This is a genomic window from Klebsiella sp. TF21-TM (genome assembly GCF_019753495.1).
GTDB lineage: Bacteria > Pseudomonadota > Gammaproteobacteria > Enterobacterales > Enterobacteriaceae > Klebsiella > Klebsiella quasipneumoniae.
Genome location: NZ_JAIJYL010000001.1, coordinates 112,470 through 168,416 on the forward strand (window position 1 = coordinate 112,470; position 55,947 = coordinate 168,416).

55 protein-coding genes and 1 other RNA gene (2 of these 56 running past the window's edge) are annotated in these 55,947 nt (G+C 59.2%); 22 read left to right on the forward strand and 34 right to left on the reverse strand.

Annotated elements, in window-relative coordinates; all coding sequences use genetic code 11:
* A protein-coding gene (locus K5R89_RS00575; protein WP_049014791.1) for a penicillin-binding protein activator crosses the window boundary here: on the reverse strand, positions 1-747 show its 5' portion. Its footprint begins 1,362 nt before the window's first position; only the first 747 of its 2,109 coding nucleotides appear in the window; its start codon is at positions 745-747; the stop codon falls past the left edge of the window.
* A gap of 63 nt (positions 748-810) precedes the next feature.
* Between K5R89_RS00575 and rsmI the strand changes: the two genes are divergently transcribed.
* Entirely contained in the window at positions 811-1,674 is an 864-nt protein-coding gene (rsmI, locus tag K5R89_RS00580) for a 16S rRNA (cytidine(1402)-2'-O)-methyltransferase (RefSeq protein WP_151819682.1), read from the forward strand.
* Positions 1,675-1,873: 199 nt separating this feature from the next.
* On the opposite strand, the gene garD is transcribed toward rsmI, so the two are convergent.
* A complete protein-coding gene (garD, locus tag K5R89_RS00585; protein WP_023291101.1) occupies positions 1,874-3,445 on the reverse strand; it encodes a galactarate dehydratase in 1,572 nt (523 codons plus the stop codon).
* 564 nt (positions 3,446-4,009) lie between these two features.
* Between garD and garL the strand changes: the two genes are divergently transcribed.
* From garL to K5R89_RS00610, 5 genes are all read left to right on the forward strand, one after another.
* Entirely contained in the window at positions 4,010-4,780 is a 771-nt protein-coding gene (gene garL, locus K5R89_RS00590) for a 2-dehydro-3-deoxyglucarate aldolase (protein WP_049014794.1), read from the forward strand.
* Between the two features lie 26 nt (positions 4,781-4,806).
* Positions 4,807-5,697: a 2-hydroxy-3-oxopropionate reductase gene (garR, locus tag K5R89_RS00595; RefSeq protein WP_117133991.1), complete on the forward strand. Its 891-nt coding sequence runs from the start codon at positions 4,807-4,809 to the stop codon at positions 5,695-5,697.
* 248 nt (positions 5,698-5,945) lie between these two features.
* Positions 5,946-6,328: RNase P RNA component class A (gene rnpB, locus K5R89_RS00600), an RNA gene on the forward strand.
* 467 nt (positions 6,329-6,795) lie between these two features.
* Positions 6,796-7,659: a mechanosensitive ion channel domain-containing protein gene (locus K5R89_RS00605; protein ID WP_101990517.1), complete on the forward strand. Its 864-nt coding sequence runs from the start codon at positions 6,796-6,798 to the stop codon at positions 7,657-7,659.
* 149 nt (positions 7,660-7,808) lie between these two features.
* Positions 7,809-8,216 carry a Spy/CpxP family protein refolding chaperone gene (locus K5R89_RS00610; protein WP_049013644.1) on the forward strand — a complete coding sequence of 136 codons (408 nt, stop codon included), beginning with the start codon at positions 7,809-7,811 and terminating at the stop codon, positions 8,214-8,216.
* Positions 8,217-8,289: 73 nt separating this feature from the next.
* Here the strand turns inward: K5R89_RS00610 and K5R89_RS00615 are convergent, their stop codons facing one another.
* Positions 8,290-8,457: a hypothetical protein gene (locus K5R89_RS00615; RefSeq protein WP_004206134.1), complete on the reverse strand. Its 168-nt coding sequence runs from the start codon at positions 8,455-8,457 to the stop codon at positions 8,290-8,292.
* A 24-nt stretch (positions 8,458-8,481) separates the two neighbouring features.
* Positions 8,482-9,183 carry a pirin family protein gene (locus tag K5R89_RS00620; RefSeq protein ID WP_023291096.1) on the reverse strand — a complete coding sequence of 234 codons (702 nt, stop codon included), beginning with the start codon at positions 9,181-9,183 and terminating at the stop codon, positions 8,482-8,484.
* Between the two features lie 104 nt (positions 9,184-9,287).
* Here K5R89_RS00620 and K5R89_RS00625 point away from each other — a divergent pair, with 104 nt between their 5' ends.
* Positions 9,288-10,184: a LysR family transcriptional regulator gene (locus tag K5R89_RS00625; protein ID WP_004144865.1), complete on the forward strand. Its 897-nt coding sequence runs from the start codon at positions 9,288-9,290 to the stop codon at positions 10,182-10,184.
* 39 nt (positions 10,185-10,223) lie between these two features.
* Here K5R89_RS00625 and K5R89_RS00630 read toward each other — a convergent pair whose 3' ends face one another.
* From K5R89_RS00630 to K5R89_RS00680, 11 genes are all read right to left on the reverse strand, one after another.
* The gene (locus K5R89_RS00630; RefSeq protein ID WP_017900662.1) at positions 10,224-10,592 is read right to left on the reverse strand and encodes a DUF805 domain-containing protein; all 369 of its coding nucleotides are present in this window, start codon (positions 10,590-10,592) and stop codon (positions 10,224-10,226) included.
* 126 nt (positions 10,593-10,718) lie between these two features.
* Entirely contained in the window at positions 10,719-11,705 is a 987-nt protein-coding gene (locus tag K5R89_RS00635; protein WP_023291095.1) for a glutathione S-transferase family protein, read from the reverse strand.
* A gap of 79 nt (positions 11,706-11,784) precedes the next feature.
* Complete coding sequence (locus K5R89_RS00640; protein ID WP_002917920.1) at positions 11,785-12,177, reverse strand: DoxX family protein; 393 nt, start codon at positions 12,175-12,177, stop codon at positions 11,785-11,787.
* A 360-nt stretch (positions 12,178-12,537) separates the two neighbouring features.
* Entirely contained in the window at positions 12,538-12,834 is a 297-nt protein-coding gene (locus K5R89_RS00645; protein WP_023291094.1) for a YqjK-like family protein, read from the reverse strand.
* A complete protein-coding gene (locus K5R89_RS00650; protein WP_023291093.1) occupies positions 12,831-13,229 on the reverse strand; it encodes a phage holin family protein in 399 nt (132 codons plus the stop codon). Before K5R89_RS00650 ends, K5R89_RS00645 begins: the two co-directional genes overlap by 4 nt.
* A 2-nt stretch (positions 13,230-13,231) precedes the next feature.
* Positions 13,232-13,537 carry a YqjD family protein gene (locus tag K5R89_RS00655; RefSeq protein ID WP_002917916.1) on the reverse strand — a complete coding sequence of 102 codons (306 nt, stop codon included), beginning with the start codon at positions 13,535-13,537 and terminating at the stop codon, positions 13,232-13,234.
* A gap of 45 nt (positions 13,538-13,582) precedes the next feature.
* Positions 13,583-13,951, reverse strand: coding sequence for a DUF1090 domain-containing protein (locus K5R89_RS00660; RefSeq protein WP_004206124.1), 369 nt, complete (start codon positions 13,949-13,951; stop codon positions 13,583-13,585).
* Positions 13,952-14,100: 149 nt separating this feature from the next.
* The gene (mzrA, locus tag K5R89_RS00665) at positions 14,101-14,478 is read right to left on the reverse strand and encodes an EnvZ/OmpR regulon moderator MzrA (RefSeq protein WP_072096611.1); all 378 of its coding nucleotides are present in this window, start codon (positions 14,476-14,478) and stop codon (positions 14,101-14,103) included.
* A gap of 8 nt (positions 14,479-14,486) precedes the next feature.
* Positions 14,487-15,149: a DedA family general envelope maintenance protein YqjA gene (yqjA, locus tag K5R89_RS00670; protein WP_023291090.1), complete on the reverse strand. Its 663-nt coding sequence runs from the start codon at positions 15,147-15,149 to the stop codon at positions 14,487-14,489.
* A 341-nt stretch (positions 15,150-15,490) separates the two neighbouring features.
* Positions 15,491-16,267: a transcriptional regulator ExuR gene (gene exuR / locus K5R89_RS00675; RefSeq protein WP_065812767.1), complete on the reverse strand. Its 777-nt coding sequence runs from the start codon at positions 16,265-16,267 to the stop codon at positions 15,491-15,493.
* 130 nt (positions 16,268-16,397) lie between these two features.
* Positions 16,398-17,699 (reverse strand): MFS transporter, encoded by a 1,302-nt coding sequence (locus K5R89_RS00680; protein ID WP_023291089.1) that lies wholly within the window; start codon positions 17,697-17,699, stop codon positions 16,398-16,400.
* Positions 17,700-18,179: 480 nt separating this feature from the next.
* Between K5R89_RS00680 and uxaC the strand changes: the two genes are divergently transcribed.
* From uxaC to K5R89_RS00695, 3 genes are all read left to right on the forward strand, one after another.
* Positions 18,180-19,592: a glucuronate isomerase gene (gene uxaC, locus K5R89_RS00685; RefSeq protein ID WP_023291088.1), complete on the forward strand. Its 1,413-nt coding sequence runs from the start codon at positions 18,180-18,182 to the stop codon at positions 19,590-19,592.
* An 18-nt stretch (positions 19,593-19,610) separates the two neighbouring features.
* Positions 19,611-21,098, forward strand: a complete 1,488-nt coding sequence (locus K5R89_RS00690; protein WP_044524824.1) for a UxaA family hydrolase — start codon at positions 19,611-19,613, stop codon at positions 21,096-21,098.
* A gap of 130 nt (positions 21,099-21,228) precedes the next feature.
* The gene (locus K5R89_RS00695) at positions 21,229-21,783 is read left to right on the forward strand and encodes a YgjV family protein (protein WP_049013415.1); all 555 of its coding nucleotides are present in this window, start codon (positions 21,229-21,231) and stop codon (positions 21,781-21,783) included.
* A 15-nt stretch (positions 21,784-21,798) separates the two neighbouring features.
* Here K5R89_RS00695 and sstT read toward each other — a convergent pair whose 3' ends face one another.
* From sstT to K5R89_RS00720, 5 genes are all read right to left on the reverse strand, one after another.
* Positions 21,799-23,046 carry a serine/threonine transporter SstT gene (sstT, locus tag K5R89_RS00700; protein ID WP_023291085.1) on the reverse strand — a complete coding sequence of 416 codons (1,248 nt, stop codon included), beginning with the start codon at positions 23,044-23,046 and terminating at the stop codon, positions 21,799-21,801.
* 267 nt (positions 23,047-23,313) lie between these two features.
* Entirely contained in the window at positions 23,314-24,285 is a 972-nt protein-coding gene (locus K5R89_RS00705; RefSeq protein ID WP_004188496.1) for a TerC family protein, read from the reverse strand.
* Positions 24,286-24,557: 272 nt separating this feature from the next.
* A complete protein-coding gene (locus K5R89_RS00710) occupies positions 24,558-25,547 on the reverse strand; it encodes a Gfo/Idh/MocA family protein (RefSeq protein ID WP_087826719.1) in 990 nt (329 codons plus the stop codon).
* Positions 25,548-25,620: 73 nt separating this feature from the next.
* Complete coding sequence (locus K5R89_RS00715) at positions 25,621-26,121, reverse strand: M48 family metallopeptidase (RefSeq protein ID WP_032454156.1); 501 nt, start codon at positions 26,119-26,121, stop codon at positions 25,621-25,623.
* A 19-nt stretch (positions 26,122-26,140) separates the two neighbouring features.
* On the reverse strand, positions 26,141-26,743 hold the full coding sequence (locus K5R89_RS00720) for an XRE family transcriptional regulator (RefSeq protein ID WP_043520967.1): 603 nt from the start codon (positions 26,741-26,743) through the stop codon (positions 26,141-26,143).
* Between the two features lie 43 nt (positions 26,744-26,786).
* Here K5R89_RS00720 and K5R89_RS00725 point away from each other — a divergent pair, with 43 nt between their 5' ends.
* Positions 26,787-27,494 (forward strand): B3/4 domain-containing protein, encoded by a 708-nt coding sequence (locus K5R89_RS00725; protein ID WP_087826717.1) that lies wholly within the window; start codon positions 26,787-26,789, stop codon positions 27,492-27,494.
* A gap of 85 nt (positions 27,495-27,579) precedes the next feature.
* On the forward strand, positions 27,580-28,710 hold the full coding sequence (gene rlmG / locus K5R89_RS00730) for a 23S rRNA (guanine(1835)-N(2))-methyltransferase RlmG (protein ID WP_023291080.1): 1,131 nt from the start codon (positions 27,580-27,582) through the stop codon (positions 28,708-28,710).
* Positions 28,711-28,961: 251 nt separating this feature from the next.
* Here the strand turns inward: rlmG and K5R89_RS00735 are convergent, their stop codons facing one another.
* The 3 genes from K5R89_RS00735 to lsrR form a co-directional block, all read right to left on the reverse strand.
* The gene (locus K5R89_RS00735; protein WP_072413581.1) at positions 28,962-30,983 is read right to left on the reverse strand and encodes an NADPH-dependent 2,4-dienoyl-CoA reductase; all 2,022 of its coding nucleotides are present in this window, start codon (positions 30,981-30,983) and stop codon (positions 28,962-28,964) included.
* 207 nt (positions 30,984-31,190) lie between these two features.
* Positions 31,191-32,789, reverse strand: a complete 1,599-nt coding sequence (lsrK, locus tag K5R89_RS00740) for an autoinducer-2 kinase (protein WP_087826716.1) — start codon at positions 32,787-32,789, stop codon at positions 31,191-31,193.
* A 37-nt stretch (positions 32,790-32,826) separates the two neighbouring features.
* On the reverse strand, positions 32,827-33,798 hold the full coding sequence (gene lsrR, locus K5R89_RS00745; RefSeq protein WP_072413579.1) for a transcriptional regulator LsrR: 972 nt from the start codon (positions 33,796-33,798) through the stop codon (positions 32,827-32,829).
* Between the two features lie 218 nt (positions 33,799-34,016).
* Between lsrR and lsrA the strand changes: the two genes are divergently transcribed.
* Genes lsrA through lsrG form a run of 6 tightly spaced genes read left to right on the forward strand, consistent with a single transcriptional unit; the run spans position 34,017 to position 39,747 of the window.
* The gene (gene lsrA, locus K5R89_RS00750) at positions 34,017-35,504 is read left to right on the forward strand and encodes an autoinducer 2 ABC transporter ATP-binding protein LsrA (protein ID WP_023291076.1); all 1,488 of its coding nucleotides are present in this window, start codon (positions 34,017-34,019) and stop codon (positions 35,502-35,504) included.
* Positions 35,501-36,535, forward strand: a complete 1,035-nt coding sequence (lsrC, locus tag K5R89_RS00755; protein WP_049015137.1) for an autoinducer 2 ABC transporter permease LsrC — start codon at positions 35,501-35,503, stop codon at positions 36,533-36,535. The genes lsrA and lsrC overlap by 4 nt, the downstream gene beginning before the upstream one ends.
* Positions 36,536-37,534 (forward strand): autoinducer 2 ABC transporter permease LsrD, encoded by a 999-nt coding sequence (gene lsrD, locus K5R89_RS00760; protein ID WP_072413577.1) that lies wholly within the window; start codon positions 36,536-36,538, stop codon positions 37,532-37,534.
* A gap of 7 nt (positions 37,535-37,541) precedes the next feature.
* Positions 37,542-38,555, forward strand: a complete 1,014-nt coding sequence (gene lsrB / locus K5R89_RS00765; RefSeq protein WP_064155346.1) for an autoinducer 2 ABC transporter substrate-binding protein LsrB — start codon at positions 37,542-37,544, stop codon at positions 38,553-38,555.
* Positions 38,556-38,566: 11 nt separating this feature from the next.
* Positions 38,567-39,454 (forward strand): 3-hydroxy-5-phosphonooxypentane-2,4-dione thiolase, encoded by an 888-nt coding sequence (gene lsrF / locus K5R89_RS00770; protein ID WP_023291072.1) that lies wholly within the window; start codon positions 38,567-38,569, stop codon positions 39,452-39,454.
* Positions 39,451-39,747 carry a (4S)-4-hydroxy-5-phosphonooxypentane-2,3-dione isomerase gene (gene lsrG, locus K5R89_RS00775; RefSeq protein ID WP_004181386.1) on the forward strand — a complete coding sequence of 99 codons (297 nt, stop codon included), beginning with the start codon at positions 39,451-39,453 and terminating at the stop codon, positions 39,745-39,747. Before lsrF ends, lsrG begins: the two co-directional genes overlap by 4 nt.
* A gap of 70 nt (positions 39,748-39,817) precedes the next feature.
* Here lsrG and ygjG read toward each other — a convergent pair whose 3' ends face one another.
* Positions 39,818-41,197, reverse strand: coding sequence for a putrescine aminotransferase (ygjG, locus tag K5R89_RS00780; RefSeq protein WP_023291071.1), 1,380 nt, complete (start codon positions 41,195-41,197; stop codon positions 39,818-39,820).
* Positions 41,198-41,454: 257 nt separating this feature from the next.
* Positions 41,455-42,009 carry a PadR family transcriptional regulator gene (locus K5R89_RS00785; protein ID WP_032454146.1) on the reverse strand — a complete coding sequence of 185 codons (555 nt, stop codon included), beginning with the start codon at positions 42,007-42,009 and terminating at the stop codon, positions 41,455-41,457.
* Positions 42,010-42,247: 238 nt separating this feature from the next.
* Here K5R89_RS00785 and K5R89_RS00790 point away from each other — a divergent pair, with 238 nt between their 5' ends.
* A complete protein-coding gene (locus tag K5R89_RS00790; RefSeq protein WP_162823504.1) occupies positions 42,248-43,024 on the forward strand; it encodes a siderophore-interacting protein in 777 nt (258 codons plus the stop codon).
* A gap of 104 nt (positions 43,025-43,128) precedes the next feature.
* Here K5R89_RS00790 and K5R89_RS00795 read toward each other — a convergent pair whose 3' ends face one another.
* The 5 genes from K5R89_RS00795 to K5R89_RS00815 all read right to left on the reverse strand — a co-directional run bounded on the left by K5R89_RS00795 (position 43,129) and on the right by K5R89_RS00815 (position 48,357).
* The gene (locus K5R89_RS00795; RefSeq protein WP_217259133.1) at positions 43,129-44,778 is read right to left on the reverse strand and encodes a glycerone kinase; all 1,650 of its coding nucleotides are present in this window, start codon (positions 44,776-44,778) and stop codon (positions 43,129-43,131) included.
* 74 nt (positions 44,779-44,852) lie between these two features.
* Positions 44,853-46,274, reverse strand: coding sequence for a dihydroxyacetone kinase phosphoryl donor subunit DhaM (gene dhaM / locus K5R89_RS00800; protein WP_217259132.1), 1,422 nt, complete (start codon positions 46,272-46,274; stop codon positions 44,853-44,855).
* A 10-nt stretch (positions 46,275-46,284) separates the two neighbouring features.
* Positions 46,285-46,917, reverse strand: a complete 633-nt coding sequence (gene dhaL / locus K5R89_RS00805) for a dihydroxyacetone kinase subunit DhaL (RefSeq protein WP_017899726.1) — start codon at positions 46,915-46,917, stop codon at positions 46,285-46,287.
* 10 nt (positions 46,918-46,927) lie between these two features.
* The gene (gene dhaK, locus K5R89_RS00810) at positions 46,928-47,998 is read right to left on the reverse strand and encodes a dihydroxyacetone kinase subunit DhaK (protein WP_064155343.1); all 1,071 of its coding nucleotides are present in this window, start codon (positions 47,996-47,998) and stop codon (positions 46,928-46,930) included.
* Between the two features lie 173 nt (positions 47,999-48,171).
* Entirely contained in the window at positions 48,172-48,357 is a 186-nt protein-coding gene (locus K5R89_RS00815; RefSeq protein WP_060590462.1) for a hypothetical protein, read from the reverse strand.
* 251 nt (positions 48,358-48,608) lie between these two features.
* Between K5R89_RS00815 and K5R89_RS00820 the strand changes: the two genes are divergently transcribed.
* Both K5R89_RS00820 and dhaR read left to right on the forward strand, forming a co-directional pair.
* Positions 48,609-49,706 (forward strand): glycerol dehydrogenase, encoded by a 1,098-nt coding sequence (locus K5R89_RS00820; protein WP_087826710.1) that lies wholly within the window; start codon positions 48,609-48,611, stop codon positions 49,704-49,706.
* A gap of 101 nt (positions 49,707-49,807) precedes the next feature.
* Entirely contained in the window at positions 49,808-51,733 is a 1,926-nt protein-coding gene (dhaR, locus tag K5R89_RS00825; protein WP_023291064.1) for a dihydroxyacetone kinase operon transcriptional regulator DhaR, read from the forward strand.
* Here the strand turns inward: dhaR and K5R89_RS00830 are convergent.
* The 4 genes from K5R89_RS00830 to K5R89_RS00845 are packed head-to-tail and all read right to left on the reverse strand — an operon-like array spanning position 51,711 to position 54,229.
* On the reverse strand, positions 51,711-52,241 hold the full coding sequence (locus K5R89_RS00830) for a cob(I)yrinic acid a,c-diamide adenosyltransferase (RefSeq protein WP_044524805.1): 531 nt from the start codon (positions 52,239-52,241) through the stop codon (positions 51,711-51,713). The two genes, dhaR and K5R89_RS00830, sit on opposite strands and share 23 nt — an antisense overlap.
* Positions 52,242-52,595 (reverse strand): glycerol dehydratase reactivase beta/small subunit family protein, encoded by a 354-nt coding sequence (locus tag K5R89_RS00835; RefSeq protein WP_023291062.1) that lies wholly within the window; start codon positions 52,593-52,595, stop codon positions 52,242-52,244. It abuts the gene before it with no gap.
* 20 nt (positions 52,596-52,615) lie between these two features.
* Complete coding sequence (dhaT, locus tag K5R89_RS00840; protein WP_044524803.1) at positions 52,616-53,779, reverse strand: 1,3-propanediol dehydrogenase; 1,164 nt, start codon at positions 53,777-53,779, stop codon at positions 52,616-52,618.
* A 21-nt stretch (positions 53,780-53,800) separates the two neighbouring features.
* Positions 53,801-54,229, reverse strand: coding sequence for a heme-binding protein (locus tag K5R89_RS00845; protein ID WP_032454130.1), 429 nt, complete (start codon positions 54,227-54,229; stop codon positions 53,801-53,803).
* 415 nt (positions 54,230-54,644) lie between these two features.
* Here K5R89_RS00845 and K5R89_RS00850 point away from each other — a divergent pair, with 415 nt between their 5' ends.
* On the forward strand, positions 54,645-55,947 hold the 5' portion of the coding sequence (locus tag K5R89_RS00850; protein ID WP_023291059.1) for a propanediol/glycerol family dehydratase large subunit. The gene runs 365 nt beyond the window's last position; 1,303 of the gene's 1,668 nt are visible here — the first part of the coding sequence; its start codon is at positions 54,645-54,647; the stop codon falls past the right edge of the window.

The following is a 55,947-nucleotide window of genomic DNA, read 5'->3' on the forward strand; positions in this document are numbered from 1 at the left end:
CATGTTCACCAGCGCCGTCGGCAGCATTTTGGCGCCCGGGTTTTGCGGGTAGCGCGTCTGCCAGTCTTTGACGCCGGCTTTCAGCAGCGTGGGATCGTTGCGGTTGTCAAACCACATCCGCTGCAGATCCAGCCAGCCCTGGAGGGTATTTTCATCGGCATTGATCACCAGCGCATTGGCCTGATCCTGGGTCATCGCGGTCAGCGCTTGCCAGGTCGCGTCAATATTTTGCTGGCGCTGTTTGGCATCGCTCAGCAGCGGCTGCTGGGCGATTAAGGCGCGCAGCAGCGTAACCGATGGTTTACCCTGGCTGGCATCGATTTGCGCCTGCCAGTAGCGCGCCTGCTGAGGCTGCTCCAGGCTTGCCGGGTCAAGCTTAGCCAACAGCGTACGGGCCCCCTGATAGTCGTTCTGCGCCAGCTTCACTTCTATCGCCAGCAGTGACTGTTCACGGGCCTGGGTGCTGTCCAGGTTCGACGGCAGCTGGTTAAACAGGTCGATGGCCTGCTGCTTCTTTCCTTCCTGCAGCAGTGCACGAATGGCGAGTAATTGCCAGTTGGTCTTGCTATCATTCGTGCTTTGCTGCATCTGCTGCAAGTAGAAACTGGAGTTGGCCTGCGACGTACCCTGCATAAACGCCGTACTTTGATCCTGCGTGTGGGTGCCGCAGCCAGCAAAAAGAAGAGTAGCCAGCAATACGGGCAGACAGCGCGCGGGCTTAGAACGAAGAAATGTTGACGGTACCATAAGTGTCCAGTGATATTTTTTTGGCTCAATGCTCAATATTAAAACGGCAATACGGACGAGACAATGAAACAACACGAATCAGCGGATAATTCTCAGGGGCAGCTCTATATTGTGCCCACTCCGATAGGAAATCTGTCTGATATCACGCAGCGCGCACTGGAAGTGTTGCAAGTCGTTGATTTAATTGCTGCGGAGGATACCCGCCACACCGGTTTGCTGCTGCAGCATTTTGCGATTAACGCCCGCTTGTTTGCGCTTCATGACCATAACGAGCAGCAAAAGGCGGAAACACTTCTCGCTAAACTGAAAGAAGGGCAAAACATCGCGCTGGTCTCCGATGCCGGCACGCCGCTGATTAACGACCCAGGCTACCATCTGGTGCGCACCTGTCGTGAAGCGAATATTCGCGTCGTACCGCTGCCGGGACCCTGCGCGGCCATCGCCGCCCTCAGCGCCGCCGGTTTGCCCTCCGATCGTTTCTGCTATGAAGGCTTCCTGCCGGCGAAATCGAAAGGCCGTCGCGATACCCTGAAAGCGCTGGAAGAAGAGCCGCGCACCCTCATCTTCTACGAGTCGACCCACCGGCTGGTGGAGAGTCTGGAAGATATCTGCGCGGTACTGGGAGAATCCCGCTACGTGGTGCTGGCCCGCGAGCTAACCAAAACCTGGGAATCGATCCACGGGGCGCCGATTGGCGAGCTGGTGGCGTGGGTCAGGGAAGACGAAAACCGTCGCAAAGGCGAGATGGTGCTGATCGTCGAAGGCTTTAAGGCGCAGGAAGAGGCGCTGCCGGCGGCGGCGCTGCGTACCCTGGCGCTGCTGCAGGCGGAGCTGCCGCTGAAGAAAGCCGCTGCGCTGGCTGCGGAGATCCACGGTGTGAAGAAGAATGCGCTGTATAAGTATGCCCTGGAGCAGCAGGGGGAGTGATCCTGTAAAACCAGTGAAAGCCTGGCAAGCCGCCCTTGAGATTGTGAAGGGCGGCTTGAGCGTCATCCGACATGTCGGAAGAAATGTCGGAAGAAATGTCGGAAGAAAAGTGCAGCCCGCCTTCCTTGCCGCACAGCACCCCTAACCAACCAGCCCGGATAAATCCGGGCTTAACGTGGTTAAACCCTTACGCTCTCGATCAGGTCACCGGCGCCGGGTTAAACACCGCCAGCTGGTTATGCAGACCCCATTGATCGGAGAAGGTTTTCTTGCGTCCGCTGGCCACGTCGAGAATGAATTCGAACAGCTTCAGCCCCACATCCTCAATCGTCTCTTCGCCGGTGGCGATGGTGCCGGCGTTAATGTCCATTAAGTCATACCAGCGGTTAGCCAGCTCGGTACGGGTCGCCATTTTTATCACCGGGACCGCCATCAGTCCGTAAGGCGTGCCGCGGCCGGTGGTGAATACCTGCACCGTGATGCCAGAGGCCACCTGCTGGGTGCCGCAGACAAAATCGCTGGCGGGGGTGGCAGCGTAAATCAGGCCGCGTTTGGTCGGGCGCTGCCCAGGGGAAAGCACCTCAACGATGGCGCTTTTGCCTGATTTGGCAATCGACCCCAGCGCTTTTTCCACCACGTTGGCCAGACCGCCTTTCTTGTTGCCGGGTGAGGGGTTGGCGCTGCGGTCGGTTTTGCCCATGTCGAGATAGTTATCGTACCAGGCCATCTCTTCCAGCAGGCGTTGACCCACCTCTTCGTTGATTGCCCGCGGGGTCAGCAGATGGATAGCGTCGCGGACTTCGGTCACCTCTGAGAACATCACCGTCGCGCCGCAGCGCACCAGCAAATCGGAGGCGTAACCCACCGCCGGGTTGGCGGTCACGCCGGAGAAAGCGTCGCTGCCGCCGCACTGCATACCCACCACCAGCTCAGAGGCCGGGCAGGTTTCCCGCTGACGCTGGTTGAGTTTCGCCAGATGGCGCTCGGCGACCTGCAGAATGTCATCGACCATCGATTTAAAGCCCACGTGCTTTTCATCCTGCAGGCTGACGATGCTGGCGCTGTCCACCGGGATGCTTTTGACATCTTCGGTCCCCTGCAGCAGGCGTTCGGGCTGCAGCTTTTCACAGCCAAGGCCAATGACCATCACCTCGCCGCCGAAGTTCGGGTTAAGGGCGATATTGTGGATGGTGCGAATCGGCACCACCGCCGCTGGCGCATTAATCGCTACGCCGCAGCCATAGAGGTGATTCAGACCCACCACGCCGTCGACGTTGGGATAGTTCGGCAGCAGGTCGCGTTCAATGAGTTTCACCACGTAATCGACCACGCCCGCAACGCAGTGCACGCTGGTGGTGATACCCAGCAGATTTTTGGTGCCCACGCTGCCGTCGGCATTGCGGTAGCCTTCGAAGGTGTAGCCTTCCAGCGGCGGTAGCGGGGCGGGCACTTTGGTGGCCAGCGGCAGGGTGTTCAACGGCGGGGCGGTAGGCAACTCCACTAACGACTCGTCAATCCAGCTTCCCTGGGGGATGTCGCGCACCGCGAAGCCAATCACTTCTCCGTAACGGATAATTTCACCGCGGGCAGGGATATCCGCCAGGGCGACTTTATGCCCCTGTGGGATGTGCTCGATGAGCGTCAGGCCGTCCGGGAAACGCGTTCCGGCGGTCAATCCCCGATCGTTGACAATAATCGCCACATTATCTGTTGGGTCAACTTTTATATAAAACGCGGTCGGCGATGGTTGTCGAATTGAAATATCGGCCATTGTCCAGTTATCTCCAAACAGGTGCTAAAAATATAATTAAATGGTCATTCTGGCGCGGTAGAGCAGAATAATGAAATAAAGAATGTCAGGTGTGTCGGCATGAAGATGTGATCTAAATCACTCCTTATCGCCATGGACGCGTGCGGTGGGCGGGCAATCGTAAGAAGTGTGGATTAGCGCCCATGGCTTAAGGCGATTGCCCAACTTAAGCTTTTAAAAATGTATTTATATTGTGTTTATGCATAGTGTCTGGCGAGTTGGCGCTGACTATACTGAGTCGTGTTTTTGTGACGTCCGATATCTGCATGGTTGGCCTTTGAATCGCGGGTTAATAATTTAGCCGTGACCTAATGAATAATAAAAAATGGTTAATTTGCGATGGGCTGACATTTTCCGGACTCAAGGTCAGGGAATAAAAAAGGACACCCATTCGCCGGTTTACTCTGCGGATAATATTTGGGGTCAGGCGATACGCTTTTCCAGCCTGATGGGGCTCTCTCGCCGGGCTGGTGTTATAACGAATGAATTGCAGAAGTTAGCAACGGTTAACGCAAGGTAAAAATCATGGATAACGCAATTTTCCCGAACAAATTTAAGGCCGCGCTGGCGGCTCATCAGGTGCAGATTGGCTGCTGGTGCGCGCTGGCCAATCCGATTAGCACCGAGGTGTTGGGTCTGGCGGGTTTCGACTGGCTGGTACTGGACGCGGAACACGCGCCGAACGACGTCACCACGCTTATCCCGCAGCTTATGGCGCTGAAAGGCAGTTCCAGCGCTCAGGTGGTTCGCGTGCCGACCAACGAGCCCATCATTATTAAGCGCATGCTGGATATCGGCTTCTATAACTTCCTGGTGCCGTTTGTCGAGACGGCTGAACAGGCGGCGCAGGCGGTGGCTTCTACCCGCTATCCGCCGGAAGGGATCCGCGGGGTTTCCGTTTCCCATCGCGGCAATATGTTCGGCACCGTGCCGGACTACTTCGCCCAGTCCAATAAGAATATTTCCGTTCTGGTACAGATTGAGAGCCAGATCGGGGTGGACAACGTCGAGGCGATTGCCGCGACCGAAGGTGTCGACGGCCTGTTCGTCGGCCCGAGCGACCTGGCCGCCGCACTAGGTCATCTGGGCAATGCCGCCCATCCTGAGGTGCAGCGCGCCATCCAGCATATCTTCGCCAGCGCGAAGAAGCACGGTAAGCCAAGCGGCATTCTGGCGCCGGTGGAGGCCGATGCGCGGCGCTACCTGGAGTGGGGCGCCTCTTTTGTCGCCGTCGGCAGCGATCTGGGCGTCTTCCGTTCCGCAACCCAGAAACTTGCTGATGCCTTTAAAAAATAGTCACCAGGATGAAGAGAGAGAACAATATGACAATCAAAGTGGGTTTTATCGGTCTTGGCATTATGGGCAAGCCGATGAGCAAAAATTTGCTGAAGGCGGGTTACCCGCTGGTGGTGTCTGACCGTAACCCGGAAGCGATTGCCGACGTGATTGCCGCGGGCGCTGAGACCGCGACCACGCCGAAGGCGATTGCCGAGCAGTGCGACGTGATCATCACCATGCTGCCGAACTCGCCGCATGTCAAAGAGGTGGCGCTGGGGGAGAACGGCATTATTGAAGGCGCGAAACCGGGCACCGTGGTGATCGACATGAGCTCTATTGCGCCGCTGGCCAGCCGGGAAATCAGCGAAGCGCTGAAGGCTAAAGGCATTGATATGCTGGACGCGCCAGTAAGCGGCGGCGAACCAAAAGCGATCGACGGCACCCTGTCGGTAATGGTCGGCGGCGACAAGGCGATCTTCGACAAATATTACGAGCTGATGAAAGCGATGGCTGGCTCCGTGGTGCATACCGGCGACATCGGCGCGGGCAATGTGACCAAACTGGCTAATCAGGTGATTGTCGCCCTGAACATCGCAGCCATGTCCGAAGCGCTGACTCTGGCCACCAAAGCCGGCGTCAATCCGGATCTGGTTTATCAGGCGATCCGCGGTGGTCTGGCGGGGAGTACCGTGCTGGATGCCAAAGCGCCGATGGTGATGGATCGTAACTTCAAGCCGGGCTTCCGGATCGATCTGCATATTAAAGATCTGGCCAATGCGCTGGATACCTCCCACGGCGTGGGCGCTCAGCTGCCGCTGACGGCGGCGGTAATGGAGATGATGCAGGCGCTGCGTGCGGACGGTCTGGGCACCGCTGACCATAGCGCGCTGGCTTGTTACTACGAAAAGCTGGCGAAAGTGGAAGTGACTCGCTAACAAGAAAAGCTCTGCGCGGCCCGGTGGTTATGCCTGGCGCAACAGTATCAGACTGCCACGGCGGGGCGAGCCTGGACGCGGTATCGGCGTCGTCTTCCGCGTGTTTACCTCGGTTGCGACGCAGGAAGCGGCGTTTCGCGCGCGTTGGACAATATTTCTCGTGCGTCGCGCAATAGCGCTGCCGCCCTGCAGGGCGGGATGACGACAGAGGGATGACAACGGGCGGTAAACCCACTATACTGCGCGCCGAAGCTGACCAGACAGTCGCCGCTTCGTCGTCGTCCTCTTTCGGGGGGAGACGGGCGGAGGGGAGGAAAGTCCGGGCTCCATAGGGCAAGGTGCCAGGTAACGCCTGGGGGGTGTCACAGCCCACGACCAGTGCAACAGAGAGCAAACCGCCGATGGCCCGCGCAAGCGGGATCAGGTAAGGGTGAAAGGGTGCGGTAAGAGCGCACCGCGCGGCTGGTAACAGTCCGTGGCACGGTAAACTCCACCCGGAGCAAGGCCAAATAGGGGTTCATAAGGTACGGCCCGTACTGAACCCGGGTAGGCTGCTTGAGCCAGTGAGCGATTGCTGGCCTAGATGAATGACTGTCCACGACAGAACCCGGCTTACCGGTCAGTTTCACCACTTTACGCAAAACCCCGCTTCGGCGGGGTTTTTGCTATGTGAATCCGTGACGCGGATGAATGACTGTCCACGACGCTATACCCAAAGAAAGCGGCTTATCGGTCAGTTTCACCTCTTTACGCAAAACCCCGCTTCGGCGGGGTTTTGCTATCTGAATCCGTGACGCGGATGAATGACTGTCCACGACGCTATACCCAAAGAAAGCGGCTTATCGGTCAGTTTCAACTATCTCTATAAAACCTCTCGACGAAGGTGTTTATTTTTAATTTCAGTCGGTTGTAAATCAGGTTTGCAGAATATCCACTTTTAAACAGTTTTTTGGCTGCTTTAAACACCGGATTCGTTAATACTGTCACGCTACGATGTTTTATTGTCTATCCGTTAGTCTCCATTCCCTGATTTGCAGCGGTCATCATTCAGCTTAATGGATAGCAGGTTTATAGGTTATCCAGACAGGAGTGATAGACGTGAAAAATGTAGTATTATTCCCGCAGCTCAAATCGGCAATAGCCTGGCTTATCGGTCATGGTGAAACAATTATGCAGTTTGCCTGGAATATCGTGGCAGCGCTGATTATTCTTTTTGTCGGGCGAATGCTTGCAAAAGTCCTCGCTAAAGCCTTCGAGAAAATTCTCTTACGACGCAACGTCGATGCGACAATCGTTCATTTCTTTGCTGCGCTCGTTCGTTATATTACGATGGCTTTTGCGATAATCGCCGCATTAGGTCGGGTAGGGATTGAGACGTCGTCCATCATCGCGGTTATTGGCGCGGCAGGGCTGGCAATTGGTCTGGCGCTGCAAGGCTCGCTTTCTAACTTTGCCGCTGGTGTTCTGTTGGTCACTTTACGTCCTTTTCGGGCCGGCAATTTTGTACAGGTCGGCGCGATTTCTGGTATGGTGCAGTCCGTACATGTTTTTTCAACTACACTACTAACCGTTGATAATAAAGAAGTTATTATTCCAAATGGTAAAGTCATCGCCGACAGTATTGTGAATTATTCCTGCCATCCTTTTCGGCGAATCGATCTGACCCTCGGCGTGGCCAGCGAGACTAAAATTGTGCAGGTTAAGCAGGTCATTCAGGCTATCATTGATAGTGAAAAGCGAATCGATCAATCTCGTGGTACTACGGTTCGTCTGCTTGAAATGATGCCGGGCACACTTAACTTCACTGTTCGTGTCTGGGTGAAAAATAACGAATATTGGGAGACTTATTTTGATTTTCTTGAGGCGATTAAAGAAGCACTCGATGAACATCAGATCACCCTCGCCGCGCAACGGATGGATATTAATTTAACCTCCTCGGCGTTATCGGACCTAAAAAAATAAACAATGCGGATGTTTAGCTTATAGATCATTTGATCTATGAATGCATCCAACCCCTTTTACAATTATGTTCATGCTTTTTTACACATCGCCATTATTGTTCAGGGAATAATAGTGCGTCTTATCATGACGCACTTATACAGGATAATAAAATGACAAAAGTATCACGAGCTATATTATTGACCGCCGCCGTTGCCGGTTTTTCGCTGGCGGCGCAGGCCGCGGAAGAGACTGCGCCAGCACCCGCTAAGGACCCCATCGTCCAGCACTTAAAACTGACTCCCGATCAGGTGAGCAAAATTAACAGCCTGCATCAGCAAATGGAAAAAAACGTTGAGCAGATTTCACAGCAAGACATTAAAGATGGCGCGCTGATTAACGTGATTGATTCCGGTAAATGGAATGAGAAAGCGGTGAAGGATCAGCTGGCGGCATTCAGTAAAATTGATCAACAGGTACGTTATTATCGCGTGAAGTACTATTTTGATGTGAATCAGGTACTGACGCCGGAGCAGCGCACCCAGGTGAAAAAAGATCTTGCCGACGCGCTGAGTGAATAATGCCCTCAGCCCCTTTCGGGGCCGGTATTAGCGGCAGGCCACCAACGATAGCCGAATAATCCATGCTGCAGCTTCAGGCGAGACTTTCTTCATCCCGCAGGCGAATCTCCGCCTCGGCGACGATGGCTTCCAGTTCGCTAAGCATCTCATCATAACCAAAGCTGACGACGCCGACGGTTTCCGGCGGCGTCGGGGCTAGCGGCGTCGGAGACGCCTTTTTTCTGTTTTTCTTCTTACTCACTGACAGACTCCATCCCTTCCGTTGTTACACCGGTAAATCTATCAGCAAAGCGCGCAGCGGCGTATCGGCGACGAGGGTAATGTTAGCTTCGTCACGAATAAATGCCCCATCACCACAGGTGAGAGCCTGTTTGGGTTGTTCCTGCGCGACGGCATGGACGGTGCCGTGGATCGACTGCAGGTAGGCGCGCGGGCCATGCAATTGCACGTTGATCTGCTCACCTTTTTCCAGCGCGATGTGATAGACCCAGGCCTGCTGGCGAAGCTGGAGGCTATTATTCCCCCCATCCGGTGAGGCCAGCAGCTGTAGCGGCGCGTTGGCGACCTCGATTTTCTGCTGCAGCGGGTTTTCCCGCTGCGGGCAGGCATCGAGCCATAGCTGCATTCGCGTTAACGACTGCTCTTTGCTCAGATTGTGCTCGCTATAGCTCACGCCAGGCTGAGTGGCGATAATCAACGCGTCGCCGGCCCTGGCCTGCAGGTGATTGCCGTCGCTGTCGCGATACTCCGCTTCGCCTTCCAGAATCAGGTTCAGGATATCGACCTTGGGATACGTTCTGGCCTGGAACGAGGCCCCGGGGGCCAGCACTTCCTGATTGAGAACGCGTAAGGACGCGAAGCCCAGTAATTTTGGGTCGAAGTAGTGGCCAAAGGAGAAGGTGTAGCGGGCCTGCAGCCAGCCGAAGTCTGCTTGTCCGCATTGTTTGGCTGTTCGGGTAGTAATCATGTTCTTGACCTCTCTTTACACTAAATCAATGGTAAAGGTATGGACGCTGTATTGTTAGCCAGATATTCTGCCCGGTATGTTCAAATTTCCTGAATGAGAAAGCGATGGCTAAAGAGAGAGCATTAACGCTGGAAGCGTTACGCGTGATGGATGCGATCGACCGTCGCGGGAGCTTCGCTGCCGCGGCTGATGAACTGGGACGCGTGCCTTCCGCCCTGAGCTACACCATGCAAAAACTGGAGGAAGAGCTGGACGTGGTGCTGTTTGACCGCTCGGGTCATCGCACAAAGTTCACCAACGTCGGGCGTATGCTGCTGGAGCGCGGTCGCGTGCTGCTCGAGGCGGCGGACAAGCTCACCACCGATGCCGAAGCCCTGTCTCGCGGCTGGGAAACTCACCTGACGATCGTCACCGAAGCGCTGGTGCCCACGCCGGATCTGTTTCCGCTGATTGAGAAACTGGCGACCAAGTCCAACACCCAGCTGTCGATTATCACCGAGGTGCTGGCCGGCGCCTGGGAGCGGCTGGAGCAGGGGCGGGCGGATATCGTTGTCGCGCCGGATATGCATTTTCGTTCTTCCTCGGAGATTAACTCGCGCAAACTCTATTCGGTGCTCAGCGTGTACGTCGCGGCGCCGGACCACCCGATCCACCAGGAGCCTGAACCGCTCTCTGAGGTCACCCGCGTGAAATACCGTGGCGTCGCGGTGGCGGATACCGCGCGCGAGCGGCCCGTTCTCACCGTTCAGCTGCTGGATAAACAGCCGCGCTTAACGGTGAGCACCATCGAAGATAAGCGCCAGGCGCTGCTGGCCGGATTAGGCGTGGCGACCATGCCCTATCCGCTGGTGGAGAAGGATATTGCTGAAGGACGCTTGCGGGTGGTCAGTCCGGAATATACCAATGAAATTGACATTATCATGGCCTGGCGACGGGACAGCATGGGCGAAGCGAAGTCCTGGTGCCTGCGTGAGATCCCTAAGCTGTTTGCCGGCAGATAGTCGAGGACGCTCCTCCCGCTAGCGGGAGGAGCAGGAAGATCAGTAGGAAAAGGGTTTTGGATCGGGCCCGAATCGGTTGTTGCCTTCCGTTCCGCGCTGGCAGTTAAAGATCAGGATCACCAGCCAGCCGATGACCGGGATCAACAGCAGCAGCAGCCACCATGCCGAACGGTCGGTGTCGTGCAGACGCCGAAACTGCACCGCCCACCACGGTAAAAAGACCAGTATGCCATAGATGGTCGTCAGAATGCCTTCGCCGCCCGCCCGCTGCCAGCCCAGCATTTTATCGATGATGCTCAATACGCCGGTCAGGATGAGGTTGACCAGAATAAACATCCAGTACTCTTTGCGCCGCGCACGGCCGCCAAATCCTATATAGTTTTTTAATACCTTGAGATACCAGTCCATTTCTACGCCTCAATTAACCGTCAATCACTTGTTTTTTAAGCGATCGCAATAAGAATAGACGTGAATGAATGGTGGGTAAATATCTGTTTTCTGAATTATTGGGCGCCATCACTGGCGCCCGACGGATCAACGGAAGCGCTGGTCGCGACCGTGTGGTTCGCTGAGATCCTGCTGCGGCCCAATGGAGATGATGCCGGTAGGGTTAATGGTTTTATGGCTGCGGTAATAGTGGTGACGAATATGCGGAAAGCTCACCGTCTCCGCGATACCCGGCATCTGGTAGATGTCGCGCAGGAAGCCGTAGAGATTGAGATAATCGCTGATGCGTCGTTTGTCGCATTTAAAATGGGTCACATACACCGGGTCGAAGCGTACCAGCGTCGTCCACAGGCGAATATCCGCTTCCGTCAGCTGATTGCCCGTCAGGTAACGATGCTGACCGAGGATCTGCTCCAGTCGCTCCAGCGAGGTAAACACCGCATCCACCGCTTCGTCGTAAGCCTGCTGACTGGTGGCAAAGCCGGCTTTATACACGCCGTTATTGACGTTGTCATAGATCCAGCCGTTCAGTTCATCGATTTTTTCCCGCAGCGCCGGCGGGTAGTAATCCCCGGCTCTGGCGCCCAGGCCATCGAAGGCGGTATTAAACATACGGATGATTTCTGCCGACTCATTGCTGACGATGGTCTGCTGTTTTTTATCCCATAGTACCGGGACGGTGACGCGACCGGTGTAGTGCGGGTCGGCGTGCAGATACAGCTGATAGAGAAAATCGTGCTGATAAAGGGTGTCACCGGTGGCTTCCGGGAAGCTGTCGTCAAAAGTCCAGCCGTTTTCCAGCATCAGCGGATTGACCACGGAGACAGGGAGAAAAGGCTCCAGTCCTTTCAGCTTACGCATAATTAACGTGCGATGCGCCCACGGGCAGGCGAGAGAAACGTACAGATGATAGCGATCTTTTTCCGCCGCAAATCCCCCTTCACCACTCGGTCCGGCCGCGCCATCGGCGGTGAGCCAGTTACGGAAGGCGGAAACGGAACGCTTAAAACGCCCACCGGTGGATTTTGTGTCATACCAGGTATCCTGCCAGACGCCGTCGACTAATTGTCCCATCTTTATTCCTCCTTCAGACTTCAGATAGCAAAAGCGAGGAGTGGTCTCCTCGCTTTTTCATTCATTCAGTATAGTGCGCTTACCATTTCTTATTCAGTACACGGTCGATACTGAAGGCGCCCGGTCCGGTAATGGCCAGCAGCAGGTAACCGCCAGCGATGGTCAGGTTTTTCATGAACATCAGGGAGTTCACGCCTTCCGCAAAGTTGCTGTGGAACAGGAACGCGGTCAACAGCGTAAAGCCTGCGGTGAACAGCGCGGTGGTCCGGGTCAGGAAACCGAACAGAATCGCCAGTCCGCCGCCGAATTCAAGGAGAATGGTCAGCGGCAGCAGCGCACCCGGTACGCCCATGGCTTCCATATACTGCTGGGTTCCCGCATAACCGGTGATTTTGCCCCATCCTGCAGTGATAAACAGAATCGGCATCAGAATGCGCGCTACCAGTACACCAACATCTTCTAATTTTTTCATTTCTTACTCCAGAAAACCCAAAGGGCGGCGGTTTTGTTTTTTAGCGCAATCCCGCGTAGTTACGCGGTGTTGCTGTCGATGGAGAGGATAGTAGCGAGGCGGAGAGGGAATTGTTAGCAAGGAAAACTGTAGATCTAGTTCAAAGTTTCTGAGTAATCGGTAAGAGGGGGCGAAAAATGCCTCAACGCGATAGGTCACGACCGGCGCTGGTAAAGGCCTGGCCGGGCGGAATGGCATGGGATCAGAGGGCTGGCTGACCGCGGATGGCGGCCAGGGGGCAAGTTTTTACGCACGGCGTTGCGTATCGGGCGAGGAAGTGGCAGAGCGGGGCGCCGGGAAAAGCGCCCGCGCTCCGGGCGGCTAACGGACTGCCGACTGGCGCAGGATCCCGCGGACCAGCCGCCAGGTACTCCATAAACCCAGTCCGCGTTTGGTCCAGCGCATTAAAAAATGCGGGTGTCGGACGGACCACACGGCCATCAGACCGCTGCCCACCATCAGCCACGAACGTAAACTAAGCAGCGTATGCCAGCCGCGGTCTAAGGGCGCCGTCGCTTCCAGCCAGTGGCGGCGACAGGCGCTCAGCTCCAGCCGTTGCTGCTGGATCTGGCGCAGCAGCTGCGCCTTTTGCCGTTCACGCTCCTGTCGGCCATTCATGGTTTATCTTCCTCCAGAAGGGCACGGTCGTTCTCCAGCTCTCTTCGCGTCAGGCGCAGCAGCGTGGAGCGTCGCGCCTTACGTAAGGTAAGGATACCGACAATCGCGGCGGCGAGAAGCAGCACGACGGTGGTGGCGATCATGACGTGCAGGCGGTACTGAGCGTCAACGGCCCAGATAACCAGCACCAGCAGACTCATGAGGCCAAACGCGGCAAACAGCAGCGTCAGTCCGGTCATGATCAGCAGCTGGAAGAGGTTGGCTTTCTCCTCCTCCAGCTCCACGACGACCAGGCGCAGCCGTGTTTCCACCATTTCGACCAGCAGCGTAACGATACGCTGGCCAATGGAGAAGACGCGCTGACCCGGCCCCTGCGTGTGTTGAGTATTCGCCATAATCAGCGACGCGACAGCAGGACACCCAGCACCAGCCCGACGGCGGCGCCAATCCCGACCCCTGTCCACGGATTTTCGCGAACATAATCATCCGCTCGCGCGGCGGTCTCACGAGTTTGACGCAGAATCGCTTCGCTGGTCTCACCCAGACGGGCGCGGCTCTCTTTCAGCGCACTCTCGGCTTTACTGCGCAGTTTACCCATCTCTTCTTTCGACTTGTCCGCCGAGGAATTCAGTACTTCCTCCAGGGTGTCCGCCAGCGTTTTCAGTTCTGCACGAAGGTCGTCAGTCACATTCTCTTTAGCCATGTCGTTCTCCTGTAGCGTGGTCCGTATTGCGAAAGTTAATAGTGATTAGTAATCCCGAGACTCCAGCGTTTTCAACTCCTGTTGCGCTTCATTGAGTTTATGCTGGCGTTTGTTGATTTTGTCCGCATCGCCTTTCTTCCGGGCTTCCTGCAGATCGCGCTGACGTTCAGCGATCTCTTCCCGCTGTTTGGCAATTTTTTGCTGATGATCGGCTTTGAGTTTACTGTCGCTGCAGTTCTCCCGTACCTGGCGTAGTGCGGTATTTAGCCCATCAATGCGACTTTGATTGTGATGCTTTTCGGCATAGCTGATCTCTCGTTGAATATCCTGCTCTTTTTCCTGGCAGGGAGAGGCGGCTATGGCGCTGGCGCTAAGTGAAGACAGGGCCAGAAGCAGAGCGATGCGGTGTTTCATGGATAGTACCTTCCATTGTCTTAGGGGATACCCGGAGGATAAACCCGTTCCCGTTGGTAAACGTGAATGCGTTGATTCACGCAGGTTTAAGCATAGTAACAAATGCGGGAAACCACCAGACTGCGTTGAAAACGCAGTCTGACGGCCGTTTACCCGAGCCGATGCGGCGCGTCGCGCAGGCGGGATAACCAGGCGGTGGGCGAGTTATCGTCTTCCAGCAAGGCGATAATATAACCATGAGGCAGAGCGCGGCCGAGAACCTCTTTCGCCGCCGCGCCCTGGGCGGTGGAATCAAACTTAATCAGCAGGCCATCCTTTTGCGGCGTAATGCTCTTGAAGCGGATACCGTTGGCGTCGAGGTGATGCCAGACGGAGAAACCATCCGGCATACTGACGCCCTGGCCAACCGGACGGATCGCCAGCGTGGCCTCTTGCTGCTGCACCGCCAGCCATAGCCAGAACAGCGCGCAGAGCAGAAGAGAGCCACCCAGCAGCCAGCTGAGCTGGCGCAGGGAAGGGCGTTTTATGACCATCATTAGCCCCGGCTTCTGTATTTTTTCTTCCACAGCACCACCAGCGAGCCGACCAGTCCGAAGACCAACAGCGCAACCGGCAGGAGCATCAGGCAGGACATCAGCTGATCTTCATACTTAAGGAATACCGGGGTTTTGCCCAGCAGATAGCCCAGCGAGGTCAGGATGAGCACCCACAGCAGGCCGCTCATCCAGTTAAAGAACTGAAAGCGGGCGTTATTGAGGCCGGAAAGCCCGGCGATGGTCGGCAGCAGCGTGCGCACGAAGGCGATGAAGCGGCCGATCAGCAGCGCGGAGAGCCCATGTTTATGAAACAGGTGATGCGCGCGCTGATGATAGTGAGAGGGCAGATGCGACAGCCAGTTTTGCACGATCCGCGTATTGCCCAACCAACGCCCCTGGATGTAGCTCAGCCAGCAGCCGAGGCTGGCGGCGGCAGTGAGCAGCAGCAACGTTTCCGGAAAGCCCATCGCCCCTTTGGCGATCAGCACGCCCACGAGCACAAGCAGGCTGTCCCCCGGCAAAAACGCGGCAGGCAGTAACCCGTTCTCAAGGAACAAAATCATAAACAAGACAAAATACAGCATGCCAATCATGGAGGGATTCGCGAGCGTTTCGTAATCCTGAGCCCACAAGGCATTCAATAACTGGGTTAATAGTTCCATTCACGATTCCTGGTACATCGGTTAACGGCACGTCTGAGCGCGCGGCATGTAGGGCGACAAGATTTTTATGAGATTATGGTCGCTGCTTCGGCGCTCTGAACGCTTCCCTGTATAAAATTGAAGTAAGTCGATACCTACTCCCAGAACGGCAAAATGCATCTAATTGTAACAAATCACCTGACTTTCCGTCAGAGAAATTGCAAGGTGTTGCTCGTTGATTTTGCTGATTGCGGCGATGGGAGGCGAGAGGATTTACACAGGCTGACACTATATATGTTTTGCTTACCCCAGCCTGTCTGGGGAACAGGCGCGCAGGGGCCGCGCGCCGGGGAGATAAAGGCTTATTTCGCGCCGTTGGCCGCGGTATCGAGATGAACCACCGGGTTTTCGGCAAATAAGTAGCGATCGGCATTAAATTCAAAGTCGTCGCTGGTTTCGTTAAACAGCATTTGCTTGGTATTTTCCAGATGCTGCCACATCGCCAGTTTGGCGGCGTTCGGATCTTTACGCAGCAGAGCCTTCAGGATCTGATCGTGGTCGTCGCACCAGTTATCGACGGTGCGCAGGTCGATATGCTCATGCAGCTTTTTCCAGTACGGGTTATGCACGCGCTGGGTCCACATTTTTTCCACGATCGCCGCCAGGGCGCTATTCTGCGTGGCCAGCGCCACCTGGACGTGAAACTGCAGATCCCATTCGGAGTCGCGGAAACACTTCTCGTTGCGCGCTTTCTCCTGAATCTCCATCAGCTTCATGATGTCCTGCTTGGTCACCTGAGTGGCCGCGAATTCGGCGATATTGCTTTCAATAAGCTGCCGCGCCTGCAGCAGCTCAAAGGGGCCATAGTTGGCGAACTCCAGGCTTTCATCGGCCACCTGCTGGTATTTCGGATGGTTGGAGATGACGTGAATGCCCGACCCTTTACGGACTTCGACATAGCCTTCCACTTCCAGCATGATGATGGCTTCACGAACCACGGTGCGGCTAACGTTTTTTTCATCGGCGATAAAGCGCTCGGCGGGCAGCTTATCCCCTACAAGGTAGACACCTTGTTCGATGCGCATCTTCAGCTCAGCGGCAAGTTGCTGATAAAGACGGCGTGGTTCAATGATTTCCATATTCGCTCCCGCAAGATGGCGACAATATTCGATTTGTTATACCACTTTTACGCGATTTCCACCACTGGCAGGGATGAAAAAGCCGCCTGAGAAGGCGGCTTGGCAGGCGATCACCTCAGTATAAGCGTCTCTAACTCTGGGTGGCCGGTTTGCGGCTGCTAAGCGGCGTCGTGTCATCGTCAGCCGGTTTGTTTTTCAGCACCGTCCAGATGACCAGCGCGCCCAGCAGGTCAAAGACCGCCAGTACCGCAAACAGCGGGCTGAAGCCGATGGTGTCTGCCAGCGCGCCGACGACCAGGGCGAACATGGTGCTCGCCAGCCAGGCGGCCATCCCGGTCAGACCGTTGGCGGTAGCGACTTCGTTACGGCCAAAGACGTCGGAAGAGAGGGTAATCAGCGCCCCGGACAGCGCCTGGTGAGCAAACCCGCCGATGCACAGCAGGGCAATCGCCACGTACGGGCTGGTGAACAGGCCGATCATCCCCGGGCCAATCATCAGCAGGGCGCCCATGGTGACCACCATTTTACGCGACACGATCAGGTTAACGCCGAACCAGCGCTGGAACAGCGGCGGCAGGTATCCACCGACGATGCAGCCGAGGTCGGCGAACAGCATCGGCATCCAGGCGAACATCGCGATCTCTTTCAGGTTAAAGCCGTAAACCTTAAACATGAACAGCGGGATCCAGGCGTTAAAGGTCCCCCAGGCCGGCTCGGCGAGGAAGCGCGGCAGGGCGATACCCCAGAACTGACGGTTGCGCAGGATCTCCCACGGCGACATTTTCTTCGCGTTATTGGTCTGGTGTTGAGACTCCTGGCCGCCAATGATGTAGTCGCGTTCTTCGTCAGATAATTTCTTCTGGTCGCGCGGGTGTTTGTAGAAGATCAGCCAGGCGATGGCCCAGGCGAAGCTCAGAACCCCGGAGATAATGAACGCCATCTGCCAGCTGTGCATGACGATCGCCCACACCACCAGCGGCGGCGCGATCATGGCGCCGATAGAGGAACCTACGTTGAAGTAGCCCACCGCGATAGAGCGCTCTTTTGCCGGGAACCATTCGGAGCTGGCTTTCAGCCCGGCGGGGATCATCGCCGCTTCCGCCGCGCCCACCGCGCCGCGGGCCAGCGCCAGTCCGCCCCAGCTGCCGGCGAGGGCGGTCGAGCCGCAGAATATCGCCCAGGCGATAGCGAAGAAGGCATAGCCGACTTTAGTCCCCAGAATATCAAGGACATAACCTGCGACAGGCTGCATGACGGTATAGGCAGCGGAATAGGCTGCAATGATATAGGAGTACTGTTGGGTCGAGATGTGTAACTCTTCCATCAGCGTCGGCGCGGCCGCCGCCACGGTGTTACGGGTCAGGTAGCCCAGCACGGTGCCCAGCGTCACCAGTGCGATCATGTACCAACGTAACCCTTTAATTTTACGCATGTAAACCTCATCGTCTGTAATTTCTCCGCACCAGGTGCGGCCTCTCCTGACGGCGATACGCGGTCGGGAAAGCGAAACGGAGGGTTCAGGAGGGCGGTCCCCTCTGGCCCGAACCTTACCATCAGTTGTTATGTAAAAAGTCGGTATCCATTCCGTATAAGCCGATGCCATAAACACCGGTAAAGCATTCCGTCGGTTTATATGTTGCGACGGCAGAAAGATAACTTGTCATACAACTTTAAAAGTTGAGTGCTGTCACAAAAGCGGGAAAGTTAGTGTGGTCTTTATGATTGGTGAAGAAAGCCAGATACGGCGCGCCCTGGCGAGATGTTTGCCGCGCGCAGACGGTTTTTTTTATCAGCGTTTATTGATCTAACTCACGAAAAACAGTTCGGTCTGTAGAAATTGGTGTGATAACTTTGTCAGCATTGTAGTCAATCATCTGAAAGGCTCCCGCTCCGGAGCGACGAGGACACACGAATGACACCGTTTATGACCGAAGATTTTCTACTCGATAGCGAATTTGCCCGCCGCCTGTACCACGATTACGCCAAAGATCAGCCTATTTTCGACTACCATTGCCACCTTCCGCCGCAGCAGGTTGCCGAAAATTACCGTTTCAAAAATCTGTATGACATCTGGCTGAAAGGCGATCACTATAAATGGCGCGCGATGCGCACCAACGGCGTGCCGGAGCGTCTGTGTACCGGTGATGCCTCCGATCGCGAGAAATTTGACGCCTGGGCAGCCACCGTGCCTCACACGATTGGCAACCCGTTATACCACTGGACCCATTTAGAGCTGCGTCGCCCATTTGGTATTACAGGTAAGCTGCTGTCGCCTTCCACCGCCGATGAGATCTGGGACCAGTGCAATGCGTTACTGGCGCAGGACGCCTTCTCCGCCCGCGGGATCATGAAGCAGATGAATGTGAAGATGGTCGGCACCACCGACGATCCGATTGATTCCCTGGAACACCATGCGGTTGTCGCCAAAGACACTTCATTTGATATCAAGGTGTTGCCGAGCTGGCGCCCGGATAAAGCGTTCAACATCGAGCAGGCGACCTTCAATGACTATATGGCTAAGCTGGGTGAAGTGTCCGACACCGATATTCGCCGTTTTGCGGACCTGCAAAGCGCGCTGACCAAACGTCTGGACCACTTTGCCGCTCACGGTTGCAAAGTCTCCGACCACGCCCTGGACGTGGTGCTGTTTGCGGAAGCGACTGACGCCGAGCTGGACGCCATTCTGGCGCGTCGCCTGGCTGGCGAAACCCTCAGCGAACGCGAAGTGGCGCAGTTCAAAACCGCGGTGCTGGTGTTCCTCGGCGCAGAGTATGCCCGTCGCGGCTGGGTGCAGCAGTACCACATCGGCGCGCTGCGCAATAACAACCTGCGTCAGTTCAAACTGTTAGGCCCGGACGTTGGCTTTGACTCGATCAACGATCGCCCGATGGCTGAAGAGCTGTCTAAGCTGCTGAGCAAGCAGAACGAAGAGAACCTGCTGCCGAAAACCATTCTCTACTGCCTGAACCCGCGCGATAACGAAGTGCTGGGCACCATGATCGGTAACTTCCAGGGCGAAGGGATGCCGGGCAAGATGCAGTTCGGCTCCGGCTGGTGGTTCAACGATCAGAAAGACGGCATGGAGCGGCAGATGACCCAGCTGGCGCAGCTCGGCCTGCTGAGCCGCTTTGTCGGGATGCTGACCGACAGCCGCAGCTTCCTCTCCTACACCCGCCACGAATACTTCCGTCGTATTCTGTGCCAGATGATCGGCCGTTGGGTGGCCGCCGGCGAAGCGCCTGCGGATATCGCGCTGCTGGGCGAGATGGTGAAAAACATTTGCTTTAACAATGCGCGTGACTATTTCGCCATTGAACTGAACTAAGACCAGAGGTCGGTTGATATGCAATACATCAAAATCCATTCGCAGGATAACGTCGCGGTCGCGCTGGCGGATATGACGGCCGGTAGCGTGGTGACGATCGACAATGACCCGGTCACCCTCGGTCAGGATATCGTTCGCGGACACAAGTTTGCACTGCGCGCTATCGCGAAAGGGGAAAACGTCGTTAAGTATGGGTTGCCGATTGGCCATGCGCTGGCGGATATCGCGCCGGGCGAGCATGTCCATGCGCACAATACGCGCACCAATCTCAGCGACCTTGACGCGTATCGCTATCAACCGGAGCAGGTTGCCCAACCGCCGCAGCCAGCGGATCGCGAAGTGCAGATTTATCGTCGCGCCAATGGCGACGTCGGGGTGCGCAATGAGCTATGGATCCTGCCGACCGTCGGCTGCGTCAACGCCATGGCCCGTCAGATGCAGAACCGTTTTCTGAAAGAGGCGAACGGCGCCGAAGATATCGATGGGGTGCATCTCTTCAGCCATACCTACGGTTGCTCACAGCTCGGGGACGACCACATCAACACCCGCACCATGCTGCAGAATATGGTCCGCCATCCGAACGCCGGAGCGGTGCTGGTGGTGGGCCTTGGCTGTGAAAACAACCAGGTGGATGCTTTTCGCGAAACGCTGGGCGAGTATGATCCGCAGCGCGTGCACTTTATGGTTTGTCAGCATCAGGACGATGAAGTGGAGGCAGGGGTGGCGCATCTCCACCAGCTGTATGACGTGATGCGTCAGGATAAACGTCAGCCGGGCAAGCTGAGCGAGCTGAAGTTTGGCCTCGAGTGCGGTGGGTCGGACGGCCTGTCCGGCATCACCGCTAACCCGATGCTGGGGCGCTTCTCAGACTATGTGATCGCCAACGGCGGCACCACCGTGCTGACCGAAGTGCCGGAGATGTTCGGCGCCGAACAGCTGCTGATGAGCCACTGCCGCGACGAAGCGACCTTCGACAAGCTGGTGACCATGGTCAATGACTTTAAGCAGTACTTTATCGCTCACGACCAGCCTATTTACGAAAACCCTTCGCCGGGCAACAAGGCCGGGGGGATCACCACCCTCGAAGATAAGTCGCTGGGCTGTACCCAGAAAGCGGGCTCCAGCCAGGTGGTGGATGTCCTGCGCTACGGCGAGCGTCTGAAGGTACATGGTCTGAACTTGCTGAGCGCGCCGGGCAATGATGCCGTCGCCACCAGCGCGCTGGCCGGAGCCGGCTGCCATATGGTGCTGTTCAGCACCGGCCGCGGCACGCCGTACGGCGGCTTTGTGCCGACGGTGAAGATCGCCACCAACAGCGAGCTGGCGGCAAAGAAAAAGCACTGGATCGACTTCGATGCCGGACAGCTGATCCACGGCAAAGCGATGCCGCAGCTGCTGGAGGAGTTCGTGGACACCATTGTGGCTTTCGCCAACGGCAAACCGACCTGTAATGAGCAGAATGACTTCCGCGAGCTGGCCATCTTTAAAAGCGGTGTTACCCTGTAAAGGCGCATTCATATTGGCGCCCGGGCGGCGTTGATCGCGCATTGGCCTGATAGCGCAGCGTCATCGGGTAAGCAACAGCGGCGTTTCAGCCTGTGAAGCGCCGTTTGTTTTTTTCTCTCAGGGAGCTTTCATGACCGCATATTGGCTGGCCCAGGGCGTCGGCGTCATCGCCTTTCTTATCGGCATTACCACCTTTATCAACCGCGACGAACGTCGCTTCAGGCTTCAGCTGGCGGTCTATAGCGGCGTTATCGGCGTCCATTTCTTCCTGATGGGCGCCGCGCCTGCCGGGATGAGCGCCGGGCTTAATGCGCTCCGCACGGTCATTTCCCTACGCACCCGCAGCCTGTGGGTGATGACGATCTTTATCCTGCTGACGCTGATCCTCGGCCTTGGCAAGCTGCAGCATGCTATGGAGCTGCTGCCGATTATTGGCACTGTCGCCAGCACCTGGGCGCTGTTTCGCTGTAAGGGGCTGACCGTCCGCTGCGTGATGTGGTGCTCCACCGCCTGCTGGGCGACGCATAACCTGTGGCTGGGTTCCATCGGCGGGACGCTGATTGAAGGCAGCTTCCTGATCGTCAACGGCCTGAACATTATTCGCTTCCGCCGGATGCAAAAGCGGGGTATCGATCCGTTCAGGGTTGAAAACGCGGTGCAGGAAGAGAGCCCCTCCGCGCGGTAGCGGAGGGGAAAGGCATTAGCTACGCAGGGCGTTTTTCGCCAGCTGGTCGTCTTCCGCCATGCAGGCGGCGGCGGTAAACAGGGCGTCGGTGGAGGAGTTCAGCGCGGTTTCGCAAGAATCCTGCAGCACGCCGATAATAAAGCCGACGGCAACCACCTGCATCGCCACATCGTTCGGAATACCAAACATATTACAGGCCAGCGGGATCAGCAGCAGCGAACCGCCCGCCACGCCGGAGGCGCCGCAGGCGCACAGCGAAGCGACCACGCTTAGCAACAGCGCCGTCGGCAGATCCACCGGAATATTCAGCGTATGGACCGCCGCCAGCGTCAGCACGGTGATCGTGATTGCCGCGCCCGCCATATTGATAGTTGCCCCCAGCGGAATGGAGACCGAATAGGTATCGCGATCCAGGTTCAGCTTCTCACACAGCGCCATATTCACCGGAATATTAGCGGCGGAGCTGCGGGTGAAAAACGCGTAGACGCCGCTTTCGCGCAGGCAGGTCAGCACCAGCGGATAGGGGTTGCGGCGGAGCTTCCAGAACACCAGCAGCGGATTAATCACCAGCGCTACCAGCAGCATACAGCCCACCAGCACCAGCAGCAGCTGGGCGTAACCCCACAGGGTTTCAAAACCGGTAGTCGCCAGGGTGGAAGAGACCAGACCGAAGATCCCAAGCGGCGCAAAGCGGATCACCACTTTAACGATAAAGGTCACCGCGTGGGAGACATCGTTGATCAGGTTTTTAGTAGTGTCGTTACCGTGACGCAGGGCGAAGCCAAGGCCCACCGCCCACACCAGAATACCGATATAGTTGGCGTTCAGCAGGGCGTCGATCGGGTTGGACACCATGCTCATTAGCAGGCCGCGCAGCACCTCAACAATCCCCGACGGCGGCGTGATGCTGTCGGCGGCGGTGGTTAAGTGCAGGGTCGAGGGAAAGACAAAACTGAACAACACTGCGGTCAGCGCCGCGCTGAAGGTGCCCAGCAGATAGAGAAACAGAATGGGGCGGATACTGGTTTTTTGTCCGTGCTGATGGTTGGCGATCGAGGCCATGACGAGCATCAATACCAGCACCGGCGCTACCGCCTTTAACGCGCCGACGAACAGGGTCCCCAGCAGGCCGACGGCGATGGCCGCAGGCTTAGAGACCAGCGCCAGCAGCACGCCAAGTACCAGGCCGACTAAAATTTGTTTCACCAGGCTGCCTTGTGCCAGGCGGGAAAGCCACCCTGATGAGGGAGTGCGTGTGGTCATAATTCATTCCTTCCAGTGATGTAGCAAGCCATCCCAGCCACGTATTATTTGTTACGTTTATGTCAGGATGTAAGTATATGTTTGCATAGTCGAGTATACGGAAAGAATGACGGGCGGGAAGCGCAAAATACTGTGATTTTAATCTGGATCTTATTTTTTAACTATGTAGCAACATAATTGTGACATGAGCAGGCATTATCGTTACGAAAAGATCTGCTATAGCCGATTACCGCGCCGCCAGCGGGGGCCGACGGCGCGCCAGGCAGGTTACTCAGGCAGTTTGCGCTGCTTGTCGTGCTGCTTGTTGACCCAGGCGTTAATCAACAGCGTGACGGTCAGGATACCACCCACGACCCCCAGCGAGATGGCGACCGGGATATGGTAGAAATCGACGATCAGCATCTTCACGCCAATAAACACCAGGATCACCGACAGGCCATATTTGAGCATTGAGAAGCGCTCAGCGACCCCCGCCAGCAGGAAGTACATGGCGCGCAGGCCAAGAATGGCAAACAGGTTCGAGGTCAGCACGATAAACGGGTCGGTGGTGACCGCGAAGATCGCCGGGATACTGTCGACGGCGAATATCACATCGCTCAGCTCGACCAGAATCAACACCAGCAGCAGCGGCGTGGCGAACAGCACCCCGTTTTTACGGGTGAAGAAGCGCTCGCTCTCGATTTTATCGGTCATTCGCAGATGGCTGCGGATCCAGCGCACCAGCGGTTTGTCGCCGATGCCGGAATCATCCTCTTTCGCCAGCGCCATCTTCACGCCGGTAAACAGCAGGAAGGCGCCGAAGACGTACAGCAGCCAGTCGAACTGGGAGATAAGCCAGCTGCCGGCGAAGATCATAATGGTGCGCAGAACAATCGCCCCGAGGACGCCATACACCAGCACCCGGCGCTGCAGTGCAGGCGGCACGGCGAAGTAGCTGAACAGCATCAGCCAGACGAAGACGTTATCGACCGCCAGCGCTTTTTCAATCAGATAGCCGGTGAGGAAGGCCAGGGCCTGCGGATCGGCGACGGCGCGGCCCTGGGTTTGCACCAGATACCACCAGAACGCGGCGTTAAACAACAGAGAAAGTGTGACCCAGAGGATAGACCAGCCAGCGGCCTGCTTCATGGTCATGCTATGCGAACCGCGTCGTCCCTGAAGCAGCAGGTCGATCGCCAACATGATCGCGACGACGACAGCGAATCCACCCCATAGCAACGGCGTGCCGACAGTATTCATTTGATATTCCTTACATAAAAACAAAAACGGCTGACGTCGGAAGACGGCAGCCGCTGCGCTTTTATGCATAGACCTCGCCTTCCGGCAAGGTCTCACTTACAACAACCAAAGTTCATCGCGATGGGCTTTGGTAATTGCCCGGCGACCGGATGCGGTGTTACACGCATCGTAATGACGATCGGCCGGCAAGGAAGTTACTCCCCTTTGCTCGTAACAAAATATGTCACGGGGCGGTTTTCGTCAATGGCGGCCAGACGGGCCTTTACACTCTTTTACGCCAGCGGCTGCGTATCGGCCGGGAAGATCACCCCGGTCTGGCGACGAATTTCGCTCGACAGTTTCGCCGTGATACGGCTCACTGCCAGGCCCGGATGGTCGACATCCTCTGTTTCCACCAGCCGCGCGAAGGTCTCCGCCTCATACAGCATAGTATTGATATGCTGCGGCTGCGTCAGGTCCTGGGCTTTGCCGCCGCGCGGCACAAACGCCAGCTTCTGGCACTCGGAGATTTTTTCGATCACTAATACGCCGTTTTCGCCCTGAATTTCACTGGGGATCGCCGAGTCGCTCACCTTGGAATGATGCAGCGTCACGTCGAAGTCGCCATAGCTCAGCACCACGGTGCCCTGGGCGTCCACGCCGCTGTCCAGCAGGCTGGCGGTGGCATGAACGGCCCGCGGTTCGCCCCACAGCGCCACAGCGGACGCCAGGCAATAGAAGCCGATATCCATAATCGAACCGTTGGAGAACGCCGGATTAAAGGTGTTGGGGTTTTCGCCGTCGAGATAGCGCTGGTAGCGCGAAGAGTACTGGCAGTAGTTAATGAAGGCTTTACGCAGTTTACCCACTTTGCCGAGGGTTTCCTTCAGCAGCAGAAAGTTGGGCAGGCTGGCGGTTTTGAAGGCTTCAAACAGCACCACGTTGTTGGCTTTCGCCACCGCGATGGCCGCCTCGACCTCCTGCAGATTCGACGCCAGCGGTTTTTCGCAAATGACGTGCTTTTTGTGGCTCAGGAACAGCCGCGTCTGCGGGAAGTGCAGGGAGTTCGGGCTGGCGATATATACCGCGTCAATGGCGTCGCTTTGCGCCAGCGACTCCAGCGAGGTAAACAGATGCTCGACCGGATAGTCATTGGCGAAGGCTTGTGCCTGTTCGAGGCTGCGGGAGTAGATGGCGGTAAGTTTATATTTGCCGGTTTCATGGGCGGCATCGACAAACTGCTTAGTGATCCAGTTTGTGCCAACAACTGCGAAACGTATCATAAACGGTGACGAACTCCATTAAAGGGAACCTGTCGTCACTCTATCATGCCCCCATGACAAAACCAGTGCGTGACTACGCAGAACGATTTAACGAAAGGTGCGTCAGCCACAGGCGGGTGTCGAACTCCAGCTGATGGTACTGCGGCTCCATATGGCAGCACAGCTGGTAGAAGGCTTTGTTGTGCTCCTTCTCTTTCAGATGCGCCAGTTCATGGACCACGATCATCCGCAAAAAGTCCTCCGGCGCGTCGCGAAATACCGTCGCCACGCGGATCTCCGCTTTGGCTTTCAGCTTGCCGCCCTGAACGCGGGAAATGGCGGTATGCAGGCCGAGCGCATTGTTCAGCACGTGGATCTTACTGTCGTACATCACTTTGTTGATCGGCGCCGCGCCGCGCAGAAAGCGGTTTTTCAAATCCTGGGTGTACTGATATAGCGCTTTATCGCTGTTAACGTCGTGCCCATGCGGATAGCGCTTTTGCAGCACCTCCCCAAGGCGGTTTTGCTCGATTAACGTGGTCACCTGCGCCAGCAGCGATTCAGGATAGCCCTGTAAATAAATGAGTTTTGTCATCGTCTTATCATTATGTCTGTCAGGAGGGCAGTTCAGCCACGGTCATGGTAAAGACCAGCGGCGCGGGCCCCGCATTCCGGTACCCGTGCTCTGTTTCGGTACGGGCCACCGCGGATTCCCCGGCCGCCACCGTGCGGCAGGTCTCGCCAAGCGTCAGCGTCAGCGCGCCGGCTTCCACGTGCAGCAGCTCGAAGGTCGTCGCCGGATGGCCGGGCGAGGTAAAGGCTTCGCCGGGCTGCATCTCCCAGCGCCACAGCTCAATCATATTCGGCCCGGCGGTGCCGGCGAGGAGTCTGGCGCTGCCCCCCAGCGGGCCTTGCCAGAGGGTGGGGATCTGCTCGGCGGGAATAATATGCAACGCGGGTTCGCTAGCCACATTGACAATATCCGCCACCGAGACGCCCAGCGCGGCGGCGAGTTTGCAGAGGATCGCAATGCTGGGGTTGGCGGCCTCTTTTTCCATCTCGACCAGCATGCCTTTGCTGATGCTGGCCCGGCGCGACAGCTCGTCCAGCGACATTTTTTTCGCTTTACGGTAGGCCTTCAGCCGCGTGGCGACGGCGCGACTTACCTGGTCGACATCAGATCCTGAATCGGTCGTTATATTGACTTTTACGTTCATTGGTCACTATGATGAAACAAATTGGTCATTACAGGATTATCGAATGCGTAGCGTAACGCCGTCAATCGAATCTGCGGTCAGCCGCCTGGCGCCGGGCTTTCGGGCATTAAGTATTGTGGTGGAGAGCGCGCCGGTGGCCAATCCCGCCGTCGCGGAACAGGCGCTGGCCGAGGCCTGCCTGGCGGTGCAGCAGGATGATGTGCCCTGGGCGCAAGCGCACCTGGCGGCATGGGATGAAGCGTTCAGCGCCTTCGGCGCGAAGGCGAAACGTACCCCCTGTTCGGCGCAGGCGCTGCGCAAGCGGGTGCTGAAGGAGGGGAGCCTGCCGGCCATCGAACCGGTGGTGGATATCTACAACGCGATCAGCATTCGCTATGCCATCCCGGTCGGTGGGGAAAATCTGGCCGCCTACCGTGGCGAACCGCGGCTGGCCATTGCCCGCGGCGATGAGCCATTCGATACGCTAAAATCGGCAGAGCCGGTGGTGGAATATCCGGAGCCGGGCGAAGTCATCTGGCGGGATGATATAGGCGTAACCTGCCGACGCTGGAACTGGCGGCAGGGCGTACGCACCCGGCTGGACAGCGGCGCGCAGACGATGTGGTTTATTCTCGAAAGCCTGCCGGCGATGCCGTTGTCGGCCCTGCATGAGGCGGGAGAGCGGCTGGTAGGCTATCTGCAGCAGCTGATGCCCGGCGCCCGCGCCTCGATAACGCTGCTGCGAGCCGATGACGAGGGCGATCTACGCTGAGCGGCGATGATCAGCGATCTCTCTTCAACTGGACAGGATTTGCGTATAAACTCGCGGGTTTTACTATTCCGGAGGCGGAGAGGCGATGAGCCAGGCAGAGTTAAACGGTGAGTTATTCACATTAGAGCGGTTCCCACCTAACGCTGAAGAAGAAGCGCTTCAGGCGTGGGAAGCGGCGGATGAATATCTGCTGCAACAGGTGAATGACGTCGACGGCCTGACGCTCATCTTCAACGACGGCTTCGGCGCGCTCGCCTGCGCGCTGGCGGAACGCAACCCGGTGAGCATCAACGACTCCTTTATCTCCGAGCTGGCGACCCGCCACAACCTGCGGATGAACGGCATTGATGAAGAGAGTGTGCGTTTTCAGGATAGCCTGAGCCCGCTGCCGGCCGCGCCGGCGCTGGTGCTGATTAAGGTGCCAAAGCAGCTGGCGCTGCTGGAACAGCAGCTGCGCGCCCTGCGCGCAGTGGTGACGCCGGAAACCCGCATTATCGCCGCAGCGAAAGCGCGCGATGTGCATAACTCGACGCTGGCGCTGTTTGAAAAGATCCTCGGCACCACCACCACCTCGCTGGCGTGGAAAAAAGCGCGTCTGATCCACTGCGTTTTCACCGCCCCTGAGCTTGCCGATGCGCCGCAAACCTACAGCTGGAAGCTGGACGGCACGCCGTGGACCATCCACAACCATGCCAACGTCTTTGCCCGCAGCGGTCTGGATATCGGCGCGCGCTTCTTCCTGCAGCATTTACCGTCTGATTTAGAAGGCGAGATCGCCGATCTCGGCTGCGGCAACGGAGTGATAGGCCTGCAGGCGCTGGCGCAGAACCCCCATGCCCGCGTGATGTTCACCGATGAGTCGCACATGGCGGTGGCTTCCAGCCGGTTGAACGTTGAGCACAACCTGCCGGACGATATTGACCGTTGTGAATTTATGGTCAACAACTCGCTCTCCGGCATTGAGCCGGACCGCTTTACGGCGATCCTGTGCAATCCGCCGTTCCACCAGCAGCATGCCATTACCGACCATATCGCCTGGCAGATGTTTAACGACGCCCGCCGCAGCCTGAAATACGGCGGCGAGCTGTACGTCGTCGGTAACCGTCATCTCGACTACTTCCGTAAGCTGAAGCGCGCTTTTGGTAACTGCACGACGATTGCGACGAACAATAAGTTCGTGATTTTGAAAGCGACGAAGGTGCGTAAACAGCGCTGATCCGTGTGGCTATTTCCCCGGCTTGCGGCTGTCGCCTTAGCCGGGCTACCGACTGTCGCCTTAGCCGGGCTACCGACTGTCGCCTTAGCCGGGCTACCGGCTGTCGCCTTAGCCGGGCTACCGACTGTCGCTTTAGCCGGGCTACCGACTGTCGCCTTAGCCGGACTACCGACTGTCGCTTTAGCCGGGCTACCGTTCGGGATTATCGTGGTAGCCCGGGGAAGGCGCATCGCGCCGCCCCCGGGACACGGCTAAATCGCCAGGGCCAGCTTCGTGCCCTGGGCAATCGCCCGGCGCGCATCCAGCTCCGCCGCCACGTCGCAGCCGCCGATCAAATGCACCGTTTTCCCCGCCGCGCGCAGCGGATCCGCCAGTTCACGGCGCGGCTCCTGACCGGCGCAGATCACGACATGATCCACCGCCAGCAGCTGGCGCTCGCCGCCGATCGTCACGTGTAATCCCTCATCATCGATCTTCTCATAGCTGACCGCCGGGATCATTTTCACGCCGCGCGCCAGCAGCGTGGCGCGGTGGATCCAGCCGGTGGTTTTGCCGAGCCCGTCGCCCGGTTTGCTCGCCTTGCGCTGCAGCATCACAATCTGTCGCGGGCTTTGACTCAGCTGCGGGCCTTCAGGACGCAGCCCGCCCGCCGTCCGCAGGCTGGTATCGATACCCCATTCGCGACAGAACTCGCCGATATCCTGGCTGGTGGCCACCCCCGACTGGCTTAAATACATCGCGGTGTCGAAGCCGATGCCGCCGCAGCCGATTATCGCCACCTTCGCGCCAACCGGCGCTTTATCGCGTAAGACATCCAGGTAGCTGAGCACCTTGGGATGATCGATCCCGACGATCGCCGGCAGGCGCGGGGCAATGCCGGTGGCGAGGATCGTCTCATCGAACGCCAGCAGATCGTCTGCCGTGACGCGGGTGTTCAGACGTAGATCGACGCCGTTAAGATCGAGCATTCTACGGTAGTAGCGCAGGGTTTCATGAAACTCCTCTTTGCCGGGGATCTGTTTGGCGATATTAAACTGGCCGCCGATCTCCGGGAGGGCATCGAACAACGTGACGTGATGACCGCGGGCGGCGGCGTTAACCGCGAAGGCCAGACCGGCAGGCCCGGCGCCGACCACCGCCAGCCGCTTAGGGGCGTTGGCAGGCAGGACCGGCATCAAGGTTTCATGGCAGGCGCGCGGGTTGACCAGACAGGAGGTGACTTTGCCGACGAAGATCCGATCGAGACACGCCTGGTTGCAGCCGATGCAGGTGTTGATCTCATCGGCGCGATCGCTCTGCGCTTTCGACATAAATTCGGCATCGGCAAGGAACGGGCGGGCCATTGAGACCATGTCGGCATCGCCGCGGGCGAGGATCGCCTCCGCGACCTGCGGATCGTTGATGCGGTTGGTGGTGATCAGCGGGATCGACACCGCGCCCTTCAGTTTGCGGGTGACCCAGCTAAAGGCGCCGCGCGGTACCGGAGTGGCGATGGTCGGAATACGCGCTTCGTGCCAGCCGATGCCGGTGTTGATGATCGTCGCCCCCGCCGCCTCGATGGCTTTGGCCAGCGCGGTGACTTCCGCCAGCGTGCTGCCGTCGTTAACCAGATCAAGCATCGACAGACGGTAGATGATAATGAAATCGTGACCGGCGCGCTGGCGCACGGCCTTGACTACTTCAACGGCGAAACGCATCCGGCGCGCGTAATCGCCGCCCCATTGATCGTTGCGCTGGTTAGTGCGCGCGGCGAGGAATTCGTTAATCAGATAGCCCTCAGAGCCCATCACCTCCACGCCGTCATAGCCTGCTTCCCGCGCCAGCTGGGCGCAGTGGGCAAAATCATCGATCAGCGTGAGGATCTCATCGTGGCTCAGCTCATGAGGGGTGAACCGGTTAATCGGCGCCTGCAGAGAAGAGGGGGCGACCAGCGCGGGCTGGTAGCTGTAGCGCCCGGTGTGCAGGATCTGCAGGGCGATTTTACCGCCTTCCTGATGTACCGCGTCGGTGATCTGGCGATGATGCGCCAGATGGCTGGCATCGTTGAGTACCGCGCCGCCGGCCATGGTCACCCCGGACGGTGCGGGCGCGATGCCGCCGGTGACGATCAGCGCCACGCCGTGTCGCGCGCGCTCGGCGTAAAAGGCCGCTAACCGTTGCGCGCCGTCGGGCAGTTCTTCCAGACCGGTATGCATGGAGCCCATCAACACGCGGTTTTTGAGGGTAGTGAAGCCCAGCTCAAGCGGGGCGAAAAGCGACGGATAGCGGCTCATAATGGCTTCCAATGTAAAATTATTGTTATGTGGTCGGATGAGTTACTAATTTAGCCGTCGTGAAGAAAAAGGGAAAAGGGGAGTGCGGTGATTGTGATGGGATTCAAAGAACGGCGAAGCGTTGCCCCTCTCCCAAAGGGAGAGGGGCAAGCGGGCACTGAAAATCAGGCTTCGCGCTGAACGGTTCCCTCTCCCGTCGGGAGAGGATTAGGGTGAGGGGGAAGACACAGCGCGCTGGCGGCGTTCGAGGCCCGGCGCCTGCCACATCGACGTTGTCAGCCCGCTATCGACAAGACCAAGCTGATCGGCATATACCGACTGCCATTTGCTCATCATCTCCTGATACAGCTCGCGATGCTGCGGATTAGGGGTGAACTCGCGGTGCCAGCTCACTAACTTTTCTCCGGCGCTGACCATGTCGCCGTACAGCCCGGCGCCAGCGCCGGCGGCGATGGCGCAGCCGAGGGCGGTGGCTTCGCGGACCACCGGCACCCGCACCGGCAGGCCGGTGACGTCGCTGAGGATCTGGCTCCACAGCGCTCCCTTCGAGCCGCCGCCGGCAAACACCAGGCTATCGAAAGTCACCCCGGAAAACTGCGATATCTGCGCCAGGTTGCAGGCGGAGACAATCGCCGCGTTCTCCTCCAGGGCGCGGAACAGAGTGGCTTTATTGCACTTCTCCGGATCGATGGAGAGGTTAATAAACGACGGCGCGGCGTGGTACCACTGCTTAAAGTGCATGGCGTCGGAAAAAATAGGCATCACGCCGTGGGAACCGGCGGGTACGCGGCTGGCCATCTCCTCCAGCAGCGAATAGGCATCGACGCCGAGGCGCTCGGCAATCAGCTTTTCTTCAGCGCAGAAGGCGTCGCGGAACCAGCGCATGGTCAGGCCGGTAAAAAAGCTGATGGACTCCGCCTGCGCCATGCCGGGAATGACGTGAGGGTTAACGCGAATATTCATCTGCGGGTCGGTGCGCACCTGCGGCAGATTCACCACCTGCTGCCAGAAGGTGCCGCCGAGCACTGCGCTTTGTCCGGCGCGCACCACCCCGAGTCCCAGGCAGCCGAGCTGCACGTCGCCGCCGCCCATCACCACCGGCGTCCCGGCGCGCAGGCCGCTCTGCTGGGCTGCCGCTTCGGTGACGGCGCCCAGCAGCGTGCCGGTCTCTTTCACCGGCGACAGCATATCGGCGCGCAGCCCGGCCATATCCAGCAGCGCCGGACGCCAGTCGCGGCTGAACAGATCGAGCATGCCGGTGGTGCCCGCGTTTGACGGGTCGACCGCCAGCTCGCCGGAAAGCTTCGCCGCCAGCCAGTCGCTGATCATGGTGATGGTCGCCGCCTTGCGGTAGATATCGGGCCGATGGTGCGCCAGCCACAGCAGGCGCGGCATCGCGCTGAGCGCCAGCGTTTGCCCGGAGACCTCGTACACCTCGGATTCAAAACGATAGTCGTGGATCTCCTTAAGCTCCGCGACTTCGCGGCTGGCGCGAGCATCAACGTTGGCGCAGGCCCAGATGGCCTCGCCGTTGCGGTCATAGAGGACGATCCCTTCGCGCATCGAACAGCAGGCGACGGACTGAATATCGGCGGGAGAGAGCCGGGCGGCGTCGAGCGCCTGGCGAATGCACTGGCAGGCCAGCTGCCAGTTGGTGGTAAGGTCGAACTCCATCGAGCCGGGGACGTTATCGACGCTCAGGTGTTTCCATTCGGCCTGGCCCACCGCCAGCTGGCGGCCATTGAGATCGAAAATGACCGCCCGAATGCTGCCGGTCCCGGCATCTAACGCTAACAGGTAACTCATGACATGCGCCTCGCTGTTGTCGCGCGGCGCCGGGCCTTCAGGAGGCCAGCGAGAGCACCGCGCGTGCTGTTGTCTCTTCCGTTACCAGGCCATTAATCCGCTTGCCAATCAGAGCGGCATGAATCGCCTGCGCTTTTTGTTCTCCCCCGGCGACGCCGACGATGGTCGGCAGCTGCGCCAGCTCATCCAGGGTCACGCCGAGCAGTTCCCGATGGATCTCCAGCCCCTCTACCGGCCGGCCGTCGGCCTGCAGGAAATAACCTAAAATGTCGCCGACCGCCCCTTTGCGGGCGTACATCAGCTGTTCGCCCTCGCTGATATAGCCGGAGCGCAGAATGGTCGCGTCGCGCCGCTGATCGATAGCGCCAATGCCAACCACCGCCGCGTCCGCCGCCGTCGCCGCCAGCATCACATCGCGCACGCTGGATTCGCGGCGCAGGATTTCGGCGACCTCCGCCGACGAGACCCGCAGCGGCGCCGGAATAATGCTCACGCTGCAGGCGGCATCCAGCTGACCGATGCCGGTCATATAGGGGCCGACGCCGCCGGAGAGGGTCACCAGCCGCACCTGCTGCGAGCCGATAAAGCCGCTGAGATGCTGCAGGCAGCTCATGGTGGCTTCGCCGAAGCCGACCGCCAGCAGCTGTCCCGGTTGCAGAATCCCCATCAGCGACTGCGCCGCGCCGATCCCCAGCCGGGTATTCATCGGCGGGGTGTTGAGCGCCGGCAGCACGCGAGCAATCTTGAGGCCAAAGCGCTGCTGGAGTTCGCTTTCCAGCGCCAGACAGCCTTCATAGCGCGAGTTGATCTGCACGCGGATCACCCCGGACTGGCGACCTTTCTCCAGCAGGCGGGAAATCTTCAGCCGCGGCAGCCCCAAACGCTCGCCGATGTCGTTTTGCGTCAGGCCGTCGTGGTAGTAACACCACGCCACCCGCGCCACCAGCTCTTCCTCGGCTAACGCCAGCCCGGCGTAGCGATGGTCTTCCGTAATGCGTTTTTCGCTCATAAATTGAACTCTTATAAAAATTTAGATCATATGTTCGCTATTGCGCGGCCGGAAAGTGTGAGCCGACTGGCAAAACGGATCTTTCCTCTCTGGCCCCTTTTTTCCGGACGATCTAAAGCGCCAAACTGTGATCTTCGCACGGTTGTAAATATAGTTCACCGTCTACGCTTTTGAACATTATTAAATTTAAAAATCATTTGTTCAAACGAGGCGCGACGATGAAGCCACTGCTTGAAGCTCGCCAGATCCGCAAACAGTTCTCCGGCGTTGCCGTGCTGAAGGGCATCGACTTTACGCTATGCGCGGGCCAGGTGCATGCGCTGATGGGGGGCAACGGCGCGGGTAAATCGACGCTGATGAAGATCATCGCCGGCGTCGAAACCCCGGATAGCGGTGAACTGACGATCGGCGAACGCGCGTTTGCGCGCCTTAACCCGGCGCTGGCCCACCAGCTGGGCATCTATCTGGTGCCGCAGGAGCCGATGCTGTTTCCCAACCTCAGCGTGCGCGAGAACATTCTTTTTCGTCTGCCGAAGCGGGCGGATACCGCCGCGCGGCTGCAGGAAAAACTGCAGCAGCTGAACTGCCAGATCAACCTGGACGCCAGCGCCAGCACGCTTGAGGTAGCCGATCAACAGATGGTCGAGATCCTGCGCGGCCTGATGCGCGAGGCGCGGATCCTGATCCTTGATGAACCCACCGCCTCTTTAACGCCGGGCGAAACGGAAAGGCTGTTTCAGCAGATCCGGGCATTGCAGGGGCTCGGCGTGGGGATCGTCTTTATCTCGCACAAACTGCCGGAAATCCGCCAGCTTGCCAGCCATGTGTCGGTGATGCGCGATGGGGCGGTAGTGCTCAGCGGCGAAACGGCGGGCTACGGCGACCAACAGCTTATCAGCGCCATGACGCCGGCCAGCCGCGACCATGCGCTGAGCGACACGCAAAAGCTGTGGCTGGCGCTGCCGGGCAACCGCCGCACCCAGGCGCAGGATTTTCCCGTTTTGCGGGTGGAGGATCTCACCGGCGAAGGTTTTATCGATCTCAGTCTGGAGATCCGCGCCGGGGAGATCGTCGGCCTCGCCGGGCTGGTGGGATCCGGGCGCACCGAATTTGCCGAAACCTTATACGGCCTGCGTCCGCCGCGCGCCGGGCGGATCTGGCTGGAGAACCGCGAGATTAGTCAGGAGAGCACCCGCGCCAGGCTGGCCAGCGGGCTGGTCTATCTACCCGAAGACCGCCAGGTCTCCGGGCTGTTTCTCGATGCGCCGGTGCGCTGGAACACGGTGATGTTCAATCAGCCGTCGTGGTGGCAGCAGGGGAAACGGGAGGCGGCGGTGGTCGAACGCTATCACCGGGCGCTGGGGATCAAGCTGGCCGATGGCGATCAGCCTGTGCGTACCCTCTCCGGCGGCAACCAGCAGAAGGTGCTGCTGGCGCGCTGTCTGGAAGCTAACCCGCTGCTGTTGATCGTCGATGAACCGACGCGCGGCGTGGATGTCTCCGCCCGCGCCGATATCTATCAGTTGCTGAAAAGCGTTGCCGCGCAAAATGTGGCGGTGCTGATGATCTCCAGCGATCTGGATGAGTTCGTTGGCCTGGCCGACCGGGTGTTGGTGATGCATCAGGGCCGCTACAGCGGCGAACTGGCGCGGCAGGCGGTGACCGTCGATCGCATGATGACCCTGGCCTTTGGAGGGCAGGCATGAAAACGTTACTCAAGAATCGCGAACTGAGCGCCTTCTTCGCCATCGTGGCGCTGTTTGCCGTGCTGGTGGCGCTCAATCCGGCCTATTTCAGCCTGCAGACGCTGGCGATGATTTTCGCCAGCTCGCAAATCCTGTGCCTGCTGGCGCTGGGGGCAACGCTGGTGATGCTGACCCGCAATATCGACGTGTCGGTGGGCTCCACCGTTGGCCTGAGCGCCATCGCCGTTGGGGTGGCGCTGAACAACGGCTACGGGCTGGCGACGGCGATCGCCTTCGCGCTGGCGATTGGCGCGCTGGCCGGGGCTTTTAACGGCCTGCTGGTGGTGGGGCTGCGCATTCCGGCGATCGTCGCCACCCTCGGCACGCTGGGGTTGTATCGCGGGGTGATGTTGCTGTGGACCGGCGGGAAATGGATCGAAGGCTTGCCCGATAGCCTGAAATCGCTCTCGGAGCCGCTGTTTATCGGCGTCTCGCCGCTGGGCTGGCTGGTGCTGGCGCTGCTGCTGGCGGGCGCATGGCTGCTGTCGCGCACCGCCTCTGGGCGTGATTTCTATGCCGTTGGCGATAACCTCGCCGCTGCCCGCCAGCTGGGCGTGGCGGTCAACCGCACGCGGATGCTGGCCTTTACCCTCAACGGTATGCTGGCGGCCAGCGCCGGGATCGTCTTCGCCGCGCAGATTGGCTTTGTGCCCAATCAGACCGGCAGCGGCCTGGAGATGAAAGCCATCGCCGCCTGCGTGCTGGGCGGAATTTCGCTGCTCGGCGGCACCGGCACCCTGCTCGGCGCGTTTCTCGGCGCCTTCTTCCTCACCCAAATCGACACCGTGCTGGTGCTGTTCCGCCTTCCCGCCTGGTGGAATGACTTTATCGCCGGCCTGGTCCTGCTCGGGGTGCTGGTCCTTGATGGTCGCCTGCGCCAGGCGCTGACCCGCCATCAGCGGGCGCTGAAGTACAGCCGTTTCCAGCCCGGCAACAAAGGGGGCAAACAGGTTGCCCGCTTTCCCGAACGCAAAAGCAAAGAGGTGGCGTAAATGAAGCTGAAGCTTAACTGGGAAAGCGCGCTGCTGGCGTTGTTAGTCGTGGAAATCCTGCTGTTCGGCGCGCTGAATCCGCGCATGCTGGATCTCAATATGCTGCTCTTTAGCACCAGCGACTTTATCTGCATCGGCATCGTCGCGCTGCCGCTGACGCTGGTGATCATCAGCGGCGGGATCGATATTTCGCTGGGCTCGACCATCGGCCTGTGCGCCATCGCCCTCGGGGTGATGACCCAGGCGGGCTGGCCGCTGTGGCTGGCGGTGTCGCTGACGTTGCTGCTGGGGCTGCTGTGCGGGTTAATCAACGCCGCGCTGATCCACTACACCGGCATCAGCCCGCTGGTGATCACCCTCGGGACGCTGTATCTGTACGGCGGCGGCGCGCTGCTGCTTTCCGGCATGGCCGGCGCCACCGGCTATGAAGGGATTGGCGGCTTTCCCGACAGCTTCACCGCCTTCGCCAATTTAACCCTGGGCGGGCTGCCGCTGCCGCTGGTGCTGTTCGCGGTCATCACCTTTCTCTTCTGGCTGCTGGCCCATCGCGGGCGCTTTGGCCGCCATCTTTTTTTACTCGGGCAAAACTCGCGCGCCGCCCGCTATGCCGCGCTGTCGGTCAACGGCATCCCATATGTGCTGTATGGCCTGGTGGGCGTGGCGTCGGCAGTGGCGGCGCTGGTGATGGTCTCCTATTTTGGCTCGGCGCGTTCGGATTTAGGCCGTGATCTGCTGATGCCGGCGCTGACCGCGGCGGTGCTCGGCGGGGCCAATATTTACGGCGGCTCGGGATCGATACTGGGTACCGCGCTGGCGGCATTGCTGGTGGGGTATCTGCAACAGGGTTTACAGATGGTCGGCATCCCCAACCAGGTGTCGAGCGCGCTGTCAGGGGCGCTGTTGGTGGTGGTGGTGATGGGGCGTTCGCTGAGCCTGCACCGTGAATGGGTGCGCGCGACCTGGCGGCGTCTTTTCTCGCGTAAAACAATCGGAGCATAAACATACGATGAAAACCAAACGAATCCTCCAGACGAGCGTCCTGGCGCTGGCGTTAAGCGTGGCAACTGCCCAGGCGGCGGACCGCATCGCCTTTATACCTAAGCTGGTCGGCGTGGGCTTCTTTACCAGCGGCGGCAACGGCGCGAAAGAGGCGGGGAAAGCGCTGGGCGTGGATGTCACCTATGACGGCCCCACCGAGCCCAGCGTTTCCGGCCAGGTGCAGCTGATCAACAACTTCGTCAACCAGGGCTACAACGCGATTATCGTCTCCGCCGTCTCGCCGGACGGCCTGTGTCCGGCGCTGAAGCGGGCGATGCAGCGCGGGGTGAAGGTCCTGACCTGGGATTCCGATACCAAACCGGAGTGCCGCAGCATCTATATCAATCAGGGCACGCCGCAGCAGCTCGGCGGCCTGCTGGTGGAGATGGCGGAAAAGCAGGTGACCAGGCCCGCTGCCAAAGTGGCGTTTTTCTACTCCAGCCCGACGGTGACCGACCAGAACCAGTGGGTGAAGGAAGCCAAAGCCAAAATCGAAAAAGAACATCCGCAGTGGCAAATCGTCACCACCCAGTTCGGCTATAACGATGCCACCAAATCGTTGCAAACCGCCGAGGGGATCTTAAAAGCGTATCCGGATCTTGACGCCATTATCGCGCCGGATGCCAATGCCCTGCCGGCGGCGGCGCAGGCGGCGGAAAACCTCAAGCGCCAGGGCGTGGCGATCGTCGGCTTTAGTACCCCCAACGTGATGCGCCCGTACGTGGAGCGCGGCACGGTGAAAGCCTTTGGCCTGTGGGATGTGGTTCAGCAGGGCAAAATTGCGGTTAACGTCGCCGATCGTCTGCTGAAAAAGGGCGATCTTAACGTCGGCGACAGCGTTGAGGTGAAAGATATCGGCTCGCTGAAGGTCGAACCGAACAGCGTGCAGGGCTACCAGTATGAGGCGAAGGGCAACGGTATCGTGCTGCTGCCGGAGCGCGTGGTGTTCAGCAAAGAGAACATCAATAACTACGACTTCTGACGGAGGATGAGATGGCTGATTTAGACGATATCAAAGAGGGCAAGGACTTCGGCCTCGACCGCCCGCAGCAGAACACGCTGTATACCCTGAAAGGCTGCGGCTCGCTGGACTGGGGCATGCAGTCGCGGCTGGCGCGCATTTTTAATCCGCACAGCAACCGCACGGTCATGCTGGCCTTCGATCATGGTTACTTCCAGGGACCCACCACCGGGCTGGAGCGCATCGATCTGTCGATTGCGCCGCTGTTCGAGGAAACCGACGTGCTGATGTGCACCCGCGGCGTACTGCGCAGCCAGGTGCCGGCCGCGACCAACAAACCGGTGGTGCTGCGCGCCTCCGGCGGTAACTCGATCCTCAGCGAACTTTCCAACGAGTGCGTGGCGGTGGCGATGGAAGATGCGCTGCGCCTGAACGTCTGCGCAGTGGCGGCGCAGGTCTATATCGGCAGCCAATACGAACATCAGTCGATCAACAACATCATCAAACTGGTGGACGCCGGCAACCGCTACGGTATGCCGGTACTGGCGGTGACCGGCGTCGGCAAAGAGATGACCCGCGATGCGCGCTACTTCTCGCTGGCCAGCCGGATTGCCGCCGAAATGGGGGCGCAGTTTGTGAAGACCTATTTCGTTGAGGAAGGCTTTGAAAAAGTGACCGCCAGCTGCCCGGTGCCGATCGTCATCGCCGGGGGGAAAAAGCTGCCGGAGCATGAGGCGCTGGAGATGTGCTGGCGGGCGATCGACCAGGGGGCGTCCGGGGTGGATATGGGGCGCAATATCTTCCAGTCCAGCGCCCCGCGCGCAATGCTGAAGGCGGTGAAAAAGGTGGTGCATGAGAATCTGAACGCGCGCGAAGCGTACCAGTTCTGGCAGGAAGAGAAACAGGGAGAGCGGAAATGAATGTGACGCTGGTGGAGATCAATATCAAACCCGAGCGGGTGGATGAGTTTCTCGAGGTGTTCCGCGCCAACCACGAAGGGGCGCTGCGGGAGCCGGGCAACCTGCGCTTTGATGTCCTGCAGGATCCGGAGGTGAAGACTCGCTTTTTTATCTACGAAGCCTATAAAGACGATGAGGCGGTGCTGGCGCATAAGAAGACCCCGCACTATTTAGCCTGCGTCGAAAAGCTGGAAGAGATGATGTCGCAGCCGCGGCAGAAGCGCAGCTTTATCGGCCTGCTACCGCAGGTGTGAGGGAAATCCAGAGCAGAAGATAATCCCGGTCCTCTTCCATTGGGAGAGGACCGGGGGGAGGGGCAGTTTATTACGCCTCTTCAACCGAGACGCGCAGGGCCGCCAGCGCCTTACGCGCCGCCTTCAGCACCTGCTCGCACTGCTCAAGGGTGAGCGTCAGCGGCGGTTCAACGCGGATCGTCTTGGCGTTATTTAACGTCCCGGCGACCAGCACCCGCTGTCTGAACATCTCGCTGGCAAAGTCGTAGCCAATCTCGTTATCGACAAACTCGATGGCCATCAGCATGCCTTTCCCGCGCACTTCATTCACCAGGTCCGGATACTCCTGCGCCAGCAGGCGGAAACCGTCCAGCAGCATATCGCCTTTCTGCGCCGCCTGCGCCGGCAGGTTTTGCGTCAACAGCACGTTGATGGTCGCCAGCGCCGCCGCACAGGCCAGCGGGTTGCCGCCGAAGGTCGTGGTGTGCAGGAACGGGTTGTCGAACAGCACCGAGAAGACCTCTTCCGTCGCCACCGTCGCGCCGATCGGCATCACGCCGCCGCCGAGCGCTTTCGCCAGACACAGAATGTCGGGCTGAACGTTCTCATGCTCGCAGGCGAACATCTTGCCAGTGCGGCCCATGCCGGTCTGCACTTCGTCGAGGATCAGCAGGGCGCCAAACTCGTCGCACAGCTTACGCACCGCCGGCAAATACCCCGTCGGCGGCAGGATCACGCCCCCTTCGCCCTGAATCGGCTCAAGGATCACCGCCGCGACGTCGTCGCCGGTTTTCTTGCACTCGCTCAGCATGGTGCGCATGGCGTTGATATCGCCGAACGGCACATGGCGGAAGCCCGGCAGCAGCGGCATAAACGGTTTGCGGAAAGTCGACTTGGCGGTGGCCGACAGCGCGCCCAGCGATTTGCCATGGAAGGCGCCGCTGGTGGCGATGAAGGTGAATTTACCGCGCGGCGACTGATAGGCTTTCGCCAGCTTGATGGCCGCCTCTACCGATTCGGTACCGCTGTTGCAGAAGAAGCTGTACTTCAGTTTGCCGGGCGTTAAGGCCGCCAGGGTTTTCGCCAGCATCGCGCGTAGCGGATCCAGCAGTTCCTGGCTGTGAAGCGGTTGTTTCGCGAGTTGATTCTCGACGGCGGATACCACAACTGGATTACGGTGCCCTACATTGAAGATGCCAAACCCGCCAAGGCAGTCGATAAACTCCTGTCCCTGGGTGTCGACAAGCGTATTTAACCCTCCCGCTTGCCACTCTACGGCTCCGTAATCCCCGCCGGCTGTGACCGATTTTCGATACTCTAAAAACCCCGGATTCACATGCTCTTTAAAGTATTCTCTGACCTCCTGGTTAAGTGCTTTCATTTCCTCATGGTCAAGCGTGCGCTTTTCAATGAGATTCAGTGCGTGTGCGCTGCAGGCCAGAGCCGATGCGCTGGAAGGTAACCTGTTCAAAATGTGCTCCTGGGGCGGACGTATCACACGATACTGGATTAAGTATTGCAGGGATTACGCCAGTTCGGCAGAAGCGGTGAAAATCGGGATAAATGCAAAGTAAAAGACGAAATGTGTAAAATTTAATCTCATGGCGCCATTATTGGCACGTTTTATTCCTGAGCTGACGAGATTTTCTGCCTTGCGGCGTTGAGCGGCACGATCCGTCGTGGTGCGGGCTGCCCCAGCGCGGGGCAGCCGATGGTGAGAAAGGAGGCTTAGTCGAGCTGGGAGATCTCCATCGCCGCCCGGTCGATAATGCCGATGATCTGCTTGAGCTGGGCGGCGCTGCTGGCCTGCTGGTTCACTTTCAGGTCGAGGACCGCTTTGAAATTCTCCAGCGCGCGCTTCATCTGCGGATCGCGGCGCAGCTCGCAGCCGACCATCCGCGCCTGCAGACGCTCCTGGATATGGGACAGATGCTCCTGGTTCTCCGCATGCAGCTGTTTCCCCTCTTCGCTGATGACGATTTTTTTGCGTCCGTTGTCGTCTTCCACGCTGATGAGACCCTGGTCCTGGAGCAGATCCAGCGTCGGGTAGATCACCCCCGGGCTGGGACTGTAGTTCCCCTGGGTGAGGGTTTCGATCTCTTTGATCAGCTCATAGCCGTGGCTGGCGCTGCGGCTGAGGATGTCCAGAATAATCAGCCGCAGTTCGCCGTGGCCAAAGAAACGCTGGCGACGTCCGCCGCCGCGACGGCCATGGTCGCCGTGTTCGCTGGGGTCACCGTGGCGCCCGCGCGGCCCACGCCCGTCTTCATGATGATGTCGCATGGTTACCTCCTGCTATGTTTTGATATATCTAATTTATATCTAAAAAATGAATTCTCGCAATGCTGGTTGTGATTTATTTTTTAATTTGTTGATATTTGTGTGTTTATTTTTGATGCTGGTATTTTAATGCGGTTTGTTTTGACTATATCAAAAAAAGACTTGCATTCTTTTTAGATGGCAATCATTATCATTTGCATCGAGTTTAGATATATCTATTTACTGTTCACGAAGGCGATCGATGATGACAAAAACCAAAGCAGACAAGTACCCGCAGCGTGTCCGCAATGAGCTGCGTTTCCGTGAGCTGACGGTGCTGCGCGTGGAGCGCGCAGGCGCGGCCTTCCAGCGCATCGTGCTGGGAGGCGAGGCGCTGGAAGGTTTCGTTTCCCGCGGTTTTGACGACCACACCAAGCTTTTCTTCCCGGAGCCGGGCGCGGCGTTTGCCCCGCCGCAGGTGACCGAGGAGGGGATTGACTGGGGCGAGGGCGTGCGGCCTGCTACCCGCGACTATACGCCGCTGTACGATGCCGAACGCCATGAGCTGGCGTACGACTTCTTTATCCACGACGGCGGAATCGCCAGCCGCTGGGCGCTGGAGGCAAAAGCGGGCGATAAGCTGGTGATCGGCGGTCCGCGCGGCTCGCTGGTGGTGCCGGAGGATTACGCCTGGCAACTGTATGTCTGCGATGAGTCCGGTATGCCGGCGCTGCGTCGTCGTCTGCTGGGTTTGCGTCAGCTGGCGGTGACGCCACAGGTGACGGCCATCGTCACTATCGCCGATGCGTCATATAAAGATTATCTGGCGGACCTCGACGGCTTTAACATCGAGTGGGTGGTGGGCCACCATCCGGCGTTCGTCGCCGAGCGTCTGGCACAGGTGAGGGTGCCGGCGGAGGATTATTTCATCTGGCTGACCGGCGAAGGCGCGGTGGTGAAATCGCTGCTGGCGCGCTTTGAGGATGAGAGCATCGATCAGCAGCTGGTGCGCTCGCAGGCGTACTGGCACAGCAAGTAAAAAGCCATCGTGGTCAAACCCGGATAGCGGCGCGTAGCGCTTTATCCGGGCTACGGTTGGCGCCGATTTGTAGCCCCGGTAAGCGCAGCGCCACCGGGGGAAGTTTATCGTTCCGCCAGCGCTTTAAACACCATCGCCACCGCGTGGGCGCCGGGGTCCATGTTGCCGAGCAGGCTGTCGCTGTTGAGATAGGACGCTCGTCCGGCGCCGGCTTTGCCCGACTGGCAAGTGCGATCCGCGCCGGCCTGCGCCGCGGCAAAAGCGGCCTGCAGGTTCTCCGGTTCGGCGAGCAGCGCCGCCAGCGCTGGCTGCAGCGCGTCGATCATTGTCCGGTCGCCTTCCTCGGCGCCGCCGTAAAATTTCATCTGCTCCAGACCGGCGTTCAGCGCCTCGGCCACGCTGGCGCCTTGCCCCAGCTTCTGCCCGGCAGCGGTGAAGAAGATCGACATCAATACCCCGCTGGAGCCGCCCATCACCACCGTCAGGCGTTCGCCCGTGAGCGCGAACAGCGTGGGCAGATCCTTCAGCGGCAGCTGCTGGCGCTGCAACAGGTCGGCAATCTCACGCGCCCCGGCAGCGAAGGTGGAGCCGGTATCGCCATCGCCCACTTTGGCATCCAGCGCGTTGAGATGGTCTTCAAGCCCGACGAGGGTGCCGGTCACCTGGGCCACGTAATCACCCACCTGCGGGTTGGCCGAAGGCGTAAAGTCGACGCGCGGGCTGGCGAGAGTGGACGGCATGATGTTAACCGTCCGCGGCTGCACCGGCCGCGGCCAGCCGGCGGTTTCCACATCCGCCAGCAGCGCTTTCTCAATACTCTCTTCCAACACGATGGCGCTCAGCGAGAAACCCTTCATATCCAGGGCCGTCACCAGCGAGGCCGGGCCAATCAACCAGTCAACGCGCGCCTGCAGCGGCGTGTTGGCCAGTTCGCGGGTCAGGATCGCCATTTCGGCCACCGACACGCCGCCGAGATTATTGAGCATCACCGCCAGACGGCCGGTTTCCGGCAGGGCAGCGGTCAGTTTTTCCACCATCAGGTTGACGATGTCCGCACTGTTTTGCGTGGCGATGGTGGAGGCGCCAGGTTCGCCGTGGATGCCCATTCCCAGCTCGGCGTGGCCGGCCTGATGGCGCGGCGCGCTGTCCGCCTCCTGCGGCAGATGGCAGCTGGCCAGCGCCACCCCGATGCTGGCGGTGTGGTTGGCGGCATACTGCGCTTCGCGCAGAACGGTGGCGAGATTGTAGCCGCGCTCGGCAAAATAGCCCGCCACTTTATGGACGAACAGCGTACCGGCGATGCCGCGCGGCTGTTTGTTTTCCGGCAGCGAAATGTCGTCGCCGACGATCAGCATTTCCACGTTGTAGCCGAGACGGCGCGCTTTCTCCGCCGCGAGGCCGAAGTTCAGCCGGTCGCCGGTATAGTTTTTTACGATCAGCAGGCAGCCCGCCTCGCCGGTCACCGCCTGAATGGCGGTAAGCACCGCGTCGACGCTCGGCGAGGCGAACAGATCGCCACAAACCGCGGCGGTCAGCATGCCTTTACCAATAAAGCCGACGTGCGCCGGTTCGTGGCCGGCGCCGCCGCCGGCGATCACCGCCACGTTGTTTTTATTCAGGTCGCGACGGACCACCACCCGGATCGCCGGGTCGCTCTCCAGCCGGGCGAGGTTGTTCCACGGACTGGCGATGATGGTTCCCTCAATCACATCGTTGACGAGGCTGGCGCGCTGGTTAAAAAAGAATTGAGACATAGTGGTTCCTGAAGAGTAAGCGAAAACTCACCCTCCGGAGGCAGGCCTCCGGAGCGGTAACGGACAAAGTGGATTTAGTGACGGATAAGGCGCTGGCGGCGCATATCGAGCGCGATGGGCTCGCCGGGCTGCACGCTGTTCAGCGCCTCGCCCTGCTGACACAGCCAGGCGATCCCCGCCGCGCGGGCGATAATCGCGCCGTGGGCCTGTTCGCTGCCGTCGCGCAGGCACAGGCCTTTCACGCGGCTGGCATCCAGTTGCAGGACGGCTGACGGGAACATGTTGTCGGCGATAATAATGGTCGGCTCGCCGGGCATCGGCAGCGTTTCCTGCACGTCCCGCAGATGGCGCAGGGTGCGCTGCAGAATATCTTCGATATCGATATAGCGCGCCTGGAGATAGGGGTCATCCAGCTGGCGATACTGCTGGCTGAGCTCCATCAGCACCTGATGCCACGCCCATTCCGCCGAGCACGGCTCGGTGAGCAGACGATCGTTGGCGGCATCAAACAGATCCTCATCGTCGAGCAGGGTGTGGTGCCCGGCGAAAATCGCCGCGATATCGGCGTTAAATTTATTCTCCGCCAGCTCGGTCAGGGCAGTGAGATCCGCCAGCGTCTGGTCGATAGCCCGGCGCAGCCGCTGCTGCTCGCGGGCGACATCGGCGGCGGCCGGGCGGACCGGCTGGATCAGGGCCAGCGGATAGCGCAGCGCGATGCCTTCGACGCGCTCGGGGGCGGCCGGGGTCGCTGCCGGTTGCGCCGCAGGCGATTCGCCGAAGTTATCGGCGGCCAGCGCCTGAAACGCCGCCAGCGCCGCATCGGCCTCTGGCCCGCGGGCCAGCAGGCGCAGCTTATCGTTGCGCCGCACCTGCAGCAGGGCGATTTGGTTGAGGCTGTCCGGTTTGACGCACTTCCCGTTTTTCTCCAGCAGCAGATCGGCGTTAAAGCCCGCCAGCGCGGCGACCAGCTTCGACGCCGGACGCACGTGCAGGCCGTTGTGGTTCTGTATGACGACCGCAAGCGACTTGCTGTCGCCATCGTCGGCAAGCGTCGGCGCCGGGGCGGCGTCAGGGGTTGGCGAAGGTAAACCCAGCTGGATCCGTTTGGCCTCCAGGGCGTTCATGGCGTCGGCGATCACTTTGTCGATCCCGGCGCCGGAGGCGGCGCTGACGGTGGCCGCCAGCGTCCCCTCCACCAGCGGCGCGGCGCACAGCCGCACCTTCGCGGCAATCGCCGGATCGAGCAGGTCGAGGGCGGTCTCGGCGCTGAGCAACGCGCTGCCGATATCCATCATCACCAGCACGTGGTCGGTATCGGCGACGGATTCGATCGCTTCCATGACCTTGATCGGATCGGTGCCGATCGGGCTGTCGGGATCGTCGATCCCGGCGGCGATCGCCAGCTTGCAGCCGTCGTTGATTAACATCTGCCGGGCCAGTTCTCCGACACCTTCGCCCAGCCGGGCGCTATGAGAAACGATAACCAGGTTTACCATCGCGATTTCCTTACTCTTTGGCCGCGGCGGCCAGCATCTGCATCATAAACATCACTGACGTGGCGCCCGGATCCTGATGGCCGATGCTGCGTTCGCCAAGGTAGCTGGCGCGGCCTTTGCGCGCCTGCATGGTGATGGTGCTGTGGGCGCCGGCCTCCGCTGCTTTGCAGGCGGCATCCAGCGCGGCGGCGATCGACAGATGCTGCTCGCTGGACTGGCGCAGGGAGTCCACCACCGGCAGCCAGACGTCGCACATGGTTTTATCCCCTGGCTCCGCTTTACCGCGGTTGACGACGCCGTCCGCGCCTTCGCGGATCATCAGGTACAGTTCGTCGAGGGTCAGGCTCTGGTGGGCCTGAGTGACCTGCGCGGCGCGAATGAAGAAGGTGCCGAACAGCGGGCCGCTGGCGCCGCCGACGTTGGAGAGCAGCGTCATGCCGGTGTTTTTGAGGATAAAGCCAATATCTTTATCGGCAATCGACGGCAGCTTTTCCACCACCTTGCTGAACCCGCGGTGCATATTCAGGCCGTGGTCGGCATCGCCGATCTCTTTATCGAGGCCGGTGAGAAAATCGCTCTCTTTGGTGAAGATATCGCCGCAGCGGTACAGCCAGTCGACGATTTGCGTTCTGTTCAGTGACATGTCGTGCTCCTTAGTTTCCCCAGTTCAGCGCCGGGGTATGAACCGGGGCGTCCCATAGCGCCAGCGTCTCATCATCCGCTTTCAGCAGGGTGATGGAAAAGCCCGCCATATCCAGCGAGGTGCAGTAGCTGCCGACGAGGTTGCGTTCGATGATGATGCCGGACGCTTCACAGCGCTGGGCGAGCCGGTGATAGACGCCGTACAGTTCGGACAGCGGCGTGGCGCCGAGGTTATTGACCATGGCGATGACCCGGTCGCCGTTGTGTAGCGCGGTTTTGCTCTGCTTCACTTCCTGCCACGCGCCCTTAACGGTATCCCACTGGCGCAGCGTGCGGCTGTAGGCGCCATTCTCCAGCAGGGTATCGAACATCTCATCGACGGTTTGGTCCAGTGAGCTGAAGCGACGGCGGTCGATGCCCGGCTCGCCGTGAATGCCGACGCCGAACTCCATTTCATCGTCCTGCAGGGTAAAGGAGGGTTGTCCGGCAGCCGGTACGGTGCAGGCGCCAAGGGCGATGCCAATGGAGTGGCCGAGATTATTCAGGCGGCGCCCCAGTTCAGCGCAGGCCTCCAGCGAATCGCCGCGCTCGGCGGCGGCGCCGACCAGTTTTTCGATCAGTACGGTATTGGCGACGCCGCGGCGGCCTGCGGTATAGAGACTGTCTTTCACCGCCACGTCGTCGTCGACCACCACGGTGGTGACTTTTATACCGCTCTCATGCAGCAGCTCGGTGGCGGTTTCGAAGTTCAGGATGTCGCCGGTGTAGTTTTTGATAATCAGCAGGACGCCTTCGCCGCCGTCAATCTGCATCGCGCATTCGAACATTTTATCCGGCGTCGGCGAGGTGAAGATTTCCCCCGGGCAGGCGCCAGAGAGCATCCCCTGGCCGATATAGCCGCAGTGCATCGGCTCATGGCCGCTGCCGCCGCCGGAGAGGAGGGCGACCTTGCCGGCCACCGGCGCGTCGGCGCGGGTGACGTACAGCGGGTCCTGGTGCAGGGTTAGCTGCGGGTGGGCTTTAGCCAGCCCCTGTAATTGTTCATTCAGTACATCTTCAACACGGTTAATCAGCTTTTTCATTATTCAGTGCTCTGTTGGAGAAGGTTCGATGCGGCCTCTCTGCTGGCGGAGGCGGTCATCGCGTAGGGGTATCGTCTGACGGTGCAGCGTGCCTGGCGATATGATGATTCTGGCTGAGCGGACGAAAAAAAGAATGCCCCGGCGATCGGGTTTCATTACGAAACGTCGCCTGCTTATTTTGTTTCTTTATGGAACGTTTTTGCTGAGGAAACGGTGAAAATGCGAGCTGGCGCGCTTTTTTTCCTCTGCCTTAAGCGCCGGTCATCGCGGCTGGCGCAGCGGGCGGAAAAAAATTTTTTGCTAAATTTCCCCCGGCTGTGGGGAAAAAGCCTGCCGCTAAAGGGGGATGGTAAGGGAATTATGCGGCAGAGGAGCGGATCGGGATCGCAATCCTGACGAAGACTAGGGTTTTTTGTTCCAATATGGAACGTAAAAATTTAACCTGTGTTTCATATCAGAACAAAAAGGCGAAAGATTTTTTTGTTCCGTGCCGGCCCTACAGTGATCGCACTGCTCCGGTACATTCCGTTGAGGCCGCGCTTTACCGGCCGGCGCGGATAACGCCAGGGCTCATCATGTCTACATGCGCACTTATTTGAGGGTGAAAGGAATGCTAAAAGTTATTCAATCTCCAGCCAAATATCTTCAGGGTCCTGATGCTGCTGTCCTGTTCGGTCAATATGCCAAAAACCTGGCGGAGAGCTTCTTCGTCATCGCTGACGACTTCGTGATGAAGCTGGCGGGGGAGAAAGTGGTGAATGGCCTGCAGAGTCACGATATTCGCTGCCATGCGGAACGGTTTAATGGCGAATGCAGCCATGCGGAAATTAACCGCCTGATGGCGATTTTGCAAAAACAGGGCTGCCGCGGCGTGGTTGGCATCGGCGGCGGTAAAACCCTCGATACCGCGAAGGCGATCGGTTACTACCAGAAGCTGCCTGTGGTGGTGATCCCGACCATCGCTTCGACCGATGCGCCGACCAGCGCGCTGTCGGTGATCTACACCGAAGCGGGCGAGTTTGAAGAGTATCTGATCTATCCGAAAAACCCGGATATGGTGGTGATGGACACGGCGATTATCGCCAAAGCGCCGGTACGCCTGCTGGTCTCCGGCATGGGCGATGCGCTCTCCACCTGGTTTGAGGCCAAAGCCTGCTACGATGCGCGCGCCACCAGCATGGCCGGGGGGCAGTCCACCGAGGCGGCGCTGAGCCTGGCCCGCCTGTGCTATGATACGCTGCTGGCGGAGGGCGAAAAGGCCCGTCTGGCGGCGCAGGCCGGGGTGGTGACCGAAGCGCTGGAGCGCATCATCGAAGCGAACACCTACCTCAGCGGCATTGGCTTTGAAAGCAGCGGCCTGGCCGCCGCCCACGCGATCCACAACGGTTTCACCATTCTGGAAGAGTGCCATCACCTGTATCACGGCGAGAAAGTGGCCTTCGGCACCCTGGCGCAGCTGGTGCTGCAGAACAGCCCGATGGACGAGATTGAAACCGTGCTGGGCTTCTGCCAGCGCGTCGGCCTGCCGGTGACCCTCGCGCAGATGGGCGTCAAAGAGGGGATCGACGCGAAAATCGCCGCGGTGGCGAAAGCCACCTGCGCGGAAGGGGAAACCATCCACAATATGCCGTTTGCGGTGACCACGGAGAGCGTGCATGCCGCTATCCTCACCGCCGATCTGTTAGGCCAGCAGTGGCTGGCGCGTTAATTCGCGGTGGCTAAACCGCTGGCGCCGGTCGGCGGTCTTTCTTTCTCCCCTCTGGCAGCGGCTGCCGGAGGGGTTCTCTATGGTAAAACGCGGAAAACAGTATGACTGTTCAGACTCAGGATACCGGGAAGGCGGTCTCTTCCGTCATCGCCCAGTCATGGCATCGCTGCAGCAAGTTTATGCAGCGCGAAACCTGGCAAAAACCGCACCAGGCCCAGGGCCTGACCTTTGACTCGATCTGTCGGCGTAAAACCGCGCTGCTGACCATCGGTCAGGCGGCGCTGGAGGACGCCTGGGAGTTTATGGACGGTCGCCCCTGCGCGCTGTTTATCCTTGATGAGACCGCCTGTATTCTGAGCCGCTGCGGCGAACCGCAAACGCTGGCGCAGCTGGCTGACCTGGGGTTTCGCGACGGCAGCTACTGCGCGGAGAGCATTATCGGCACCTGCGCGCTGTCGCTGGCCGCGATGCAGGGGCAGCCGATCAACACCGCCGGCGATCGGCATTTTAAGCAGGCCCTGCAGCCATGGAGCTTTTGTTCGACGCCGGTGTTCGATAACCACGGGCGGCTGTTCGGCTCTATCTCGCTTTGCTGTCTGATGGAGCACCAGTCCAGCGCCGACCTCTCCCTGACGCTGGCCATCGCCCGCGAGGTGGGCAATTCCCTGCTCACCGACAGCCTGCTGGCGGAATCCAACCGCCACCTCAATCAGATGTACGGCCTGCTGGAGAGCATGGACGACGGGGTGATGGCGTGGAACGAACAGGGGGTACTGCAATTTCTCAATGTTCAGGCGGCGAGACTGCTGCATCTTGATGCCCAGGCCAGCCAGGGAAAAAATATCGCCGATCTGGTGACCCTGCCGGCGCTGCTGCGCCGCGCCATCAAACACGCCCGCGGCCTGAATCACGTTGAAGTCACCTTTGAAAGCCAGCACCAGTTTATCGACGCGGTGATCACCTTAAAACCGATTGTCGAGTCGCAAGGCAACAGCTTTATTCTGCTGCTGCACCCGGTGGAGCAGATGCGGCAGCTGATGACCAGCCAGCTGGGCAAAGTCAGCCACACCTTTGAGCAGATGTCAGCCGACGATCCGGAAACCCGGCGGCTGATCCACTTTGGCCGCCAGGCGGCGCGCGGCGGCTTTCCGGTACTGCTGTGCGGTGAAGAGGGGGTGGGGAAAGAGCTGCTGAGCCAGGCCATCCACAATGAAAGCGAGCGGGCGGGCGGCCCCTACATCGCCGTCAACTGCCAGCTGTATGCCGACAGCGTGCTGGGCCAGGACTTTATGGGGAGCGCCCCCACCGATGATGAAAATGGCCGCCTGAGCCGCCTTGAGCTGGCCAACGGCGGCACCCTGTTTCTGGAAAAAATTGAGTATCTGGCGCCGGAGCTGCAGTCCGCCCTGCTGCAGGTGATTAAGCAAGGAGTGCTTACCCGCCTCGACGCCCGCCGCCTGATCCCGGTGGATGTGAAGGTGATCGCCACCACCACCGTCGATCTGGCCAACCTGGTGGAACAGAACCGCTTTAGCCGCCAGCTGTACTATGCGCTGCACTCATTCGAGATCGTCATTCCGCCGCTGCGCGCCCGGCGCAACAGTATCCCGTCGCTGGTGCATAACCGGCTGAAAAGCCTGGAGAAGCGTTTCTCTTCCCGGCTGAAAGTGGACGATGACGCGCTGGCCCAGCTGGTGGCCTACTCGTGGCCGGGAAATGATTTTGAGCTTAACAGCGTGATAGAGAACATCGCCATCAGCAGCGATAACGGCCACATTCGCCTGAGCAACCTGCCGGAATATCTCTTTTCCGATCGACCGGGGGCCGATAGCGGCTCATCGCTGCTGCCGGCCAGCCTGACCTTTAGCGCCATCGAAAAAGAGGCCATTATCCACGCCGCCCGGGTGACCAGCGGGCGGGTGCAGGAGATGTCGCAACTGCTGAATATCGGCCGCACCACCCTGTGGCGCAAAATGAAGCAGTACGATATCGACGCCAGCCAGTTCAAGCGCAAGCATCAGGCCTAGTCTCCTCGATACGCGCCATGGAGAACAGGGCGTCCGACAGACGATTGCTGTAGCGTTTGAGCGCGTCGCGCAGAGGGTGCGAGCGGTCCATGGCCGTCAGCAGACGTTCCAGCCGACGGGCCAGGGTGCGCGCCACGTGCAGCTGGGCGGAGGCGAGATTCTTCCCCGGGATCACAAACTGTTTCAGGGGGCCGCTTTCGGCCATATTGCGGTCGATAAGTCGCTCCAGGGCGGTGATCTCCTCCTCGCCGATCGTCTGGCTCAGGCGGACCAGGCCCCGCGCATCGCTGGCCAGTTCGGCCCCCAGCGCGAACAGCGTCTCCTGAATCTGATGCAGACTTGCCCGCAGCCCGGCGTCGCGGGTGGTGGCATAGCAGACGCCCAGCTGGGATATCAGTTCATCGACGGTGCCGTAGGCCTCGACGCGAATATGGTCTTTCTCGATGCGGCTGCCGCCGTACAGGGCGGTGGTGCCTTTATCTCCGGTGCGGGTATAGATACGGTACATTCAGCTTCTCTCACTTAACGGCAGGACTTTCACCAGCTGCCCGGCGTTGGCGCCGAGCGTACGCAGATGATCGCGGCTATCGGTGACGTGCCCGGTCGCCAGCGGCGCGTCCGCCGGCAGCTGGGCATGGGTTAGCGCGATCTCGCCGGCTGCGCTGAGCCCAATGCCCACCCGCAGCGTCGAGCTTCTGGCCGCCAGGGCGCTCAGCGTATCGGCGTCACCGCCTTCGTCGCAGGATACGGTCTGGCAGGGGACCCCCTGCTCCTCCAGCCCCCAGCACAGCTCATTGATGGCGCAGGCATGGTGCCCGCGCGGATCGTAAAACAGGCGTACGCCCGGCGGTGAAAGCGACATGACGGTCCCCTCGTTAACACTCAGAATGCCTGGCGGAAAATCGCGGCAATCTCCTGCTCGTTGCCCTTACGCGGGTTCGAGAACGCGTTGCCGTCTTTCAGGGCCATCTCCGCCATGTACGGGAAGTCGGCCTCTTTCACCCCCAGATCGCGCAGATGCTGCGGAATTCCGATATCCATCGACAGACGCGCGATGGCGGCGATAGCTTTTTCCGCCGCGTCGAGGGTCGACAGTCCGGCGATATTTTCGCCCATCAGTTCGGCGATATCGGCGAATTTTTCCGGGTTGGCGATCAGGTTATAGCGAGCCACGTGCGGCAGCAGGACGGCGTTGGCCACGCCGTGCGGCATGTCGTACAGCCCGCCCAGCTGATGCGCCATGGCGTGCACATAACCGAGGTTGGCGTTATTGAAGGCCATCCCGGCCAGCAGAGAGGCGTAGGCCATGTTTTCCCGCGCCTGAAGATTGCTGCCGAGGGCGACGGCCTGGCGCAGGTTGCGGGCGATGAGGCGGATCGCCTGCATGGCGGCGGCGTCAGTCACCGGGTTGGCGTCTTTAGAGATATAGGCCTCTACGGCGTGGGTCAGGGCATCCATCCCGGTCGCCGCGGTCAGGGCGGCCGGTTTGCCGATCATCAGCAGCGGATCGTTGATGGAGACCGACGGCAGGTTGCGCCAGCTGACGATCACAAACTTCACTTTGGTTTGGGTGTTGGTCAGGACGCAGTGGCGGGTGACCTCGCTGGCGGTGCCGGCGGTGGTGTTGACCGCGACGATGGGCGGCAGCGGGTTGGTCAGGGTCTCAATCCCGGCATACTGATAAAGATCGCCCTCATGGGTGGCGGCGATGCCGATGCCTTTGCCGCAGTCGTGCGGGCTGCCGCCGCCCACGGTGACGATAAGGTCGCACTGCTCGCGGCGAAACACGGCGAGACCGTCGCGCACGTTGGTGTCTTTCGGGTTCGGCTCGACGCCGTCAAAGATCGCCACCTCGATACCGGCCTCTCGCAGATAATGCAGAGTTTTATCCACCGCGCCATCTTTTATCGCCCGCAGGCCTTTGTCGGTAACCAGCAGGGCTTTTTTACCCCCCAGCAGCTTGCAGCGGTCACCGACCACGGAAATAGCGTTGGGACCAAAAAAGTTAACGTTTGGCACCAGATAATCAAACATACGATAGCTCATAATATACCTTCTCGCTTCAGGTTATAATGCGGAAAAACAATCCAGGGCGCACTGGGCTAATAATTGATCCTGTTCGACCGTACCGCCGCTAACGCCGACGGCACCAATTATCTGCTGGTTTAAAATAACCGGCAGGCCGCCGCCAAAAATAATGATTCGCTGTTGATTGGTCAGCTGCAGACCATACAGAGATTGTCCGGGCTGAACCGCTGGCGTAATTTCATGGGTGCCTTGTTTCAGGCTGCAGGCGCTCCAGGCTTTATTCAGCGAAATATCGCAGCTGGAGACAAAGGCTTCGTCCATCCGCTGGACAAGCAGCGTATTGCCGCCGCGGTCAACCACGGAAAATACCACCGCTACGTTGATCTCATTAGCTTTTTTCTCCACTGCCGCCGCCATTTTCTGGGCGGCGGCCAGGGTGATAGTCTGAATGTGTTGGCTCTTGTTCATGATTATCTCCCGCGCCAGGGTAATGCTGACGCGAATAGTCAGTAGGGGGCGAAAGTAAAAAAACTATCGCCACGCGGTTGGCTTAATTTATTTTTCTCAGCGTTATTTTGTCGCCCGCCATGATTTAGTCAACAGGTCTAAAAAGGTCTCAGAAAAACGCGGTGGCGGGCTTTTTTTATTAATTGATTTATATCAATGCTGGCGATCACATTTTTTATTTTAGCCGTTGCGGCGGGGTTTCATAGTGAAACTGTTTGCCGATTTAACGTGCCAGATTGAAACAAAATTAATTTTATTTTTTTCACCAGTGGCTCCTTTAAAGTTCCGCTATTGCCGGTAATGGCCGGGCGGGCAGCGACGCTGGCCCGGCGTGTTCGCTACCGTCTGCGGATTTCACCTTTTGAGCCCATGAACAATGAAAAGATCAAAACGATTTGCAGTACTGGCCCAGCGCCCCGTCAATCAGGACGGGCTGATTGGCGAGTGGCCTGAAGAGGGACTGATCGCCATGGAAAGCCCCTTTGACCCGGTCTCGTCGGTCAAAGTGGAAAACGGTCGGATCGTCGAGCTGGACGGCAAGCGCCGGGACCAGTTTGATATGATCGACCGGTTTATCGCCGACTACGCGATCAACATTGAGCGCACGGAGCAGGCGATGCGTCTGGAGGCGCTGGAGATAGCCCGCATGCTGGTGGATATCCACGTCAGCCGGGAGGAGATCATCGCCATCACCACCGCCATCACGCCGGCCAAAGCGGTTGAAGTCATGGCGCAGATGAACGTGGTGGAGATGATGATGGCGCTGCAAAAGATGCGCGCCCGCCGAACGCCCTCCAACCAGTGCCATGTCACCAACCTGAAGGATAATCCGGTGCAGATTGCCGCCGACGCCGCCGAGGCCGGGATCCGCGGCTTCTCCGAGCAGGAGACCACGGTCGGTATTGCGCGCTATGCCCCGTTTAACGCCCTGGCGCTGCTGGTCGGCTCGCAGTGCGGCCGCCCCGGCGTGTTGACGCAATGCTCGGTGGAAGAGGCCACCGAGCTGGAGCTGGGCATGCGTGGCTTAACCAGTTACGCCGAGACGGTGTCAGTCTACGGCACCGAGGCGGTATTTACCGACGGCGATGACACCCCATGGTCAAAGGCGTTCCTCGCCTCGGCCTACGCCTCCCGGGGGCTGAAAATGCGCTACACCTCCGGCACCGGCTCCGAAGCGCTGATGGGCTATTCGGAGAGCAAGTCGATGCTCTACCTCGAATCGCGTTGCATCTTCATTACCAAAGGCGCCGGGGTGCAGGGTCTACAGAACGGGGCGGTGAGCTGCATCGGCATGACCGGCGCCGTGCCCTCGGGCATTCGGGCGGTGCTGGCGGAAAATCTGATCGCCTCCATGCTCGACCTCGAAGTGGCCTCGGCCAACGACCAGACCTTCTCCCACTCGGATATCCGCCGCACCGCGCGCACCCTGATGCAGATGCTGCCGGGCACCGACTTTATTTTCTCCGGCTACAGCGCGGTGCCGAACTACGACAACATGTTCGCCGGCTCGAACTTCGATGCGGAAGATTTTGATGATTACAACATCCTGCAGCGCGACCTGATGGTTGACGGTGGACTGCGTCCAGTGACCGAGGCGGAAACCATCGCCATTCGCCAGAAAGCGGCGCGGGCGATCCAGGCGGTCTTTCGCGAGCTGGGGCTGCCGCCGATCGCCGACG

What these genes read in the sequence shown, in the direction of transcription:
- rsmI (WP_151819682.1), top strand. Translation starts at nt 811, where the DNA reads ATGAAACAACACGAATCAGCGGATAATTCTCAGGGGCAGCTCTATATT.
- garD (WP_023291101.1), bottom strand. Translation starts at nt 3,445, where the DNA reads ATGGCCGATATTTCAATTCGACAACCATCGCCGACCGCGTTTTATATA.
- garL (WP_049014794.1), top strand. Translation starts at nt 4,010, where the DNA reads ATGGATAACGCAATTTTCCCGAACAAATTTAAGGCCGCGCTGGCGGCT.
- garR (WP_117133991.1), top strand. Translation starts at nt 4,807, where the DNA reads ATGACAATCAAAGTGGGTTTTATCGGTCTTGGCATTATGGGCAAGCCG.
- K5R89_RS00610 (WP_049013644.1), top strand. Translation starts at nt 7,809, where the DNA reads ATGACAAAAGTATCACGAGCTATATTATTGACCGCCGCCGTTGCCGGT.
- K5R89_RS00620 (WP_023291096.1), bottom strand. Translation starts at nt 9,183, where the DNA reads ATGATTACTACCCGAACAGCCAAACAATGCGGACAAGCAGACTTCGGC.
- K5R89_RS00625 (WP_004144865.1), top strand. Translation starts at nt 9,288, where the DNA reads ATGGCTAAAGAGAGAGCATTAACGCTGGAAGCGTTACGCGTGATGGAT.
- K5R89_RS00630 (WP_017900662.1), bottom strand. Translation starts at nt 10,592, where the DNA reads ATGGACTGGTATCTCAAGGTATTAAAAAACTATATAGGATTTGGCGGC.
- K5R89_RS00635 (WP_023291095.1), bottom strand. Translation starts at nt 11,705, where the DNA reads ATGGGACAATTAGTCGACGGCGTCTGGCAGGATACCTGGTATGACACA.
- K5R89_RS00640 (WP_002917920.1), bottom strand. Translation starts at nt 12,177, where the DNA reads ATGAAAAAATTAGAAGATGTTGGTGTACTGGTAGCGCGCATTCTGATG.
- K5R89_RS00645 (WP_023291094.1), bottom strand. Translation starts at nt 12,834, where the DNA reads ATGAATGGCCGACAGGAGCGTGAACGGCAAAAGGCGCAGCTGCTGCGC.
- K5R89_RS00650 (WP_023291093.1), bottom strand. Translation starts at nt 13,229, where the DNA reads ATGGCGAATACTCAACACACGCAGGGGCCGGGTCAGCGCGTCTTCTCC.
- K5R89_RS00655 (WP_002917916.1), bottom strand. Translation starts at nt 13,537, where the DNA reads ATGGCTAAAGAGAATGTGACTGACGACCTTCGTGCAGAACTGAAAACG.
- K5R89_RS00660 (WP_004206124.1), bottom strand. Translation starts at nt 13,951, where the DNA reads ATGAAACACCGCATCGCTCTGCTTCTGGCCCTGTCTTCACTTAGCGCC.
- yqjA (WP_023291090.1), bottom strand. Translation starts at nt 15,149, where the DNA reads ATGGAACTATTAACCCAGTTATTGAATGCCTTGTGGGCTCAGGATTAC.
- exuR (WP_065812767.1), bottom strand. Translation starts at nt 16,267, where the DNA reads ATGGAAATCATTGAACCACGCCGTCTTTATCAGCAACTTGCCGCTGAG.
- K5R89_RS00680 (WP_023291089.1), bottom strand. Translation starts at nt 17,699, where the DNA reads ATGCGTAAAATTAAAGGGTTACGTTGGTACATGATCGCACTGGTGACG.
- uxaC (WP_023291088.1), top strand. Translation starts at nt 18,180, where the DNA reads ATGACACCGTTTATGACCGAAGATTTTCTACTCGATAGCGAATTTGCC.
- K5R89_RS00690 (WP_044524824.1), top strand. Translation starts at nt 19,611, where the DNA reads ATGCAATACATCAAAATCCATTCGCAGGATAACGTCGCGGTCGCGCTG.
- K5R89_RS00695 (WP_049013415.1), top strand. Translation starts at nt 21,229, where the DNA reads ATGACCGCATATTGGCTGGCCCAGGGCGTCGGCGTCATCGCCTTTCTT.
- sstT (WP_023291085.1), bottom strand. Translation starts at nt 23,046, where the DNA reads ATGACCACACGCACTCCCTCATCAGGGTGGCTTTCCCGCCTGGCACAA.
- K5R89_RS00705 (WP_004188496.1), bottom strand. Translation starts at nt 24,285, where the DNA reads ATGAATACTGTCGGCACGCCGTTGCTATGGGGTGGATTCGCTGTCGTC.
- K5R89_RS00710 (WP_087826719.1), bottom strand. Translation starts at nt 25,547, where the DNA reads ATGATACGTTTCGCAGTTGTTGGCACAAACTGGATCACTAAGCAGTTT.
- K5R89_RS00715 (WP_032454156.1), bottom strand. Translation starts at nt 26,121, where the DNA reads ATGACAAAACTCATTTATTTACAGGGCTATCCTGAATCGCTGCTGGCG.
- K5R89_RS00720 (WP_043520967.1), bottom strand. Translation starts at nt 26,743, where the DNA reads ATGAACGTAAAAGTCAATATAACGACCGATTCAGGATCTGATGTCGAC.
- K5R89_RS00725 (WP_087826717.1), top strand. Translation starts at nt 26,787, where the DNA reads ATGCGTAGCGTAACGCCGTCAATCGAATCTGCGGTCAGCCGCCTGGCG.
- rlmG (WP_023291080.1), top strand. Translation starts at nt 27,580, where the DNA reads ATGAGCCAGGCAGAGTTAAACGGTGAGTTATTCACATTAGAGCGGTTC.
- K5R89_RS00735 (WP_072413581.1), bottom strand. Translation starts at nt 30,983, where the DNA reads ATGAGCCGCTATCCGTCGCTTTTCGCCCCGCTTGAGCTGGGCTTCACT.
- lsrK (WP_087826716.1), bottom strand. Translation starts at nt 32,789, where the DNA reads ATGAGTTACCTGTTAGCGTTAGATGCCGGGACCGGCAGCATTCGGGCG.
- lsrR (WP_072413579.1), bottom strand. Translation starts at nt 33,798, where the DNA reads ATGAGCGAAAAACGCATTACGGAAGACCATCGCTACGCCGGGCTGGCG.
- lsrA (WP_023291076.1), top strand. Translation starts at nt 34,017, where the DNA reads ATGAAGCCACTGCTTGAAGCTCGCCAGATCCGCAAACAGTTCTCCGGC.
- lsrC (WP_049015137.1), top strand. Translation starts at nt 35,501, where the DNA reads ATGAAAACGTTACTCAAGAATCGCGAACTGAGCGCCTTCTTCGCCATC.
- lsrD (WP_072413577.1), top strand. Translation starts at nt 36,536, where the DNA reads ATGAAGCTGAAGCTTAACTGGGAAAGCGCGCTGCTGGCGTTGTTAGTC.
- lsrB (WP_064155346.1), top strand. Translation starts at nt 37,542, where the DNA reads ATGAAAACCAAACGAATCCTCCAGACGAGCGTCCTGGCGCTGGCGTTA.
- lsrF (WP_023291072.1), top strand. Translation starts at nt 38,567, where the DNA reads ATGGCTGATTTAGACGATATCAAAGAGGGCAAGGACTTCGGCCTCGAC.
- lsrG (WP_004181386.1), top strand. Translation starts at nt 39,451, where the DNA reads ATGAATGTGACGCTGGTGGAGATCAATATCAAACCCGAGCGGGTGGAT.
- K5R89_RS00785 (WP_032454146.1), bottom strand. Translation starts at nt 42,009, where the DNA reads ATGCGACATCATCATGAAGACGGGCGTGGGCCGCGCGGGCGCCACGGT.
- K5R89_RS00790 (WP_162823504.1), top strand. Translation starts at nt 42,248, where the DNA reads ATGATGACAAAAACCAAAGCAGACAAGTACCCGCAGCGTGTCCGCAAT.
- K5R89_RS00795 (WP_217259133.1), bottom strand. Translation starts at nt 44,778, where the DNA reads ATGTCTCAATTCTTTTTTAACCAGCGCGCCAGCCTCGTCAACGATGTG.
- dhaM (WP_217259132.1), bottom strand. Translation starts at nt 46,274, where the DNA reads ATGGTAAACCTGGTTATCGTTTCTCATAGCGCCCGGCTGGGCGAAGGT.
- dhaL (WP_017899726.1), bottom strand. Translation starts at nt 46,917, where the DNA reads ATGTCACTGAACAGAACGCAAATCGTCGACTGGCTGTACCGCTGCGGC.
- dhaK (WP_064155343.1), bottom strand. Translation starts at nt 47,998, where the DNA reads ATGAAAAAGCTGATTAACCGTGTTGAAGATGTACTGAATGAACAATTA.
- K5R89_RS00820 (WP_087826710.1), top strand. Translation starts at nt 48,609, where the DNA reads ATGCTAAAAGTTATTCAATCTCCAGCCAAATATCTTCAGGGTCCTGAT.
- dhaR (WP_023291064.1), top strand. Translation starts at nt 49,808, where the DNA reads ATGACTGTTCAGACTCAGGATACCGGGAAGGCGGTCTCTTCCGTCATC.
- K5R89_RS00830 (WP_044524805.1), bottom strand. Translation starts at nt 52,241, where the DNA reads ATGTACCGTATCTATACCCGCACCGGAGATAAAGGCACCACCGCCCTG.
- K5R89_RS00835 (WP_023291062.1), bottom strand. Translation starts at nt 52,595, where the DNA reads ATGTCGCTTTCACCGCCGGGCGTACGCCTGTTTTACGATCCGCGCGGG.
- dhaT (WP_044524803.1), bottom strand. Translation starts at nt 53,779, where the DNA reads ATGAGCTATCGTATGTTTGATTATCTGGTGCCAAACGTTAACTTTTTT.
- K5R89_RS00845 (WP_032454130.1), bottom strand. Translation starts at nt 54,229, where the DNA reads ATGAACAAGAGCCAACACATTCAGACTATCACCCTGGCCGCCGCCCAG.